The following is a 46,430-nucleotide window of genomic DNA, read 5'->3' as shown; positions in this document are numbered from 1 at the left end:
GACAGCAGCCCGTCGCCGGCATCGCCCCACCAGCAGGCAGCTGCCACAGCAACCTCCGTCGCGGCAACGCTGACGTCCTTCTGCGCGGCGACGTGGTAGCCGATGGTTCCGGGCAGGTAACCCGCCATGCTGGCGAAGCTGGACAGCGCCAGGGACGCGGTCGGGACGCCCCGCTCCAACAGCCGCCGGATCACGCCCGCGGTGTCGGAGACGTAGCCGCCCACGGCATCGCCCCGGACGTCGGCGGTGGGCGTGCCGTCCGGTCCGGTCCCGAGCCTCCAGCCGGAGCCGTCCGAGCCGAGCCACTTCGCGAACCGCCCCGAGGCCACCGTGGCGGCGGCCAGGGCGGCGTAGCTGGCGTAGGTGTTGCCGTCCCAGATCACCGGGGCGCCCTTGATGTAGACGGCATCGACACCGGCCGCGAGGCGGTCATGGAACCGGTAGATCAGCAGGCTGGAGTTGACCAGATCGCCGGTCACGCCGCGGCAAAGACCGTAGGTCTGCCGGATCGGTTTCCCGGCCAGTTCCGCCCCGCCGTCCGCTCCACCCGTGCCGCCGTAGAGGGCCAGGAGCGGCACGTCCAGCAGGTACCCGGCATCCCGCATCCGGACATGCAGGGAGCCGTCCGCCCACCAGTCCAGGCCCTGGCCCTGGAACACGGTGGCCGCCTCGCTGTAGCGGCTGGACCGCTTGGGCAGGACGGCCACCCGGACCGGCGTGGCGTCGATCGCGTAGGCGTCGGGGTAACTGTCGTAGACCCCATCGGCGTTGACCGCCACAAGCTCGCCGATGGACACCGCCGCCCTGCCCGATCCCGGCACGATGGGGATGCTGCGATCAAACTGCGGCGGCTCCACCCGCCCTTCAAAATGGACGTTGGCGCGGGCATCGTCCGGCCGGCTGGTCCAGTCCCGATCCGACCAGTCGATGCGGATCGACGGCGGCGACGGCTGGCGATAGGGCAGCGTGCCCCACGCATAGGTGCCCTGGACGAGCGGCTTGCGCTCCACCGTCGCCGTGGCTCCGGTGGCGGGCTGCATCTCGACCAGGAACACCACGTCGCACACGCTGCCCTGCGTGGCGGAGACGAAGGCCGGCGGGGACGGCAGGGCGGCAAAGCCCCGCGCCCCCCACGGCACCGTTCCGGCTGGATTGGTACCCCAGGTCATCAGCCACCCACCAGCTTGAGGTTCGCGCCTATCCGCTGCTCGCCCTTCAGGCCGGCCAGTTCCGCCCGCACGGCTTGCAGTTCGCCCCGCAGAACGCCGACCATCTGCGACAGCGCCCGCACGATGTCGGCGTTGTCGCGCACCACAGTCGCTTGGCCCTGCGCCTGCTGGTCGGGCCGCGTGACCGTGACCCGCTCACCCGGCGTGGCCATGAACCGGACCAGGGTGCTATCCACGCCACCCCAGCCGCCGACCTCGAAGGAACCGCCCGTCTTGAAGCCGGGCAGGCCCAGCTCGTGCCCCAAATTGCGCAGCGTGGAGGTGATCCAATCTTCCCGCTGGCTGTAGGCCTCGGTGCCCAGGACCAGCACCGGCCGGGACGCCGACAGCAGGGTCTCCGACGCCTTGGTGGCGTAGGAGACGTCGCCCGTCTCGCGGGTCTTCTTCAGGGCCGCGTCCCACTGCCGCTCGGCCTCCGCCATCTTGGCGACCGGCGACAGGGAAGAGCCGTCCCCAAGGGCCTGACCGTTCAGCCAGTCCGTCAGGCTGCCCGCCTGCGACGTGAGCTTGGCCATCGACGCGGCTTGCTGGTCCGTCGCGAGCTTGGTCTTCAGCTGCTCGATCCGGAGCCGGGCAAAGCTCTCCGCCACGTCGTCCACGCCGTGCATGGCGTCGGCGAGGAAGGTCAGGTTCTTCACGGCGTTCTCGTCGTCGCCCAGACTGTTGACCAGGGCGGACATCTGCGCGCCGTAGAGCTGGATGGCCTTGTCGCCGCTCTGCCCGGTGGAGAGAAGCTGTTGCCCGACCTGGGTGAAGGTCGCCCGGATGCCCAACGCCTGATCGATGAAGCCCGTCCCGTTGGCCTGCCGGATGGCGGAGTCCAGCACCCGGTCGGTGGCGCCCTTCACGCTGGCGGATAGGCCGTCCACAGACAGGCCGAGCTGCTCGGCGCGGTCCCGCATGGTGACGAACGACTGTGCGACCGTCGTGATGGAGGCCGCGACCTGATCCGGCTGCGCCTGACCGACCGACGAGAAGGCCGTGGCGAAGTCCGTCGCCGCCAGTTGCAGGTCGGACAGGAGCCGGTCCAGCCCGTCGAGCACGCCGCGGTCGAGCACCTTCCGCACATTCTCGGAGGTGGCCGACAGGTCGGCGTTCTCCAGGCTGCGCGCGATGAAGTCGGCCACCGCCTCCTCCGCCGTCCCGAACGACTTCGCCGACCGAGCTTCGAAACCACCCCCGCCGATGAAGCTGTAGTAGCCAGGGCCAAGGTTGCCACGGGTTTCCTGGTTGAAGCCGATGCCGCCCAGCGGCAAGCTGGACACCGGGATTTTTGCCGCCCCCGCCAAGGCCTGCAGCGTGGCGAGCGCCTGTGTACCGGCCTGCCCAAGCGCCGACGTGTCGTAGCCATCCAGCGCCTCCAAGGCGCTTTGCCGGCCACCGATGGACGCGAACTGCCCCCAGGGGAGGTTCCGGTCCTCCGGGAACAGTCCGGTCGCCGCCGTGCCCAGGAACGCGCCGGCAATGGCCCCGATCGGCCCCCCGGCCGCGCCCAGAAGCGTGCCGAGCGAGGTGGCGCCGAGCGCTCCGCCGGCGATGCCGCCAACCAAGCCCCCCGCGCCGCTGACGAACGGATTCTTGCTGCCCAGGCCGAGCAGGTTCGCGCCGATCCCGCCGATGATGCCCCATGGGGTGGCCTGGATGCCCAGGCCAAGCGCCTGGGCAAGACCCGCCGACCCGGTGAGTTCGAAGGCCAGTTCCGACGCGCCGGACACAATGCCCTGCCCGATGGACGAGCCGCCGGCCCCGGTGAGCAGGCTGCCGAGACCGATGGCGTCGCTGACGCCGACGCCGGTCCCGCCCGCGGCGCCTTGGGCAGCACCCGGCTTCCCCGGCGCCTGGATGCCGAACAGCCCGGGCACGCTCCCGACGATCGCCGTGGTGATCGGCAGGACGATCTGCGCCTTGATCGCCTCAATGGCGATCCGCTTGAACAGGTCGCGGAAGCTGTCCACGATGGACGCGCGCTTGTCCTTCAGGACGATGCTGTCGTAGAGGGTTTCCGACCAGTCGCGGGCGATGTCCGTGGCGACGGTCTGCACCTCGCGCTGGTAAGCCTCAAGCGCGCGGGCCGCCTCCTCGTCGGCCTTGGTCTTCTTCTTGCGGGCATCGGTGACGTCGTAGAGCGCGCCGGCCTCGTACTCCACCTGCCGGATGTATTCCGCCAGCACGTCCGGCGACAGCTTGCCACGCAACTGGTGCTCAAGCTCCAACGCCTTGTTGGCGATGAAGCGCTCGCGCTCCGTCAGCTTCAGGCCATCGGACTCGCCCCGCAGCCGGTCGACGTAAATGTCCGCCGTCCGCAACGCCTGCTGGCGCTTGCGCTCTTCTTGCTCGGCGTGGCGGGAGGCCTGCTCGCCGGCCCGCGTCGCCTCCTCCTGGGCCTTTTTCTGCGCCTCCAGCTTGTCGATGCGCTCCTGCTGGGCGACGGCATCGTTGATCGTCCGTTTCGTCGCCTCGCTCAACTGGTCGGCGCTGGTCTTGTACTCCCTGGCCAGCATCTGCTGCGTCAGGGTCGCGCGCAGCTTCTCCGCGTTGGACTTGCCGAAGGTGTCCGCCTCCAGCCCCAGCGCCTTCGTCTGCTCGACGATCCCCTGGCGGGCTTTGGTGATTTCCTCGTCCAGCGTCGTAACACCCGTCGCCGCGCGCTGGTTTTGCTGAACCATGCGGTCGACCACGCCGTTGTAGTCGCCGGCGCTCGCCTTCAGGATCTCCAGCTCATCGCGCAGGGACTTCCACCGCCCTTCGAGACGGTTGGTGGCCGACTGCCGGGCGCTCTGGCTGATGCCGCTGCCGGTGTGGAGCCCGTCGCCTTCCTCGTCCGTGGCGGCGGCGCGAGCGGCCAGCAGGCGCGCTTCTGCCAGTCGCAAAGCCTCCTTGCGGACCTCGATGATGTTGCGTTTCTCCGCTTCCATCGCGTCCGCTTGCCCGCGGGTCGCCCGCGCAAGCTCGTCCTGCAGCTTGGCCGTGAACTCCAGGGCCTTGCCGTAGTCGTTGAAAGCGGTGGCCGTGTCATCGGCCGTCTTACCAAGCCCAAAAATCACCCCCGCCGCGACGGAGGCGATGGCCACCACCGTACCAATCGCGATACCGGCCGGGCCGAAGGCGGAGGCGATCTGCGGCCCCTGCTGCGCCAGGATGATGAAAGCGGAGGTGCCCATCTGGGCCTGTACCGTCACGTCCTGGAGCTGGAGCCCGAGGTTGCCGAGAGCGCCCTTGAACTGGCCGCTGCTCGCCGCCGCCGCGGTCTGCCCGGCAATCATCCGGTCGTGAGCCTGCTGGGAGATGGCCATCAACTCGGTGTAGCGTTGCTCGCTGACCGCTCGGGAGGCCAGGGCGCTGTTTAGCGTCGCCTGATCGCGGGCAAGCCGCTGCGTGGCGCGCGACACCGGGTCGAGACGGCCTTCCAGGGCTTCGAACTGGCGGCGCAGCTTCTCCGGGCTGTTGTCGTTGCCGATGCTCTTGATGGCGACGCCCAGCTCCTCCAGCTTGCGCTTGGTCTCGTCCAGGCGGTCGGCTTCGACGGCCAGGCGCACGCTGACTTTCTTTTCGGCCATGGCTACCGTCCGATGATGTTGGAGAGGTTGGCGGCGAGTTGGGCTTGCGCCCGCTGGGCGGCGCCGCTGATGTCGAGGAGCTTCCGCCCGCGGGTCTGCCGGACGAGGAGGAAGAGCGGGATCGAAGTGGCGCGCCCGGCGCCGCCTCGGGCCAGCACGTCGCCGCGGGCCTTGCCGTCCGCCACCAGGAGCGCGCGCCGACCACCGTTGATCGGAACGAACTGGAGCTTGCCGAAGCGTGATTCGGCGGCGGAGACGTTGGACCACTTCGCCGGCACCGGGCCCGGGCGGCGGGCGGTCAGGTCGTCCCGCTCCGAACTGCGGTCGAAGCCGGCCTGTTTCGCCGCCTCCAGCGGGATCGCCAGCCACTTCCCGCCCTTCGCCCGCACCGTCTCGCCGGCGTCGAAGGCGTCGTGGAGGCGGGTGGCCTTCGAGTAGACGAGGCCGGCCGGGCGCAGCGTCTTCCGCCCGCTCTTCGGGTAGAGGTCGAGGCGCCACGCCTTTTCCAGCCCGATCCCGAGGCCGGCGCCGCGGACCTGAGCGCGCAGATCGGCTTGCAGACGTTCCGAAGCGCCGCGGACCGCCGCGCGGGCGGCGTCGGCGATCTCGCCGATCCGCTCGTTCAACAGCCCCTTCAGGTCGCCCTGGATGCGCCCGACGATCATCATGACTCGCCCTCCACCAACTCCGCCTCGGCCCGGCTCATGACCTCGAAGGCGTCCAGCATGATCGCGGCCTGTTCGCCGTAGCCGCCCGCCTCGGGGAGATGGCCGGTCACCGGCACCACACCGGCCGCCATGCCGCCGATGCGCCCCGGCGCCGGCCGGAAGGCCCGCCAGAGCCGCACCATCTCCCAATCCCCCTCGCTCAGCAGGTAGCGGGGGTTCCGCCGGTACCGCTCGCCGAAGAGGTCCCATTCGCTTCCGTCAGGAGCTTCGTCTCCGTCGGGGAAGGCTTCCGGCCGTCGTGCGACTGCGACGGCGAGACGGAGTTTTTTTCCTGATCCTTCCCGACGCGCATCAGGCCGATGATCTTGACGCCCACCGCGCGCAGTTCCCGCTCGTCCAGGTGCTGCAGCGTTTCGTCGGTGGTCAGTCCGCCGCGCCGCTCGAACGGGGCATCGCCGCCGTCCTCCGCCTTGACGCCCTCCCACCCCAGCAGGAAGTGACGGGCTGCGATGATCGGCGACACCGACAGGTAGAACTCGCGGTCGCCCTCCAGGGCGGCGTAGCGGCGCCCCAGCGCGCGGGCGAGGCGGTCGATCTCGCCCAGCCGCTCCACCGCCTCGGGGTCCACCTCGCCGTCGGATGCCGCCTCCGCTTCGTCCACGACGGCCAGCAGGTCGTCCAGGTTGACCGGCGCACAGGCGCGCAGGTCGTCCCGCAGCGCCCGGAACAGCTCGGCGTCGCCCGGATACATCGCACCGGCGGCGCGGACGTCGCGGCGCCACGCGGCGCGCTGGAGATAGCTCGGCACGGTCAGCAGGTAGACCGGCTGCGGCTTGGCGTCGGCTTCGTTCTGCGCCTTGACGATCAGGTCGGCAAAGGCGGCACGGGCCTCGTCGGTGTCCGCCAGAGCCTGCAGTTTCCGGAGAAGGTCGATACGGTCGAGAACGGGCGTGAAGCGGATCACGTCCTTGGCGGAGACGGGAAGCATTGTGGACCTCATGTCGGTTGAGGGATGCGGGTGGCGCCGACATCGCCACCCGCTGCGCTGTTGCGCCCCATCGGCCGAAGCCGATCGGTTGCCCGGTGCCGGGCCGGGGTTCGTCAGTACAGGGTGAGGAAGGCGCCGGCGTCCTGGCCGGTGCAAGCGAACTGCAGCCCCTGCGTGGCGAGGCCGCCGCGGTCGCCGGGCTGGACGTTGGTGTAGGTGCCCGCCGGGATGGTTAGGCCGACGCGGTTCCCAGCGACGGCGCCGTAGCTGAGGCCGATGGGCTGGGCGTTGCCGGCCCGGAAATCGGCGATGGCGTCGCGCGTCGCCACCAGCTCCTCCAGCGGGTCGCAGGAGCCGGTCATGTTGCGCGCGGTGATGATGGCCGGATCGTAGCCCTCCGCCGCGTTCGGGTTGTCCGGGTTGGTCATCTGGTTGCCGAAGTCTACGGACAGTGAGGCCATCGCCGCCTTGGACCGGTTGACCAACGCCCGCCCGCCCTTCCAGATCGGCGGGCGGGTGCTGTCGGTGGGCATCGTAGAGTGGGCCGGCACCGGGGTGTCGGTCTGCGAACCGAACATGCCGGTGAAGGTGCAGCGCATCCGCCCGACTCCGCCGCTGGTGAACTCCAGAGTGGCGGTGCCGCGAGCGCCGGTCACCTTGAGGAGTTTGCCGTCCCGGTAGGAGTAGAGCGTCACGGACGGGATGTTGATCGAGGCCGGGGAATATCGGACGTTCACCGGGATCTGGTAGGAGGTGGTGGCGACGATGGCGCCGGACATCGTATCGGCGAGGGTCGCCGTCTTCCCCGCGGTGTAATCCGTGATGAAGGACGTTCCGGTCACCGTGTTCGTGAACACGATGGGCATGCCGCGGTACATCTGCGCCGTGGTGCCGGCGGAGGTGCCCAACACCGCCGTCGTGGTGGTGCCGCCCGCCGCGCAGGCCTCCGGAGCGGCCGGGATGGCAGTGGAGGTGATCGTCTCCGCCCAGCCGCAAGCGCGCAAAAGCTTGCCCCACTCCGGGGCGGTGCCCGGCGCTCCCGACCCCTTGAGAAACACGTCAAAGGTGACCTGGACCGTCATGCCGCCCGCGATGGGGCCGCGACTGTCCAGGCTACCGGTGTGCTCGTTGGTCTGAATGATATTCGGGTTGTAGCTGTGCTGGAGGTTTTCGATCAGAACGGCATCAGTGCCGGGGACCGGCGCAGCATCGACGCCTTCGGTCGTCTCGATCTTGGCCAGAAGGGCCTGATTGCGGGTGCGAAGCGCCATGGCTTAGGCCTCCTTCGTCTGGGTGGTGGCCTTGCCCGCCCCGGCGGCCTTGGCCGGCTTCAGCAGATCGGCGGGGGGCGCGGCATCCGGCGCGGGCTCCGCTTCGGACTTCGGCTCTTCGCGCTCCGCCTGCTCGGCTGCGCCGCGGGCCGCGCGTTCCTGTTCGGTCAGGTTGATGACCGTCTTGCCGTCCTCGCTCATCACGAAGGTATCGGCAGGCGTCGGCTCCACCGCCGCCGCCCGATGGGCCGGGATGTTCATGGTGTCCTCAGTGTGTGGGGTGTGGTCAGGGCGCCGCGGTGTAGGGATCGCCGGGGCGGGTCCAGAACTCGACGGTGAAGGCCAGGAAGGCCTCGCCGATGCCGCCGATGCCCTCGTCGTTGGCCGTGGCTTGGTCGGCTTCGCTGAGGTTTGTGTCCACCGCCAGCCCGCCCAGCGTCGGGTCCGCCTCGACGGCCCTCTGGACGGCGGCGGAGACGTCGGCAAGCGCTTGGTCAAGCGCGGCGTCGGTGGACTCCTTCACCAGCGCCGAGACGGCCACGCGCTCCAGGTTGCGCACCGCCCCGGCGTTGAACTGGTCCTGGGAGATGATGGAGGCCTGCATCACCAGCGCCGGCAGGTTGGTTTCGGGGACCGCCTTCCGACGCCCGCGGTAGACGGTGACGGTGCTGGGCACGTTCGGCGCGGTGACGGTGCCGAGCAGCGTTTCGAAGGCGGCGAGCACCTGTTCGCGGATGGAGGTCGGCATCACTGCAGCTCCAGGCGCCACAGCAGCCGGTCGGCGTCCGGCTGGGTGGCGTTGGCGATGACGTAGGTCCGCCCGCCGATGGCCAGGGTGCCCTCTTCCTCCATCAACGGGACCTCCGACGCCCGCACCTCGGCGATGCGGGCCGGGGTGGAGACGCCGGCGTCCTGGTAGCGCCAGTTCCGGTCGCCATGGGTGAAGGAGGCGCGGCACGGCACCGGAGAGCCGCCGCGGGGCGGGGTATAGACGGCGTCGATTCCGTGCCGACGGAAGGCACTATCGAGCATGCGTTGGAAAGGGGTGGGCATCGGCAGTCCTCCAGGCGAGCAAAAGCGGCCCGCAAACCGCTTCCGCTCGCCGCGCTGTGGTGGAGGCTACGCCTTGGCCTTCGTCGGGGTGGGCTTGCCGGTCTCCGCTTCATCGGCGGTCGGCGGCGGATCGACCAGAACCCTCTCGGCGCAGCCGCTCTCGATCAGTTCCTTGGCGAGGCCGGGGGGCACGTCGAGTTCCGTTCCGGGCGCATGGAGCTTCTTGTCGTGCTTCACGGAGATGAGTGTGAGGATCTTCATGGCCGGCCCTCCTTACAGCACGGTGGCGGCGAAGGAGCCGTTCGGGCGGCGCGGGTACACCAGCGGCGCCGACTGGCTCATGACGAAACGGGCGCTCGGGTCCTCCTGCACCCAGCTCTTGACGAAGATCGGCAGCGCCTGCAGGCCCGCCGCCTCGTCGCGGATGGCGCCGAAAGCCTGCACGCCCTCGATGTTCGGGCCGAAGCCCAGCACCGTGCCGCTGGGCAGCAGCGGCGTCAAGGTCCCGGTGGCCGGGTCTTCGTAGTACTCGCTGTAGACCCAGATATCGAAGGAGCCGATGTTTCCCTTGAACTGGGCGCCACCGACATAGGTGGAGGGGCCGAGTTCAACCGGGGTCCCCGCCGCGCGACGGATGTCGAGCAGCTTCTGGACCTGGGCGTTCGTGCGGAAGGCCGCCCAGGCATCCGAGTCCATGACGATGGTGTTGATGACCGCGCCTTCGGTCTTGTGCACCAGCTCGGCCCACGCCTCCAGATCATCCAGCGGCGTGCTGGCGGCGTCGCTCCACTTGTCGGTGCCGGTGAGGGCGACGGTCAGGGCGGCGCTGCGGCCGAAGCTGACGACCTGGGTCTCGAAGCCCTCGCCGGTGACGGTCACCTGACTGAGCCGCAGGGCCTCGGCAGCCATCAGCTCCAGGCGGCGAGTGATCTGGTCGGCGTGGTCCTCGATGATGCCGCGCACGGTGGCCATCAGCCGCTGCTGCGGGTTCAGCGTGCCGCCGATCTGCTCGCCGGCCTGACGCTTGAAGGCGCGGTTGGGATCAACCACCGACTTCGGCTTGATGTAGGCCGGCTTGTACAGCTTGGTGGTGAAGCCGTCCTGAGTCAGCACCTTACCGGCCACCAGCGGCGAGACGAAGGGCGCGACGCGGCGGTTGCCGATCAGGATGTCCACGGCGATCTGTTCCGCCGTCTCGGTCTGGATGGTGCCGAAGACGGTGTTGAGCAGGAAGGCCTTCGGGCGCTTCAGGCTCTGCACCACGCCGTTGAGGACGGCGGTATCGTAGATATTCATGATGCTCGTTCCCTGTGACGTGGCGCTGAGGCGCACGAGGGCTGGGGCCGACCGGCGGTCAGCGGATGTAGATGCTCAGGTCGCGCAGGCCGTCGCGGATGGAGGCCAGCGTGTGGCCGGCGCCGAGCGTAAGCGCGGTGCCGAGGAATTCACCGCTCTCGTAGATGCCGACCGTCTTGTCGCCGCCACTGGCGTCGCAGTCGTCCATCAGGACGGCGACCGGGGTCTGCGAGCCATCGGACGCCGCCGAGGCGCTGAGGACGTATTTGCCCGACGCGGTGATCTTGCCGAGGACGGCTCCGCGGACAAGGTTCTGGCCGGACACCAGGGTCACGCTGCGGGTCATGCGGGGGAAATCGCCGGCCAGCAGGAGGTCCGGCGCGTAGCTCTCCGAGCTGACGCCCGGCTTGAAAATGCCCATCGTGGTTCTCCAGAAAAGGCGAAAGCCGGCGTCAGGCGCCGGCTTTCAGGATCTGCGCGACCAAGGCCTGGGGGTCGTCTCCGTCCCCGCCCGACGTGTCGGTGCCGACACTGGGGTTGCCCAACGCACCCATCGCCGTGGCGAACGGGTTTCCAGCCGGAGCGGCTGGGGCGGACGCGGCTGGCGCCGTCTTCAGGACAGCGACGGCCTGTTCGGCGGAGAGGTCGGTGGTGAAGGCCAGCGTGGCGGCCATGGCGACGCGGCCGGCGGCGGCGGGATCGGCGAAGATGGCCGCGCAACGGGCGCGCTCGTCCTGCCGGGCGCGGGCCGCCGCATCGTCGGCGGACGCCTGCGGCGCGGCGGCCCCGTTTCCGGGGGCCTGAGAGGTTTCCCCAGCCGGCGCCGCGGCGGCGGGCTTCTCCGGGGCGGACACCCCCGGCGACGCGGTCGGCGCGGTCGGCGTGGCCGCAGCCGGCTTGGTGTCGCCCATGAGGTGGGCGAACAGGTTCTTCATGGAAAGCTCCATCAGGTGGTGAGGGTGTCGAAAAGCGCCCGAAAGGCTTGGTCGGGAGCGAGAACGGCATCTGCGAAGCCGGACGCGACCGCTTCCGCCGTCCCCGTCGGGCCTTCCCAGGTCCTGGCCTGTGAGGCGAGGACGGTATCGGTGTCGAGCGAAGCGCCTGCGGCGGAGCGATATCGGGCCACGGAGGAGGCGAACAACCGACGGATGTCCTCGCACTCCGCCAGCCAGCGGTCACGGACCCCGTCAGGCAGCGGCTCGTAGGAGTTGCCGTCGGCCTTGTGGTCGCCGGCGGCGATGATCGTCGCCTTGATGCCGACCTCCTTCAGCGCGGCGCTGAGGTCCCAATGCACCATGATGACGCCGATCGAGCCGACTCCGCCGGTGCGGGGCACGCTGATGGTGTCGGCGGCACTGGCCAGCCAGTAGGCCGCCGAATAGGCGAACTCGGCCAGGATGGAGACCACCGGCTTTCCTGCTGAGGCCTTTGCCTCCGTGATCCAGTCAGCCAGATCGGCGACGCCGCTGACGAGGCCGCCGCCGCTGTTCACCACCAGGGCGATGGCCCGAACGGAGGGGTCCTCAAAGGCCATGGCGAGCTGCAGGCGCAGGCCATTGCAGCCGGTGACATAGGGCGACCCGATGTACCAATAGGCCGGAACAATGACGCCGGAGACCCCGATCACGGCCACGCCGTTGACGACCTCGTATGGCCGCGTTCCTGCGCCGATGTCGCCGATGTAAACGGCCCCCTTGGGCGGTTCGGCGCCGGCACCCACCACGGCGGCGGCGCGCGGCACCCAGGCCGGCGCCAACAGGGCCGGACCGGGTTCGGGCATCAGAAGCATCATTCGTCTCCGGTCTGATCGTCGGGCGTCGCCTGATCGACTGTGGCGCCGTTTGGCTTGGGCGCCTGGGCCAGCAGAGGCAGGCCGAGCCGGCGGCGCTCAGCCTGCTCGCTCGCCTGCTGCTCCATCACTTCGCGCCAATCCTTGCCCTGCTCGGCGCATTCGTCCTCCAGGGTGGAGACGCCGATCTCCATCCGCAACTTGGCGGCCTGCGCCTCCTTGACCGGATCGACCCAGCCTTTACCGGCGCCGATCCAGCGGCAACGCGAATAGGCGTAGCGGTTCTGGTAGAAGTCGGGGGCCTCGACTTCGCCGAGGTTCACCGCCTCCTCCAGCCAAAGCTCGAAGACCGGCGATGCCCAGTAGGTACCCAGCCACTGACGGCGCCCATTGAAGAACCGCCACGCCTCCAGCAGAGCGGCGCGGGCGCTGCTGTAGTTGGTCTGGGTGAAATCCTTCATCAGGATTTCGTACGGGATGTTCAGGCCGGCGCTGATGTGGCGCAGCACCGACTTGGTGAAGGCATCGAAGGCAGCAGCGGGCCGGGCTGGGGTAAAGGGTCGCACTTCGTCGCCGGGGAACAGCGGAAGGACCGCGCCGGCCTTCAATCGGACCGCATGCTCGGCTCGGGCCGCAAGGTATTCATCCGGCCCCCCGAACAGCTCCTTCAGGTCGTCGATCGATTCCGTGCTTTTGATGAACGCGGCGATCATCGCGTTGACAACCGCCGCCTGGAGTTCGGCCTTGCTGTAATGATCCAGTGTCTTGAACTGCGCCAGGACCGAACTCAGCAGCGGCTTGCCACGGCTCTGGCCGGTCCGCTCGCGATCATGGACGTGGATCACCTGACGCCGACCCCAATTGGTGAAAGCCGGAACCTTCGTCCACTGATACAGGCCTGGGTCCCAGGTCAGCAGGTCGCCGGGATGGCTGTTGCGGACCCAATAGGCCTGTGGGGCGCCATACCGGTCAATTTCGATGCCACCGCGTAGCGCGGCGCTGTCCTGTTGCCCGAGCGGGTTGGACAGGCGGTCCGCCTCCACCAGTTGGATGCTGGTGGCGTATTTCCTGTCGCGGCTCGGCAGCCAGAGCGGCAACGCCAGCCCTTCGCCATTGAGCAGGCCGGCGCGGGCAACCTGCATTGTCAGGCCGGCGAAGTTCAGGGTTCGGGCGGCGTCGCAATCCGTTGTCTCCGCCCAGGCGCGCCACTTCGCTTCAACGCTGGCGCTCCATGCATCCGCCCAAGCTTTATCCCGGCCCAACGCCCTGTAGTCGGGCGTCGAGTTCAAGCGAAGTCCGATGCCAACCACATTGTCCAGGATGGCCTGGATGCCGCTGGAGGCGATCCCGTTGTTGCGGGACAGGTCGCGCGAACGGGCGACCAGTGTGGACAGCTCCGGCAGCAATTCGGCGTCCGCCGAGGTCGCCAAGACCTGCCAGGACGCCAACTCGCGCGAGGTCATCGACGCGCCGTCATACGACGTGTCGGACGCGGCGCGGCGGCGCGGCGCGGGCATCGGATTGCCGTGCCGGTCGAGGATCTGGACAGCGTTGCGCATCAGAAGCTCATGTACAGCGGGCGGCGGGGCTTCCCGGACAGGCGGTCAATCCGCGACCGGAGTTCGGCGATGTAGCGCTCCAGCTTCGGCGCATCGGCATACTCGGTCGTCTTGCCGTCGTAGGTGATCCGGGTTTCCCGGTCGCCGATGTTCAGGCGATGCAAGGCGTCCTCAGCCTCGGCAAGCCGGGTCTGAAGGGTGACGAGATCGGCCATGGGGTCCTCACAGAGACGGATCGTCGGCGTAGGTTGCCTTGGGCATTGGGATGCGGCGGCGCTTGACGGTTGGCCCCGGAGTTGAGACGGGCTGAGCGGCCGACATCGCCGTCGGCGCAACGGCTCCGATCTCGACGGGCTTGACAATTGGCCGCGGGAACTCGTCCGCCAGCCCGGCCCACCGACCCGCCGTCCAGCGCTCCATGCCCATGGCGATGGTGCAGGCCCTGGCGTATTTCCACCCGTCCAGAGCCTCAGTGGCGTGGACCTGCTTCCATTCCCCGCGGTCCTCCATCCACTGGTCGCCGACGAGTTGCTTGCACACCTCCTCGGTGGCCAGCTTGGACAGATGGATGAAGCCGGCGGGGTGCCCGGCGCCGTCGGACCGCTCCTCGTCGGTCGGCGGCTGCAGGCTCAGCTTGCCGTACAGCTCCAGCGTCAGGGCGTGGCCGCCGATCATGCCGAGGCGGAGACCGCGTTTCCGGCGCTTGCCGTTGGGCGACGCCTCGCGGACGTTGGACCACGCGAAGGACGGCGCCCCGAGGCTGGTGGCGCCCTTCACGGGGATGACCAAGCCGGGGTGCTTGCGGCTCCAGGCCTCCACCTGGGTGGTGGCGTAACCGGTGTCGGCACCGACCTTGGACAGCGCCAGCGCCACACCCGAGGCGTGGCGCCAACGGCCCATGATGGCCTGCGAGACCTCGTCCCAGACCGCGGCCTCGTACGGGTTGCCGGGGATCACGATGTGATCGACCAGCCAGCACTGCCAATCCGCGCCCCAGGCCCAGATGAACAGCTCGACGCGGTTCTTCTGGACGTCGATGCCGCCGGTCAGGACCAGCCCGCCGGCGGGAACGCCCTGATAGTCCTCGCGGCGATCGTAGAGCTGGCGCCACGCCGGGGCCTCGCCGCGGACCTCGTAGGTCTCGGCGAGCACCTGATTGACGAAGACGCGCAGCTTGTTCGGGTCCTTGCGGACGGCGACGAACTCCTTGGCGATCTCCAGCCAGGACGCGCCGGCGAACTGGCTGTAGCCGGCCCAGATGTGGAAGGAGCGGTGCGGCCAGTTCTGCGGGGCGTGCGCCCGCCACTCGCCGCGCTCGTCCATCCCGGCCTTGGCGTCCTCCTCGATGATGCAGCCGTTGACGCAGACGTACCAAGCCTTGGACGGCGCTTCCTTCGGCTCCCACCGGATGCCCGGCCCGGTGCCGTTGCCGAACACCAGGACCTGCATCTCGCCGCAGCAGGGACACGGCACGTAGCGGTGCTCCTGAGTGCCCTGGAGGAACAGCGCCTCAATCTTGCTCGTCCCCTTCACGGTCGGGGTGGAGCCGGCGGCCTTCAGCGGCTCGTCCGAGGTCAGGCAGCGCTTGAAGGCCAACCCGACTTGATCGCCCTCGATGCCGGCGGTCAGGGGGTAGCCGTCCACCTCCTCCAGGATCACCTTGTCGGCGGTGATGCGGCGGAACTCCTTCGGGCTGTTCGCCCCCTTGACCTTGATCCAGCCGCCGGGGAAGCGCTTGGATCGGATCGTGTTGTTGCTGTCCCGTGTCTTGGTCGAGAAGAGACGGCGCACCGCCGGCCAGAGCATCAGCTTGGCGACGTCGTCCTTGGCGAAGTCCTCGGCGTCGTCGATGGTCGGCTGGTAGACCAGCACCCGGCTGGGCGCTTGGTCGGCGCAGTAGGCGATGAAGTTCTTGACGATCTGGCTGTAGCCGATGCGGCTGGCCTTCAACACCGAGATCTGCCGCACCTCGGGATCGGTGAAGGCGTCCTGGATGCCGATCTGGAAGGGAAAGGGTCGGTAGCGGGTGCCGTCCTCCAGCCGGGCGCGGCTGTTCGCCCACTGGGACAGGGTCATCCGGCGGCGCGGCTTCAGCGCGGCCAGCCAGCGGGCGACCTGAGCGGCCAGCACTGGCCCGCGGACCTGGATCGCGTCATTCGTCGCCATCGTCGTCCCCATCCTTGCCGGCCCCGCCCAACTCTTCCTCGATGCGGGCCATGCTCAGCTCGTCCAGCGCGTCCTCCAGGGCATCGGCGATGCGGTCCTTGAGGCGGCCATCGGACTTGGCGACCTTGGCCGGGACGCGCATCAGCTTCGCCTTGGCCATCTCGATTACCGAGACCATCGCGGCGGTGCAGTCGCTGGCGCGGACCAGCTCGCCGCGCGCCTCGGCGTTCTTCATCGCGTAGTGGTCGGCCTGCTCTCGGGCCAGCCGGGCGCGCTCCGCCGTCAGGTCGAGGCCTTCCGCTTCGGCGTCGTCCGAAGCGCGGCCCGCGGCGCGTTCCCGGAGGTGCCGGATGTAGGCGATCCGGCAGGCGTCCAAATCCATCTGCCCGCGCCCGTTGGCGCTGAAGACGCCCCGGTTTTTCAGCTCGCGGACGCTGCGGTCGGACAGGTCGAGGTGCGCCGCGATTTCGGCTTGGGTTGCCATCTTCACACCTCACCGGAAGGCCGAACCGGAAGCGGAACCCCCCCTATGGAATTTTCACACCTGGACGATGACCGCGCCTTTGCCACCCGTATTCCCCCGCCGCCGGGAAGGACCCGCGGCCTGTCGGCCATGTCCGCTCCGGCCCGTCAGGTGGCGCGTGGGGCGGGGCTGAGCGATCGGGAGGGAAGTAGCGGCTGGCCGGGCTAAACAGCACCAGCGGCCACGCCAGCGCCTACCACCCGGCCCGGCACCCCGTCAGCCGGGCGCCCCGGTCGAGTCCCGCCCGCCGGGCCTCCATGCGCTCCAGGGTGCGGGCGATGGGCCGAGAGACGCCGCGCCACGCCAGCACGCCGATCACGACAGCACCGATCACCAACGACACGAAGACGGCCAAGGCGAGGTAGATCAGGGTCAGGGGATCGGTCATGGCATCCTCCAGCGTGAGCCCAGAGACGACAAAACCCGCCGCGGCGAACCGGGCGGGCTGGATTGAGAAACGAAATGGTTTCTGAAGCAGCCCCAGCTCCCTCCTCCACTGCGCCAACAACCAGCCCGAGGGCGCAAACACAGGGAGAGTATTGCCCGTGTAAGCTGAGTGCGCACTAATCAGAGGTGGGACGATGCCGACCGACGAAACCGCAGTGAAGCACGCGTGCCTTCAGGTTGCCGTCCAACTCGTCATGAACAATCCGCCGAACCCTCCAACCAATTTAAAGGGATTGGCAAACTTAACAGTCGATGTCGCTTGGCATATGTGGCAGCGGTGGGATGCCATTGACAAGGGCGTCACACAGCCAAACAAGGACCTAACCCCTTAGCCGCGCCCCCTGGCAGCACCAATCACCGGGCCGACCAGACCAGAGGCGGCCTTGGATAACTCGGGCGGGATATCGGCCATGCTGGGCTCCAGAACGGCGGAAGCTCGCCGGGCGGGGACCGGGCGGGCAATTGATGCAACGCAACATTCATGAAAAGGTGTTATGATCGGTGCGGGCGCAACCGAATAGCTTGGTGTAGCGCGCCCTTAGGAGGACCATGAACACCCAGAACAATCAACCGATTACAAGCGATATTGTCGACGACATTGAAATCTTGAGCGTGGCTGATAATCCTACCGGCCACGAAGTCCAACAATCTTCAGATGACATCTACCATGTCGCTGCAGGCCTTGCGCATCGCCCGTCGGCGTAGCCCAAAGCCGCTGCTTCTCTGGCCGGCATCCAGTGCGCTGTGTCGGCCAGTGCGAGGGTTCGAGAATGAAAGACCCCGCTCCGGATTGCTCCGAGCGGGGTTCATGTGGGTGTAATTCGGCATTACACCATGGACTATGCACTTGACCTCTCCCCCACGTCAATAACGATTTCGCGATAAGGGGTTAGGATTTTCCGATGGTATTACGCTCGTCACGGACAATTCGACGGGACAGGAAGGGCACCTGAACGAACGCCTCCTCCAGCGCCGCACAGGCCGCCTCGAACCGGTCGGCGATGGCGTCCAGCATCGCAAGGTATGCCGGGTCGGGCCAGTACTCGATGGGGCAGTAAGGGGACCACAGCCGGTCACCGGTCGCCCAGCCCGAGTTGGTGTCCAGCGGTGCCCCGGTGACGGCGCATACCACGCGCTGCTTCCGACGCAGGCGGCGGCGAGGTCGCAGGTCCACCCGGTATTTCCAGCGGTGTGCGCCGCCGGGAACGGCGTAGCGCTCAACCTCCCCGTGGCCATCCGTCGCGGACAGCTTCTCCCGCTCAGCCGGCGTCAGCTTAATCCACGGGACTTCCACCCAGGCGCCCCGAACGCTGTGCATCGCGCCACCGTGGTCCATGTTCAGCACCGCCCGCGGCTCCGGCTGAACGGTGGACCGCTCCGGCTGCTCCCCCACCAGTGCCGCGTCGATGACCATGCGCGCGTCGTCCGGCTTCAGGATGCCGATCACGATCCGATGGACGGCGGCGGCGTCACGGTTGATCGTCGGGCCGATCTCGGTGTCCAGGCTGGACAGGTAATCCACCCACCGATGCTTGGACGCGGCACCGCGGCCCAGCCCCAGCCGGTCGGCGCGCTGGGACCGGTACGCCCAAACCAGCATCTCCCACACCGTGACCGGTTGCCGATCATCCACAGCGGCGATACTGGAGAGGCTCGGAGATGAATTGAACACGCGCTCTTCTCCAAACTTCACAGTGATCACGCTGCATCCTCCACGCCACTATCGTGAGAAACGTATTTTACTCCAAACCTACTGTCTTGTGAACTTCTGTATTGGTAGGTCGCGTTATCAAACCACAGACCGCACTTTCCTTCCCAATCACCGTTCCTCTGCTTGGCAATGTTGAGAATGACGGGAGGCATGTTCCGCGCATTGTCCAGTTCGGACGCGGCAGAACCGTCACCCCTGTCGGCCTTCTCGGAAAGCTGCTTGATCTGGTCCTCGAGCTTCCTGTTCCGCCACACGCCGAGAATGTTGAAGGCGTTCGAACCGATCTCCGACGCGCCCTTGATGTCCTCCGTCTCCGGCGCCGTGCCGCCGGTCTTGGTGTCCGCCTTGCGCGAATGGGCGACGAGGTGGATGTGGACGCCCTTCTCGACGGCCCAGTTCACCAGCGTGAACACCGCCTGCTCCTGCCCCTGGTAGTCCTCCGACCCGATGCCGAGGCGCATCAGACTGTCGATCACGAACACGTCGCAGCCGTAGCGGCACCGGGCGTATTCGAACACGTCCAGCAAGGGCTGCACGCCCGTCTTGCCGACGAGGTTGAATGTCCACAGCCACTCGTCCATCCAGCCCATGATCCTCCGGATGAACGGTTCGGTCGGTCGATCCACGTTCCCGGCCTGCTTGACCATGCGGCGCAGGAACTGCGGCGGCGCCATCTCCAGCGACGCGATGCAGACCTTCGCGCCCTGGTTCCCCCACTCGACCCCGGCGTGGGAGAGGATCTGGGACTTTCCGTGACCGCTCGGCCCCGTCCAGATGGAAAACTCACCCGGTCGGAACAGCAGCCGGTCGCGGACCTTGCCGTAAGGCAGCGTGTAGCCGACCCGCTGGCCTTCCACCGGCCAGAACAGCCGGATCACGTCGTCCGTGAATTGCCCGGCGCGCACCAGCTCCGGCGGGTCCATGGTGGCCGCCATCTCGAAGCACCGGCGGATCTCCGCCTCGGGGATGCCCGCGGTCAGGCAATCGTTGGCGTCCTTGTGCGGCAGGATCACCCGTCGGCAACGATGGCGGCCCAGCCGGGCGACGATCTCCTCCACGGCGGCTTCCCCCTCGGGGTCGTTATCCAGCGCGAGGTAGATCGTCTCGAACCGCAGCAGCCGCTCGTACTCGGCTTCGATCCAGCGCTGCTTCTCGCCCTTGCCGCCGCCGAAGGGCACCGACAGGGCCGGGAAGCCGTAGTCGAACAGGCTGGGCGCGTCGATCTCGCCCTCGCAGATCGTCACCTCGCGGGCGTTGCGGTCGATGACCTGCCAGCCGAACAGCACGGGTTCGCAGTCGGGCTCCACCCGCTGCTTCCGCTTGTCGTCGATGGGCCGGTATTTCACGAACCGCAGTTCGCTGTCGACCAAGGAGGGGAACACGATGGTCCGGCCTTGCTCCCCGATCCGGTAGGCGGCGATGGCGCGCTCCGACAGCTTCCGCGCCCCGGTCAGGTAATCCTTCACGGCGCTCTTGGGGGCGGTGCAGGACGGCTTTGCCGGCCGGCGATAGGCCTTCTCGCGCTTCTCGAACTGCGGCTTCTCCAGGCCGAGCCACGCCCGGATTTCCTCCAGGGCCTCCGGAAGCTGGATTTGCTTCACGGCGCACCACAGGTCGATCAGGTCCCCACCGTCCCCGCCCGCGGCGAAGTCGGTCCACACCCCCGCCTTGGCACCGGAAATGCAGACCTTCAACGACCGGCCCGGCTCGCCCTGGATCGACCCGACGCACCACTCCCGTCCCTCCAGGATGCCCTTCGGCAGAAGCCGTTCGGCAACCTCCCCTGCCCGCCCCTCCAGGGTGCGCTTGATCGCGGTGATATCGATCATCACAGCACCCCCATCGCTTCGTACTCGCGACGGATGTCCACGATCACGGCCTCGGCGGTGGCGTCCTCCTCGTCGTTGAGGATGCGCCCGACATACTCACGGGGGACGTCCTTCGTGCCGGCCAGTTCGAGAACCTGCATGACCCGACGGTCGTCGTAATCGAGTTTTTTCCGGAGCTTCGTGACCAAGCCGCCGGCCTTCGTCCCCAGCAGTTCCCGACCTCGGCGATAGACGTCACTCTCGCCGGGCGCCGCGGCGCCCGTAGAGGCGTAAGCCTCTACGGAATGGTTAGGTTCTGGTTTGGGTTCGGGTTCGGGGGTTCCTGACTTGCGTTCCAGGGTATCGGATACCCTATGGCATACCGTATCGGATACCCTGCCAGTGCTCGGTTCCAGGGAATCCGGCACGAGCAGGGATACGGTTTCCAGGGTCCGGAGAAGCGATATCGCATACCCGTCCGGATACCGTTCCCCGTGCGGCTGGATAGCCCTTACCAAGCCCGCCCAGACGGCTGTTCCGCGCGGCACGGCCTCGATCAGCGGCAGCATACTCTTGCCGACCTTGCCGTTCTCCGGCGGGTTGTGGCGCAGGAAATTGGCGATCAGCGTCCAGCCCGTCTTGGCATCACGAACGATGAAGCCGACCGTCTCCAACTCGGCGATGGCGGCCACGGCCTGCTCCGGTTCGAGGTGCAAATCCTCCATCAGGTAGCCGGTCGGAAGCCGGAAACAGCCGATGGAGTTGCTGTGCGGGCCGGTCAGCAGGTACAGCGCCAGCCGTTGCGCATCGCCCGACAAGGTGATGGTCTTCGGGTCCGTCCAGAACGACGTGTAAACCTTCCCATAGGTCCGCATCATGCCACCTTTCTGCCGCCCAGGGAGGCGGGGTTTCGGTCGTTGTCGTCATGAAGATCAGCCGGCGGGACCAGCATGGCCCGCGGCGGGAATGTGTCGCCGCCGACCAGGAGCAACAGGTCCGGAGCGAGGCGGCGATAGGACTCCAGGCGTCCCATGTCTCCATGCGCCAGAGCTTCGGCCAGGGCCTCGGCAACGGCACGCGGGCCGAGACCGTGGACATGCTCCGCGATGCGCTGGAGACGGACCTGTTCAGCCTGCGGGAGGGCGCAGAAGCTCATCAGGCGTGGCCCTCCATATCGTCGGCGAGGGCGTCCAGACGGTGCGCGATCTCGCGCAGATCGTCGCGGTTCACAGTCGCCTCGCGAATGCACTCCCGCAGGTCGGCGATGGCGCCGCGCAGGCGTGTGGCCGGGGGCTGCGGGCGGACCATGCGCAGGCGGGCCCTGAACGGGCCGCGGATGATGGTTCTGGTCATACGGCACCTCCCGCCGGGCGGCGCCAGGGCGGGTTGTAGCCGGCCTGCATCGCCACGGCCTCCAGCACGTCGCTGGCGCTGTCCAGGCAGCGCTGTGGGATCAGGCCGTCTCCGGTTCCCACCGGGCCGCGGGCGAGCCGCAGCTTGACCAGCGCGCCGACCATGGTCGTGATCGGCGCATCGGTGATCTGGTTCTCCAGATCCGCAACCACCTGAAGCGCCGGCTGCCACACCTCGTCGGGCTCGGAGTCGGGAATGGCGTTGTAGCGCTCGTCAGCGACGGTGTGCTGGCGCTCCAGTTCGAGAAGGTGCGACACCTCGGCGCCGCCGGGTCCAGCCTCAGCGCCGGGGCCGAAGCCCATCAGCGCGGAGAGGCGCATCAGTTCGGAAACGGTGGCCGACAGGGCATTGATGTCCGCCAGCGCCGACCGGATGAGAGCCGTCTCGACGGCGCTGCCGTCCGCCTTCTCATCGAACAGGGCGACGGACAGCGTCAGCTTGGCCTGCACAGCCTCCAGCGTGCCGGAACGGTCGGCGGCCAACTGGTGCGCCATGCCCTCCATATCGGCCGCCAGCGTCACCCAGCGGTCTTCCAGCTCGTTCAGCCCCGCTGCCTCCCGTTCGGCTTCGTACTGCGCGACAGCCGTGTCCAGCCGCTCGTGGAGACGACGCTTGGTGCTGTCCGCATAGCGGCAGCCGTCAATCTCGTCATGGCGGGTGATGCACCAGCCGCGAGGCCCAACGATGTAGGGGCGGGCCGGACTTCGTTCCGCCAGCGCTGCGTGCCGCTGGTCCATGTCTTCACCCAGGCGCAGCCATTCCCGGTTGGCGGCCTGCCACGCGTTGAGGAGTGCGGAGGCATGCATGGCCTAGGCCCTCCCCATCGCGTCACGAACATCGACCTCGGTCTGCTCGCGCAGCAAGACCTCCAGTTGGTGGGCGTGCCGGGAGTAGAACCCGACGGCGATCTGCGCCTGGGCCAACTGATCGAGCGTGCTGCGGAACAGTTCCCGCAACACGGTGATTTCGTCCTGCGCAAGGCCGAGCGCCCGTTCCATGTGATAGCGGGCGCTGTCCTGGACCATCGCCGCGTGGCCGAGCTGGGTGGGGCGGCGGCGGGCCTTCGGGTCCTTCAGGATGAGTTCCGCCAGGACCGTAAAGTCCTGCGCCTGGGCGATGTGGAACGTGATCCTCCGCTGTTCCGACAGGCTGTCGTAGGCGGCGATGACCAGTTCAACCGCCTCGGCACGCGTGGAGCGGGCCATTTGCTGTCGGACAGCGCCGTCGCCCCCGGATGTATCGTCGGCAGTCATCAGACGGGCTCCCCGCGCTCAAGGGCGCTTTCCAAGTCGGCGTAGGCTTCGGGGTTAGCGATGTCGGTGTCGGGCCAGAAGGCCACGACTTGCCGAAGGGCCTCGGGCGTGTGACGGAGAACCCACCACCAGACCCGGTAGTTGAGTTCGTGAAAAGCGGCGTCCGCCTCGTCGGGGACCCTTTTCATTCGCCCCGCCTGCCAGCCGTGCCAGTAGGCCCGAGACCGGTCGGTGCCCGGCTCTCGGCTGTTGGGATCTTCGCCAACGCGCCGGCCCGCCGTTATCTCCGCGTCGCCCAAACGTTCGAGACGTTCGAGGTCGCAAAGTTCCATCACCGGAACCTTTACGCCCCGAGCCCAGAGAGCGTCGTAGCTCGCCAGCTTGCCCAGATGGCTTTCCGGGGCCTGCGGCAGCGGTGGGGCAGCGTTCAGGGCGACGAGCATGGAGTCGACCATCGTCCGCAATGACGTGCCGTCCATCACGACACCTCCGTCAGCAGAGAGCCCGCGATGCCCGGCAACGCGTCGCCGTCGAACTGCGGCCCGCTCATGTGGGCGGACAGCAGCGCCGCGCCGATCCCCGGCAGGTTCATCCGCCCGAGTTGACGAACGCCGCCCTTGGTGGACCCAAACCACTCGCGGGCCATGGCCTGAAGGCCGGGTTCAGCCGCGAGAAGGAGAACTGTCGCGGAGCAGATGTCCCGCGCCCGCAGCACTTCCTTGCTCCGATCGGTCCCGTCCAGCGACAGCAGTGTCACCGTCAGCACCGTCCGAGCGCTCCGCACCGCCCCGGCGACGTCGGTCGCGAAGGTGCCGCCGCGGATCATATGGCCGCCACTCGACGCGCCCTTCAGCAAGGCCGTCAACCCACTCTTGCCCACGGCGTCCTCGATGCCGTCCGAAAGGAGGTTGGAGACGAGCATGGCCCGCCCCAGCCATGGCTGCTTGCGGAACGCGACGCGGAATTCCCCACCCTCCTTCAGGAGGAGAGCGGCGTTGGCAGGATCGAACCTCTGCGCCCAGACGTAAGGGGTGATGTTCATGGTCACACCTCCGCCTTCGACTGCCATGACGGGCAGTTCAGGTTGAGCGTCTTCCCGAACTCGCGGGCACCCTTGGCGCACCCATGCTCGATGGTAAAACCGCCTTCTGTCGGCAAACGGTGCTGGACGTTGGCGCCGCAGGTGGCACACGCCTGCGTGTCGGGGTTATGGATGCAGGTATTGGCGTGCGCCTGCATCTGGGCGCGGCTCGATCCGGTCTTCCGGCAGGTCGGGCAGCGGTAGCGGGTCACCGTGAACGGAGTCACGGCGTGGGTGGGCTTCTCCATAGCCAGCTCCTCAGTGCTGGATCGTCTGGTCGGACGGGGAGTGCGACTCGGCGGACGTTGCGGCGATCAACTCGGCCACGATGCCGAACTTCCAGCGCAGCCAGTTGGCCGAACCTCCATGCTCACCACCCTTTGCCGGCGCTTCCCACTGCGCGAAGGGCTCGCCCTTGGCGGTCGGGTGCCAGGGGGTGGTCTTGGTACCTCCCTTGATCTGGAAGCCGTGCCGCTCCAAGAGGGTGTTGACCATTCGACCGGACAGAGCCCCCTGACGGGTGCGGACGCCGATCTCGACGCCGATCTCCGTTGGCCCGAGCACCTTGGGATGGTCCGCCGGCAGGAGTGCCTGAACGGGCTTGGCATCAGGCCGGACGACGCCGCCCGATCCCAAGATGTCCACGCCGGTCTGAGCGAGGATAGCGCGGTTGGCGGCGAAGGCCGCTTCGCTGGTGCTGAAGCCTGCCGCCTTGAATGAACGCAGACGGTCCCGGAACTGAGCGTCGGGGGTCTGGCTGCGGGCCGGCGCCAGAGTGGGAGCGATGGAGACGCCCGGCGCGACCACATACCCCTTGGTGTCGATTTCCTCGATCCACTCAGTGACCTTCACCGCGAACTTCGCGCTGCACCACTGGGCGAGATGGTAAGCGATGCGCGGGTGAACCCAGGTTCCCCCGCCACGGTCAGGCCGACCCGGCTTGGAGGTGATCAGGCTATCCCTCGGAATTCCGAGGGATAGAGCCAGTTCATTCACAAACGCCGCAGTGCCGGAATTTTCCTGATAATGCGACCACTCCTTCCCGTTCGCCTTGCACATGGAGGTGGCGTTCAGGTAGCCGTCGAGCCGTTGCCCAATGGTGGTCTTGTTAAACTTACGGGTGATCGGGGCAGGCACGTTGCCCGTCTGTTCTCCACATGCGTTCTGGACGCACGGGTTCGTCGCCGCCATATTGCGGTTGCTCATTTCGTCTCCTTGGGAAGGGAGTGGGTGAGTTAGTGAGTCTGCCGTTGGCGCGGCAGGTTCAGCACGGCAGCGGGGCCTTTCGTTGGCGCGAGGGCGCCCCGCTGTTCGTACTTGTTCGGTCTTCGTGTCATGCCGCGGCTCCCGTGGACTTGGCTTCCTGCTCCTCAATCCAGCGCAATAGCGTGGATTTGCGGGCGCAAATTAGGGCGCCGATCTTAAAAGTTGGAAGCCGCTTGCGCTGATGGTAGACCTGTCTGGGGTCGAGACCTATGAATTTGCCGATGGCTTCGGCCCCATGAAGCATGTCTTCAGCCAAAGACGGAGATTGCTTAAGAGCCTCTCCTATTCGTTGAATACTTTCCATATTGTGTCATCCCTATCAGCGATCAGATCAGCCAATCTTTTTAATTCATAGCTTAGCACGGACCTCTCAATTCTTAGGCCCCTATTGTATTTAACGCTGAGCTCTTCTGCTGATTTAATTCTAGAAACTTCATCAACTATATATTTATCTTGACTCGCCACCAGAGATTCAATGAACTCTCGCTCTTCCGTTGGCCCATAAAAATAATCGATCCCGCCACAGCTAATACTTATTGTTTGTATAAACTCCTTAAATCTGATCTCCATATGACAGAAATTCAACATGCCGCCATCCATGTAAGGGTCATGCTCCTCACCTCCCATTGCATCTAAAATATTGGCAAGAGTTCGCTCGAATATGTCGTCACTCGCCGCGCCAAATTTATCTTTTATTGGATCTTTTGATGTTTCTTCACCTAGCTCATCCGCTTTATACAACAATACCAAAGATCCAAAATCTCTAACTACTTCAGCAGAATTCTTTGCTATATCTGTGCAAAGAAATGATATCAGCATCCTCGCTGCATCAAGGGCGCTCATACGCGCTGCCGACGCCCCTCTTCCGCTCTTTGATATCAATCCACCTTCTCGCAGATGCCGAGCATGCATTGCGACTGTTGGCTCTGAAATGCCGAGGACCACAGATGTTTTTGTAACGAGATCGCTGAGGCGTGCCATTTTTTTTGCTCCCCTTGCCAACGGACCATAACTCCGATGGGGATTGTCGTCAAGCCCCAAAGGATTTAAACTCCGTTGAGGTAGTTCGCATCGGTCGGAATTGATCGCAAGGTGGGAAGAAAGAATGGCATCCGTACGCAAACGCACCCTCCCCAGCGGCAAAGCCGTCTGGCAGGTGGACTACAAGGATCAGGGTGGCAAGCGCCGCTCGCGGCAGTTCAAAACGAAGAAGGAGGCAGAGGCATACGAGACCAAGGTCCGCAATGAGGTGGTGTTCGGCATCCACACCCCCGACTCCACATCCATCACCGTCGCGGAAGCGGCCAAGCTGTGGCTGGAAACATGTGAAGGTGAGTCCCTTCAGCCGGTCACTCTCAAAGGGTACCGGGAGTATGTGAAGCTGCACATCAATCCACGCCTCGGCGCGGTGAAGGTGTCCAGGCTCACCCGCCCCCAGGTTGAGACGTTCAAGGACGAACTGCTGAAGGTTCGATCCCGCGTCTTGACCCGCAAGGTGGTCGCCGCGCTGGGCGCCATTCTGAAGGACGCGATGCGCCGGGGCCTTCTCGCTCACAACGTCGCGGTCGGCGTGATGGTGAAGGAACGCCGGGCCGAGGACTTCGACGAGGCGGACAGCGATATTGACGACGTCGACCGCATTCCGACAAAGGAAGAGGTGCGGATGATGCTGGAGAAGGCCAGCGAGTTGTGGCCGCTTTCCATCATGGAAACCGACGCAAAGACCGGCGAGCAGAAGACGCGCCCGATCCCCTGGCGTCCGCTGATCACGGTGACGGCATTCACCGGAATGCGCATCTCCGAAGTGCTGGGCCTGACATGGCAGAACGTCGACCTTCGGACCGGGCTGGTGAAAGTCCGCAAGCGCGTGGACTACCGCCGGCAGGTTGGGCCGGTGAAGTCGAAGATGGGCCGCCGTGAAATCCCCATCCCCCCGGCGGCGGTGCAGCTCCTCCGGGAATGGAAAATGGCCTGCCCGCCTTCGGAAATGGGATTGGTTTTCCCGTTCTGGGATGGCCAGCCCATGCACTACAACGTCGCCCGCAAACAGTGCCTTCGACCGCTGCTGGTCGCCTGCGGCTTGGTCGAAAAGCCCAAAGCCAAGCCGACCCCCGAAGAGACCGAGAAGCCGGACGCGAAACCCATCTATGGGTTCCACAATCTTCGGCATTTCGCGGCATCGATGTTCATCGAGTTGGGCTGGAACGCCAAACGCATCCAGGCCCTCATGGGGCACAGCACCATCACCATGACGTTCGACCTGTACGGCCACCTGCTCGACAGGCAGACCGATCACTCATCGGCTATGGCGGCGCTGGAGTCGAGCCTGTTTGGCAAGAAGTAGAAGTTGCAACATACCGCTGCAGTAAGCAGCAACACGGCTGCAACACAAAATCCAAAAGCCTAAGTAAATCAATAGGGGCACACGGCTTTTGGTACCGCCATTCCCAGGTTCGAATCCTGGCGCCCCAGCCAACCTCCTCCTAAGTATTTCAATCGCTTAGTGTTTTCGGTGCTTCGCAGTCGGCGAAACCCGTGTGGGCCACAAAAGGGGCCACACGAAGGGCCACATACGCCCCGCAGGTGTCGCGTGACTTCTTACCTCAAGCGCAAGGGCGACCGGCTGGTGTTCCGCCGGCGCATTCCCCAAAAGCTCATTGCCCGCTTTGGCCGGTCCGAGCTAGCAATACCTTTAGGCGACATCGGGCCGCGCGCTGCACGCGCGCGAGCACGCGCTTTTGCTGCTCAATCGGATGATCTGTTCGACATGGCTGACCGTAACCTGCACTTGTCCCGCGATGAGATTAGCGCCCTTGCGCGGCGTTGGTTTAGGGAAACGAGCGAGGATTACGAAAGCCGCCTTAGGTCCATGCCGCAGAACGACTCTGGAGCTACCGAGCGCGAAACCGAAATGGCCGAGGAAGATCGGCAAGCCACGCGCTCCATGCTGGCTGACAACCATTGGCTCGCAGCAAGCGAGATTGTCGACCGGCTGCTCGCTGATGCAGGCATTAACTTCTGGAACGGAGAGGAACCGGAATATCGCGAGCTGTGCAGGCTGGTGCTGCGTGCCTCAACGCAAGCGGCCGAGATCCATCTGGCACGCCTCAAGGGCGATTATGCGGCGCCCCCCACCGACCCAGCTTTCATTGAGAAGCCAGCGCCGGCCATCGTGCGCGTCATCGCGCCAGCGCCGAACCCCGCGTCCCCCAGTGCCACGCCAGCGCCCGTTGCGCCGCTATTTACGGCTGCCGTGGCCTCCTACACCGCCGAAAAGAACCGGGCCGGGGAATGGCGGGGCAGCACCGAGCATCAATACCGGCGCTTCTATGAGCTGTTCTCGGGCTTCTTGGGCGACCGCCCTGTAAACGCCTACACACGCGCCGACATCGGCCGGTGGGTGGAGGCGTTGCAACAGATTCCCTCGACCTACGGCCAATCCACAGCCCTCCGCGGCAAGACCCTCAAGGAGCTAGCTGCCTACACCGCCGCCAATCCTTCCGTTGAGCCGGTGACGGCCCGGACGGTTCAGAAGCACACCATTGCCCTGTCGGGCTTCTTCGGCTGGTGCCGGGACCGGGGCCACATAGACGACAACCCGGTTACGCGCTCCTTCCGCTACAAAAAGGACCGCCGGGCACGGGAGCAGCGGGCCGCATGGGAAGCATCAGAGCTGAACAAGCTGTTCGCCTCCCCGATCTGGACCGGCTGCAAATCGGAGTCTCGCCGCTCGGCACCGGGCACGCTCATGCTGCGCGACGCGCTCTTCTGGATACCGTTGATCGCCGTGTTCTCCGGGATGCGCCTGGAGGAGATCGCCGCGTTGCGCGTCGAGGACGTGCAGACTGATTCCGGCATCGCCTTCTTCGACATCACACCAGCGGGGGGAAAGCTGCTGAAGACCGCCGCAGCCGTGCGCCGCGTCCCCGTCCATAAGGAGCTGGTCGGCATCGGTTTCCTGCGCTACGTCGAGCAGCAGCGGCGAGCCAAGGTAGAGCGGCTGTTCCCCGAACTCCAACCTGGAGGCCCGGACAAGCGCTTTGGCTTCTATCCGACGAAGAAGCTGAGCCGGTACTTTGATGCGGTGGGCATCCCCGATCTGGACGTTCACGGGTTTCGTCATGCCGCGATCACCGGGTTGCAGCGCGCCGAGGTAGCGGAGCCGATCATCCGCGATCTGGTCGGCCATGAGGGGAGTGGTTCGGAGACGCATCGCTATTCCAAGGGCTACCCCCTCCCCCAGCTCGCCGACGCGCTCAATCGGCTGGCCTACCCCGGCCTACAGCTCGACCACCTCAAGCCCTGACAGGTTATGCGCTCCGCGAATCCCGTCGATTCCTGGAGCGCATGACTCCGGCCCCGGAAGGCGCTTTGTGTCATCTCTAAACGCTCGTATAGTTATGACACAGACGATGCGCCACGGGGAGCCGGCCATGACGAAGGCGATTGCATACCTCCGAGTTTCGACCCAGGCGCAGGGCAAGTCCGGCCTCGGCATCGACGCGCAGCGCGACGCTATCGCCCGATTCGCTGAGACCGAGGGCATTGAGATCATCGCCACCTTCGAGGAGCATGAAACCGGCAAGGGGGCCGACGCCCTCGACCGTCGCCCCCAACTCGCCGCTGCGCTGGCCGCCGCACGCAAGGCGAAGTGCCCGGTCATCGTCAGCAAGCTCGATCGGCTGTCCCGCGACGTGCATTTCATCTCCGGCCTCATGGCTCAGCGCGTCGCCTTCATCGTCGCTGAGTTGGGCGCCGATGCAGACCCGTTCATGCTCCACCTCTACGCCGCCCTGGCGGAGAAGGAGCGCTCCCTCATCGCCGAGCGTACCCGTGTGGCGCTGGCCGCCAAGAAGGCCCAGGGCGTGCTCCTCGGCAACCGGACCAACCTCGCTGAAGCTCAGGCCAAGGGCGCAGTGGTGAACGCGGAGAAGGCCAGCGCCTTCGCCGCGAAGGTGCTGCCGATCATCGAGAGCATCCCCGGTTCGCTGAATGCGAAGGCGAAGGAGCTGAACGCACGCGGCATCCCCACGGCGACAGGCAACGGCACCTGGACGGCGAAGGCCGTGCAGCGCGTCATGCAGCGGGTCGCTTGACCGGGTGAAACAGCGAAGGGCGCCCAACCGGGCGCCCTCTTCCATCATGCCGCCTTCTGTGCTGCCTGTAGGCGCAGCTCCCGGCGTCGCTCCCTACGCCTCTCCAGTATGCGCGCCCGCTTCGCTTCCTTCTCGGCAAGGCGCGTGGCTCGTATCGGTGCCCTGAGTTCGTCATACTCACGGCGCCACGCGGCTCGCTCCTCCTCCGTGGGCAGATGATCGACCGTTGCCGGAGCGCCAAATGCAACGCTGACAACCTGTACGCCGTTGCCCGGCCGCGGTCCGTTCTCTTCCAGGTCCGTCATGATGCAGTCCAGAGCATCGGCCTCCGGCATGCCGCCCCAGCGCTCGTCATCCAGCACGATGGTCACTAACGCCATTCGATTGAACTCCACGTGGCTGAATCAATCACTATAGAAAGGTGTAGCATTCGCGAAAATCGAGAAGCTATTTGAAGATGTTCTCAGGCCAGGAGCGAGCTCTCACAGTCTGCGCTGACAGATAGAAACAACAGATGAAGTTATAGGTTAAGCTATAGCCTATTCGTATGCTAACTATGCCGAAATTATAGGAATAAAAAAGCAGGTCTGCCATGAGGCGGAATGCCTTCGATACTCCCGCCGGGGCGCAGAATCGGGCAACAGGCAACAGACATCGCCGGCCGAGGCTCAAGGCGATTTGACATCCGTTTGGATTTTTAGGATAAGGGAAGTGCCGGTGGCGCTGCGAACGCCACTGGTACAATCGCGCAGCTCCGACAAGCTGCGGATCGGTCATCGTGTGTGTGTGGGTGCGAATGTAGCACCCGGCACGATCCCAGACAACGCGTTGCTGCGCTCCACTTTGACTAGGAGCGCAATTCGATGACTATCAATCAAGCTCGTGATCTTCTCTCGAAGCACGGCATTTGCTTGACGCATGAGGCTGTCCGCGTCTGGTGCGTCCGGCATGGCGTTGGCGTGCGTCGCGGCGGGCGCTGGGACGTGCTGACCGACCGGTTGGCCGCTCACGTCTCCATGACCGTCGCCGAACTGACCGAGGAGGCCCGGCAATGAAACGGGCGCAACGCACATCCGTGGAAACCTTCTACCGGCCGATGTCGCCGCTGGAGAAGGTGCGGTGGATTGCGGCGATGTCCTGCGACAAGAAGCTTCCGGCGCAAGCCAAATCCCTCGGGGCGGCACTTATCACGGTGTGGCATCACGGCAAGAGCGGCACCCTCTGCCCATCATACGAGGCGATTACCGAGAGAACCGGCTTGAGCCGGCAGCAGGTCAAAGACGCCTTCCGCGCCTTGAAGACGCACGGCTGGATCGAGAGCAAGCGCCAGCATGACGAGAAGGGCCGAGAAATCAGCGCAAAGCGCCGTCCGGCGTGGCCGGCCGTGGTGTCTATAGACACCACGGAAAGCGAGACGGAGGGGTCTACAGACACCATCGGGGAGGTGTCTACAGACACCACCGAGGAGGGGTCTATAGACACCACAAACAGAGTGAAGGGAAAACCGGGTGAAGAGGAACAGGTATCTTACCCTCTGTTTAGAACAGAGCGGGCCGGCGAGGTCGCTTCGCTCCCTTCGCCGGCCGACACCTCATTGAGTTCCGGCGAAGAGGCTGACCAGCTTCCCGCCGGTAATCCTGACACTCCGCCGGCCGCGCCGGAGGCGGACCCGCTTTTCCGCCTTCTCATGAACGCCCCGCCGGTCGAACCGCTTCCTTCTGGAATAGCGGTCCGGTCGCTCGCTCCGTCTGCCAATTCACCGGCAGAGGCCGCCACTCGCTCGGCTGCGCTGGCCGATGCCCGAGCAATTGTCTTCTCCATGCCGGTCGCACAGCGCATCGCCAGCGCCCGGCAGGCCGCCGAAGCTCTCGGCCTGTCCGACATCGCCCCGGACGACACCGACCGGCTGGCCGAGTATGTGGCACTGCGGATCGTACGCAACGCCGCGTAGCCCCAGGTAGCGCCACCGGAGCCGCACAGGACGCAGCTCCGGTGCCATTTTGACAGAAATCGTTAATGCAAATATAGTTATGAAAATGGCCTATCGAGCCACCTTCAGAACATAGGCGACTGCCAATGAAGTTCGTTCACTGCCCCACTATCGGAACTATTGAAGACCACCTCTTCTTCAATAGTCCATTTATCTCAGGCGTATCGCTATTTCGCGTTCGTTCCGAGCAGATTTCTACCTTCTCCGCCACTCGCGCTGCTTCGCACGAACTTGACGATGCCGACGCCGCCGCGTTGCTGGCCGGCATCGCCGACGCCGCAACGGCCGAGCTCGCCGCGTTCCGAGCTGACCTCGCCCGACGCGCTGAGGCGCTGAAGAAGCTGGTGGCCGACGCTCAGCAGCTCGCCGAGCTGCCGGCCGACCTCACCGCCGACCGCGCGACGGTGCGCGCCTACATCGCCGAGGCCGAGGCCATCATCGCCGCCCCCGCCCCCGATGTCCGGGCCGGCGAGAACGTCGCCCGATGGGGCGTCCGCTTCGAAGGCAACACCGCCCCGACCCTGGCCGCCGTTGAGCGCTTCGAGGGCGAGATCAAGAAGCTCGCTGCCGTGCGCGACACGGCAGGCAAACGCAGGTCCGAGCTGGAGACCGCGCTCGCCCGAATGGACTCGCCCGAAGCGGCCGGCCGGCTGGCCAGTGTGAGACTGCAACGTGATCTCACGCGGCGCGTGCCGGGGCTCGTGACCGAGTTCGGCGACGCACAGAAGGCCGCCGCCGCTGCGTTGGCCCGTATGAGCACCGTTGCTGCCGCCCTGGAGGGGATGCTTCATGGCCGCGCGTAAATCCTCGCTCATCCGGCTGGCCGCACGGATGACCACTGCCATCTACGGGCGCGTCGCCCTGCCGCTGAGCGGAATCGCGGCAACCTTCGGCATGTCGCGCCCAACGCTCTATAGCTTGATCGGCGACCTGGACGTGGGCGCCGGCCTCGCCCCGAACGATGCCACCCTCCGCTCCGCGCATGAGGACGACATCGGGCGCGCCCTTTCCGATGAGGAATGGACCGGCGCGCGCCGGGCAGCCGGCGACCTGATCGCTTCGAACTATCTGCGTCTTGCCGCGAACGCCATCGGGCGTGACCTTCAGAAGGAGGCCGCGCAATGCATACCCTGATTGAGCGGGCGCTGGCCGGCGAGGATATCGACGCAGCCGAACTTGACCGCGCGGTCTTCGTCTCCGAGGCGAAACGCCGGCAGGCCGAGGCCGAGCAGCAGGCCGCCCCGTCGCGCGACGCCGAGCACGTGGCACTGCGCGGAGTGAGCCGCATTGCTGCCGCGCTGGCCGCGCGCCGGGGTTAGCCGCCGTGTCCGTCTCGGACCTCTCAGCCGACGACCTGGAAGGCTACGCCACCGGCCGGTTGAATCAGAGAGACCTCGCCGTCAAGGCTGGCGTCTCGCGCCAGCGGATCGGGGCCTTCCTGAAAGCCCGTGGGATCGTGCGCAGCGAGTCCGAGGCGCCAGCCGCCCCTACCCCAGCGCCCATGACCTTGGGACTCGCCAGCGGCCTTCCCACGGCCGGCGCCGGGCGTTCGAACAGCGCGCCCTCGCCCGAGCAAACGGCCGAAGCGCTGCGCGGGCTCGTAATCGGCGCGTCTGGCGACTTGCTGGTCCAGATCGCCGCACTTGCCCGAGGCGAGAATGTCCGCCTCGGCGCCTCCGCCTTGAAGGCCGCCGTTACCGCGCTTCAGGGCGTCGCCGACGTGCTGGAGCGCGTCGGCGTCGTCCAGTTCGGCGAGGAGGGCGACGCGGTTGAGGAGCTAACTGTGCGCGTCATGACGGCCGAGGATGCCGAGCGGATGCGGCAGACCATGGAAGCCGAGGCGGCTGACGGGTTCCACAATAATCCCGCCGACGACGTAGACGCCTCACCCTCTCTGACGCCAGCGCCCGCACCGGTACCTCCGGCCAGTATCCCGCCGGATCTCCGCCAACGCCTCGGCGCCTTTGCGCTACAGCAAGGCGCCGTCTCCCTCCGACAGCTCGCCTTGGCTATCGACGCGCCAGCGCCGCGTGCACTCGACGCGCTGGCTGAATCCGTGGCCCGGCGCACCGAGGCCGATGAGACAGCCCTTGCCGCAGTTCTCGCCCGCCTCCAGGCGTAACGCCGGCCTGACCACACCAGCCGAACGGGCACCACTCGGAATCCGCGCCACCCGTCGCGACGCAGATTTGAAGGGTAACGCCATGAGCATCAGCGTCGGCAGCATCCACGCAACTCTCAACCTCAACTCCGGCGCCTTCATCGCCGGCATCCGCAACGCCCAACGCGAGCTTCGCGTCTTCGTGAGCAGCACGGCCCGCGCCACCCGCTCCTTCGCCGGCCTCAACGCCGTTATCGGCACGCTGACCCTGGCGGCTGTAAGCTTGCGGCGCAAATTGGCCGACAGGTTGAAGCTAGCTTGCGCTCAGTGGTGGCCTCCGAGTTGCGCCAACAGATGCGGCCCGGCGGCATCCTTAACAGGTATTAACGATGCGGAAAGAGTTATGGACGGGGATAACCGGCCACTTGCGTCCAATTCCGTGCGGAACCAGGAAGAGGAGCAACGAGCCCGCGAACCCTGCTTGCGACAAACCAACATTCCAGCTAAAGACAGTACAAAATACCTGAAACGGTCCAGCTTGGTCTTGGGATAGCAACGTGGCAATAGCATTTCCATATTTTCCTATTCTCCTGGCAGTCGGAGCAGCGGCGATCTTCGCACCGGCATCGGCCGCTAGCGATGACCTGCTAACCGGGCGAACTCAGATCATTGATGCCGGAACACTCCTCGTCGCGACGACCCAAATTCGACTATATGGAATTGATGCGCCGGGAGCAGACCAAGCATGCAATGAACATGGTAGAGTTTGGAAATGTGGGAAGGCTGCTCACGCGGCGCTTGAAAGCTACATAGGAAGCAAAGATGTTGTTTGCTTTATTGAGGCAACAAATACAGACAAGGAAATCTTTGCCTCCTGCTTCGCCGAGGGAAAAGATGTTGCCGCTTGGCTTGTTTCTGAGGGCTGGGCCATAACAAATAAAAAAGCATCTCCTAGATACTCCAGCACCGAGGCCGAAGCGAAGTCGGCAAAAAGAGGTCTTTGGCGCAGTAAATTTGATAACCTTGGGTTTTCCCGATCCGCTGGAAAAACGTCATGAACCAAGGCTACAAAGAAAAAGTGAGCTTGAAAGAGGTGGCCGCAAAATGGGGCCTCAGGCTAATGCTCGTTATAAACTTTTTTATGTTTTTTGGGCTCTCATATCAATACGGCATCAGAGAGATTGTTAGACCAACTGAAGGCTGGAACTGGACTGACTTCATTACGATACTCCTAGCGATCTTGACCATTGTTCTAGCTGCGCTAGGAACTTTGATTGCCGTCGCAGCACTTTGGGGAATTCAAACCCTCCAGAACGGTGCCAGCGAGATTAGCCGAAAGACAGTAGAGGAGTATCTTAAATCGGCCCAATTGGATGGGAGGCTCAAAGCGCTTGTGCAGGAACATTACCAGAACTACATTGATTCGATGGAGGCTAAACGTCGGCTCGCCACCACAGAGGGGGAAGAGCCGCTATCTCCGGAGGATGCCGCTCTCGCAGGGGCACACGAAGATACGGATTGGAGAGACCTATGATGATGCTTGAGCCCGAATATATGGAGGTGGTTAAGCGTCACCAGCAGGAGTTTCCTATCCGTGTTGGGGCCCTTGCCCGCGAACTGGGCATCGAGGTCAAGACGACAGATATGCCTGATAACGTATCAGGCAGCCTTTCTCGATCAAGTGACAACCCAGAGAGATGGGTGATTCGCGTAAATCGCCGGCATTCAAAGAATCGTCAGCGGTTTACGGTAGCTCACGAAATAGCCCACTTTCTACTGCACCGGAACCAGATTGGACGCGGCGTCACAGACGACACGTTCTATCGAAGCAACCTTTCAGATAGCCGGGAACGTGAAGCAAACCGGCTTGCTGCGGATATCCTTATGCCATGGTCTCTGATCCGTCGCGCAACTGAAGAAGGTGCTCGGTCGGCAGACGACTTGGCGGAAGCATTTGGCGTCTCTACCGCCGCAATGCACATCCGCCTCGGCCTCCCGACATAGTCGCGGACTGTTCAACCCCCACTCGGATAGGGTATATAGCCTGAGTTGGATTAATCCGCTCAGGTGTACTATGCCGCCTTGGGAATCAAACTGCCGACGCTATTTTCCGATCATTCATGTCCTTCAGGCTGACCTGAAGGGCTTCAGTCAGTTGCCTGCAAGCGACGGTGAGCGGCTCTGCCCCATAATCCCGCTGGCCCAAGCTAACGGGGCTCACCGCTTCGACAACACCCTCAGAAAGGTGAGGGAGGCGATAAGCGGTAAGTCAAATCGGTTCATTGCCGATTTGGCTGACGATCTCGGCCAGTCGCTTCCAATTGGAGACATGAAAGATGTCCACCGCGATCTCCAACGGCTAGCGAGCTCCGCGAATAGCTATGCCGAATGGAGAAAGTTCATTTGCGAAAATGAGGATATGGTTCCGACTATCCGCATTGGAGCAGCGACAGCGGATCATGAACTCGATGCGCAAGTAGATGACTTTTTAAAGCTTGAGCGAGGCATTGTTATCAGATACAGGCCCCGCCGCCAAGGGGCTATTATTCCAAAAATCCAACACGTTATTCGTCGCATTGCCAGAGAAAAGGCTTTGGGAAGTCTTTTGATTGTAGTCGATCTTGAAGACATCCGAGAAAGCCTCACCCCATCTGCCGTCGCGGAAGCTATCATAACTGACTGCGCGGTTGCGGCAGGGGGGCATGAGATAATAGCCGCCACAGCTGCCACTAGCTTTCCTACTGGTTTTAACGGAGTTGCCACGGAGGTAAATGAATACCCCATTGTAGAACGGCAACTAAATAACAGTGTGGCATCAACCATGCGAGACTCCAACGTAAGAGTCTTGTATAGTGACTACGCATCGGCGCGAATTCGTGTAAAGGAACAAAGAGGCGGAACTGGGTATCCGCGCATCGACTATGCTGTAAAATCATCGTGGTATTCAAACAGACAGAAGGATGGGCTAGACGGCGCCGATGGCTATAAAGCCGCAGCTGAGTCCATCATAGACTGCGATGGCTGGATCGAGGAACTCGATATATATGGCGCCAACATGATCAGAGAAGCCTCAGAAGGAGTTCTAGAGAAAAGAGCTTATGCTAAATTTTGGGTAGGCGTTCGAATCAACCTCCACTTACACGCTCAGGCACGATACCACGACTCCAGCGAAGAGCTTATTGAAGCAGCAAAGGAGGACGATTGGGACGACTAACTCTCGCTTACACCAAACAGCCCCCTTATTTCTTCCGGCACTGGCCCAAAAAGCCTTTCCTCGCCTGACTGCTCAGCTAGCGTCAGAAGTACGTCTGCAGATGCACCAGCCTGAGCAACAGAAGGGCGCAACTGCCTCAGCAGTTCGCCCCAATCTTCTTCGGACTCCTGACCTTTGCGAGATACGGAACTCAATTTATAGGGGCTAAGAAGCTGAAGCGACTCAGATTTTATGCTAGATCCTTGAACAACAGACATAAAAGCATTAGAAAAACGTTGGTAGCGAGCCTTGACCGCACTGAGAACCTCCTCTCTCAATTCCGCAGAATTAAGTGAGTAGGCCGCTGATTCGAGTTGCACACGACGCTCGTCGCCATTAATCATCTTCTTTTTTTTCAGAATAGCCCTAAGCTCAATGGCCTTTAACATCTTAAGAAGGTCACCTTTTTCAAATTTTGTGGAAACCCGCCCGCGCTTGGGCACCCTAAACTCTATTTTCCCAGGCAATTCCCTAAAACACCAAACCTCGACACCGTCAGGGGCCGCTGACAATACATTTTCTTTGTGAACTTCATCTGCAACAATGGTAACCTTATCAAAATATCTAAGGTACGTTTGAACTTGTCCTAATAGCCGGTCAAGGTTGTCTGCAGCGCTCTTAATTTCAAACGCTTCGAGTCGCCGGCCTGCGACTGCAAGATCTGCGCGCCGTGCGCCTCCCGCTACCGCGAATTCACTCACGATAACAGCATCCTGAAGCTCACCTCGATCTCGAAGCCGTTCGATAATCGCACATTTGATGTGCGGCTCCAGCAATCGCTCGATTGGTCGCGGGCCTTGAACCATTGCTCTCTCTATCACACAACTACCGTTTGGCATGGTTCTAACGGTATTCTGCGGGCACGCCAACAGCGTTCCGGACTGGTGCCATGAGAGGTAGATTGCAGCTTTGCGCCTAAGGTGTCGCAGGCGTCAGATTTTCAGATCGCGGACAACCTTTTTAGCATATCCCTGCTCGCTCAGGTCATCATGTTTCTTGCTTCTACAAACGCGGGCATATCGTTCGCGATGATAATGAGCTCAGGCGACACCATTGACAGAGCCGCTACACGGGCCCACAGTCAGCCTCAAGCCGTCAGGAGCCACCGACTAAGTTATTGAATTTACATAGGGATGTTTGGTCAGCGTCAGGCTCCTGGCGCCCCAGCCAACTAATTTCCTGAGAATTCAGGTGCTTAACCCCACCCAACGGCGGGGTTTTGTGTTGCAGGGGTTGCAGACCGATTCACTGAGGAATCAACGGTTTACAAGATTTGCCGAAAATTCCGTGCAACGTGGATGCGACACGGCGACGGCCCCGCGTTCATTTTCTGTTCTAGTGAGACGACTCGGACTTCCGGCTTGAGCGATGATTGTCGCTGAGATAATCTTGATCCGGGCCGCTAAGCTCCTGTCTGGCTTGGCGGCGTTTGCGCGCTAAGGGGAATGCTGCGTTGGAGCAGCCGCGCTTGAGGCCGCGGCTTTTTGGGCCTGTACGTTGAATGTTGTCCCGACTCCCGGCACCACCACGCCGACCGGCATTTTATCATCATAGTCACGAAGGCAATCATGCGCTTCGCCCCAAATGACGTGCGGGCTATCTCCAGATTTTAATCTATACCTTAATTTAACAAGATCTCTATGAGCTTTTGCGTTTAGTTTGTGCCTCGTCGTGTAGTTAAATCCACTCTCAATTGCAACCATGAGAGCCGGCACAGCCGCTATCGCAGCAACAAAAAACCTCAATAAACCCTGAACTTCCCCCGAAGAAACCAGCATAACTGACAGAAAACTTGAAATTAATGACGCCCATCAGATTACTTGAACACGCTTCCAGTCTTTACTTTCCCATTTAGATTTTTCTCTTATTTCATCATCCAGGAGAGACAGCACTTCTCCGTAGCAATCAAATTGCTTTCCTTTCAAGGGTTGATCCACAGAATGCTCTTCCGACATGTATGCCCCCTTCAATCATGAGGCGACCCCAGCCGGCTAGGCGGCTAGGCGGCGAGTGCCATCGCAATACACACTCAAGCATGCGCCCACCAAAGAGTGCGCCATCAAAGCGGGTTCTCAGAGGGAATATAAACAGTTTTTGACCGCAAGACACCCAGAGAAACAACTTTCCTCCTTGCTTCAGGCCAAGCCACCCGCCCTCCTGTCTCACCCGAGAGCCTGGGCGAACCTATGCAGGCCTGAATGCTGAAGGGAAGTGTTGGTGATTGCCGATCCGGGAACCAGTCAGGCATGCTACTCCTTCAATCGCACGCCCGGCACGCCCTCGCCTAAGAACCTATTCCAATAGGGAACACGTTCCGCTTGATCTGTTGGACCTCCAGTGCATTGCGGCCCGGAGGTTCCCATGGGCAAGTTGGTTCAAGACGACGGCTGGCGATTGCCGGGTGAGTTGTGGGAGCGCATGGAGCCGCTGCTCCCGGAGCGCCCGGCGCACCTGCTGGGCTGTCACAATCCGCGGGTCCCGGATCGCGCGGCCATGGACGCCATCTTCTTTGTCCTGTGGGCCGGTAGCAGTAGCAGGCCTTACGGGCGACGGGGATCTGTTCGCCGTCCTCCGCTTATCGGCGCTTCCGCAAGTGGATCGATGCTGGGGTGTTCGAAGAGTTCTGGCGCCAACGGCTGTTGGCTTACGATGCTCTGATCGGCATCGACTGGAGTTGGATGGCGGTGGATGGGGCGACGACCAAGGCGCCCTTGGGCGGGGAAAAAGTCGGTCCCAACTCGACCGACCGCGGCAAGTTGAGGACCAAGCGTTCTCTGCTGACCGGTGGTTGCGGTCTCCCCCTCGGCCTCGCGGTCTCTGGCGCCAACGTGATCGACTTCAAGCTGTTTTGGAACAGACGCTTGAAGCCACCGCCGTGCCGCGTCCCGCACCGACGGCAGCGCAGCCGCAGCATCTTTGCCTGGACAAGGGCTACGATTACGATGGCCCGCGCCAGATCGCCTACGACAAGGCCTCACCGCCCATATCCGGCACCGGGGCGAGGATCGATCCGCCACCCCCGCCCAACCCGGAAAACCACGAAGATGGGTGGTGGAGCGAGCGCACTCCTGCCTGAACCGCGACCGCCGCATCCTGGTCCGCCGGGAAAAGCGCGCCCTCACCTACAAGGCCATGCTCCACATCGTCTGCGCCATCACCGTCTGGAAGTTCATCTCCTTACTCGAATCAGGTTCTTAACCTCGCCCAACGGCCGAGCTAAGTGTTGCAAGGGTTGTCGCACATCGGTTCAACGCAGAACCATCGCGTTAAACCCGACCGACGAATGCGCTGCAATGCGGCTTCGGCACGGCACCACCTTCGCCAGTGCCTGACATTGACACCCAGGCTGGACCAGCGTGTCGCCAGGGAGCCTCAAATTTTCTCCTCTGGCGCTATCACAACCCGGTGCATTTCACGGATGGGTGGCAGCCGCCCTGCGATCACTGGACTTGCGGCACGAAACCCTGCATTTCATGTGAAGTTCATCACATGTTTTTCGGCTCGAACTCCGCGACGCTTCACACATAAGAGTGCAACGTGTCACGCAGCGGGCATGCCATGTCATCGAAGAAGCTCAGGAACGTCTACGTCGCCGGGAAGCGCACCAGCATGCGGCTGGAGGCCGCCTTCTGGGAGGGCTTGGAGGAGATCGCGCAAAGGGAGAGCCTGACCTTGGGCGAGTTGTGCAACCGCCTCGCCGAGCGGGTGGACGCGGTGGACGCGAGCAATCTGTCGAGCGCCGTGCGGGTCTATGTGCTGGACTATTTCAGGGCGGGCACGCCGAAGCGGCCGGACAACGGCTACACCCCGGGCTACACCCCGCTGGCGATCGCGGCGGAGTAGCGCCGGGACGGATCGTCCGGCGCCGGACCGACGACCGAGGGCGCGCGGGACGGCGGTCGGAAGAGGCGCAGCACGCCCCGCACGACCGCCTGCCGTTCCGCCATAGCTCCTACTGCGCGGTCCAGCCGCCGTCCATCAGCAGGCTGGCCCCGGTCATCTGCGCCGCGGAATCGGAGCACAGGAAGACCGCCAGCCCGCCCAGTTCGTCCGGCGTCACGAAGGCACCGGAGGGCTGCTTGGCGCCGAGCAGTTCCGCCTTCGCCTGCGGCTCCGGGATGTTCTTGGTCGAGGCGATGGCGTCGATCTGCTTCTGCACCAGCGGGGTCAGCACCCAGCCCGGACAGATGGCGTTGCAGGTGACGCCGGTGCCCGCCGTTTCCAGCGCCACCGTCTTGGTCAGCCCGACCACGCCGTGCTTGGCCGCGACGTAGGCCGCCTTGTTGACCGAGGCGACATGGCCGTGCACCGAGGCGATGTTCAGGATGCGCCCCCAGCCGCGCCGTTTCATGCCTGGCAGGGCGTGGTGGGTGCCGTGGAAGACGGCGGACAGGTTGAGCGCAATCACCGCGTCCCAGCGGTCGGACGGAAATTCCTCAACCGGGGCGACGTGCTGGATGCCGGCGTTGTTCACCAGCACATCGACGGAGCCGAAGGTCTCCTCCGCGTGGCCGATCAGCGCGGCGATCTCCGCCGGTTTGGACAGATCGGCGCCGTGGTAGCCGACGCGAACGCCGAATTCCGCCGCCAGACCGGCGCGCAGTTCCTCGATGGCGGCGGCTTCGCCGAACCCGTTCAGCACCACGTCCGCCCCGGCCCCGGCCAGCGCCCGCGCGATGCCCAAGCCGATCCCGCTGGTCGAGCCGGTGACCACCGCGACCTTCTGAGTCAAGGTCATGGCTTATCCTCTGTTGTCGTGTTGGTTTGGTGCCCTCCCCCCGTCGGGGAGAGGGCTGGACGCCGGTCAGCCTTCCAGTTCCGGGCGCTCGCGGAACTCGTCGAGCGCCATGGGATTGGCCAGCGCCTCGGTGTTCTTGATCGGGCGGCCGTGCACCGCGTCGCGCACCGCCAGTTCGGTGATCTTGCCGGAGCGCGTGCGCGGGATGTCCTTGACCGCCACGATGCGCGCCGGGACGTGCCGCGGTGAGCAGTTCTCCTTGATCCGCTTGCGGATCGTGTCCTCCAGCGCCTTGTCGAGGGTCAGCCCCTCGCGCAGCACCACGAACAGGATGACGCGCACGTCGCCGTCCCATTCCTGGCCGATGCACACCGCCTCCAGGATTTCCGGAAGCTGTTCGACCTGCCGGTAGATCTCCGCCGTGCCGATGCGCACCCCGCCGGGGTTCAGCACCGCGTCCGAGCGCCCGTAGATCACCCAGCCGCCATGCGCCGTACGCTCAATGAAGTCGCCGTGCGTCCACACGTTGGGGAAGCGCTCGAAATAGGCCGCCCGGTACTTCGCCCCGTCCGGGTCGGCCCAGAAGCCCACCGGCATGCAGGGGAAGGGCCGCGTGCAGACCAGCTCGCCCTTCTCGCCGCTGACCGCGTGGCCGCTGTCGTCGAAGGCCGCCACCGCCATGCCGAGCCCCGCCGTCTGCAGCTCGCCCGCCCACACCGGCGCCGTCGGGTTGCCCAGCACGAAGCAGGACACGATGTCCGTGCCGCCGCTGATCGAGGCCAGATGGATGTCCGTCTTGATGGCCCGGTAGACGTACGCGAAGTTCTCGGGCATCAGCGGCGAGCCGGTCGAGGCCAGCGCCCGCAGCGTGTCGAGCCGGTGCGTGCGGATCGGCTCAAGCCCCGTCTTTTCGGCCTGCTGGATGAACTTGGCCGAGGTGCCGAACAGCGTCATGCCCTCGGCGTCGGCGTAGTCGAACAGGATGTTGCCGTCCGGCGCGAAGGGCGAGCCGTCGTAGAGCAGCAGCGTCGCCCCGGCGGCCAGCCCGGAGACCAGCCAGTTCCACATCATCCAGCCGCAGGTGGTGTAGTAGAACACCCGATCGCCCGGCTTCACGTCGCTGTGCAGCCGGTGCTCCTTGACGTGCTGGAGCAGCGTGCCGCCGGTGCCGTGGACGATGCACTTGGGCTTGCCGGTGGTGCCCGACGAATAGAGGATGAACAGCGGATGGTTGAAGGCCACCCGCTCGAAGCTCGGTTCCGCCGCCGCGAAGGGGGCTGTGAAGTCGCCCCAGGTGACGCCGCCGCGGATGGCCGAGACGTCCGGCGTCTCGTTGACGTAGGGGATGACGACCGCGGCCTTGACGGTGGGCAGCTCGGTCAGCACCTGGGCGATCTTGGCCCGGATGTCGTGGCTCTTGCCGTTGTACCAATAGCCGTCGGGGGCAAAGAGGATCGTCGGCTCGATCTGGCCGAAGCGGTCGGTGATGCCCTGGGCGCCGAAGTCGGGGGAGCAGGAGGACCAGATGGCTCCCAGGCTGGCCGTGGCGAGCATGGCGGCCAGCGTCTCGGGCATGTTGGGGACGACGGCGGCGACGCGGTCGCCCTTGCCGACGCCGGCGGCCTTCAGCGCCTGCTGGAGGCGGGACACCTCGGCCTTCAGCTCAGTGCCCGACCAGCGGCGCTTGACCTTATCCTCGGCCCAGAAGACGACCGCTTCGCCGTCCGGCGCGTTGGCGAGCATGTTCTCGGCGTAGTTCAGGCTGGCCTCGGGGAACCAGCGGGCGCCGGGCATCTTGTCGCCGTCGGCCAGGGCCACGCCGCCGAGATCGCCCTTGAGTCCGGCCCACTCCCACAGGAAGCGCCAGAAATCCTCCTTGCCGGCGACCGACCAGTCGTAGAGCGCGTCGTAATCGTCCAGCCGCAGCCCGAAACGGGCGCTCGCGGCCTGCCGGAAAGCCGTCAGGTTGGAGGCGGCCACGCGCGCCTCCGACGGGGTCCACAACGGCCGATCCGAAAGCGGCTGACCAGAAAGCGATTGACCAGAGGACGGTTGATCCATCTTGCGGTTCCTGATGTTGGCTTTTTATGCCGTTCGGTTCTTGACGTTCAGCGGCGGCCGAAGCGGGCCTGGAGCTCGCCCACGATACCACGGCGGAAGACCAGCACGCAGACCACGAAGATGGCGCCGATCACCACCGGAACCGGCATGCTGGTGGCCGCCAGATAGCTTTCCAGCGTGACCACGATGGCCGCCCCCACCACCGGGCCGAGCAGCGTGCCCATGCCGCCGAGCAGCGTCATCAGCACCACCTCACCGGACATCTGCCACGTCACGTCGGTCAGCGAGGCGAGCTGGAAGACCAGCGCCTTGGTGCCGCCGGCCAGACCGGCGAGGCTCGCCGACAGCACGAAAGCCAGCAGCTTGTAGCGCTCCGTCCGGTAGCCCAGCGACACGGCGCGGGGCTCGTTCTCGCGGATCGCCTTCAGGACCTGACCGAAGGGCGAATGCACCGCGCGCCAGACCACCGCGAAGCCGACCAGGAACACCGCCAGCACGAAATAGTACATGGACAGCGAGTTGTTGAGGTCAATCACCCCGAACAGATGGCCGCGCGGCACCGCCTGGATGCCGTCCTCGCCGCCGGTGAACTTGAGCTGCAGCGCCATGAAGAAGACCATCTGCGACAGCGCCAGCGTGATCATGGCGAAGTAGATGCCCTGACGGCGGATCGCCAGCGCGCCGAAGGCGAGGCCGAGCAGCGCGGAGAAGCCCATGCCGAGCAGGATGCTGACCTCCGGCCCCAGCCCCCAGACCTTGGCGGAATGGGCGGTGATGTAGGCGGCCCCGCCGAAGAAGGCGGCGTGGCCGAAGCTCAGCAAACCGGCGAAGCCGATCAGCAGGTTGAAGGCGCAGGCGAACAGCGCGAAGCACAGCACCTTCATCACGAAGACGGGATACAGCACGTAGGGTGCAGCCAGCGCGATCAGCAGGCCGATGCCGAGGATGATGGCGTTTCGGGTGCTGTCCTGCCCCGGACGGCGCAGCGCGATGGTCGTCGTCTGAGAGTCGGCCGTCTTGATGTTGGCCGTCTTGCTTTGGGTGGCCATGGCTCAGCGCTCCCGTCCGAAGAGGCCCGCGGGCTTGATGAGAAGGACGATCGCCATCACGACGAACACCACGATGTTGGAGGCTTCCGGGTAGAAGACCTTGGTCAGGCCCTCCAGCAGCCCCAGCCCCAGGCCGGTGACGATGGCGCCGAGGATGGAGCCCATGCCGCCGATCACCACCACCGCGAAGACGACGATGATCAGGTTGGTGCCCATCAGCGGCGACACCTGATAAATGGGTGCCGCGAGCACCCCGGCCAGCCCGGCCAGCGCGACGCCGAAGCCGTAGGTGGCGGTGATCATCACCGGCACGTTGATGCCGAAGGCCTGGACCAGCACCGGGTTCTCGGTGGCGGCGCGCAGGTAGGCGCCGAGCCGCGTCCGCTCGATGGCGAACCATGTCCCGAAGCAGACGATCAGCGAGGCGACGACGACCCAGCCGCGGTAGTTGGGCAGGAACATGAAGCCGAGGTTCTGGCCGCCCTTGAGCGCGTCCGGGATCGGATAGGGCTGGCCCGACACGCCGTAGAAGTGGCGGAAGGCGCCTTCCATGATCAGGGCGAGGCCGAAGGTCAGCAGCAGGCCGTAGAGATGGTCGAGCTTGTAGAGGCGCGACAGCATGGTCTTTTCCAGCGCCACGCCGAGCAGCCCGACGATCAGCGGCGACAGGCCCAGCGCCCACCAGTAGCCGAGGCCGAGCTTCGTCAGCAGCAGCCACGCCACGAAGGCGCCGATCATGTAGAGCGCGCCGTGGGCGAAGTTGATGACGTTCAGCATGCCGAAGATGACCGCCAGCCCAAGGCTGAGCAGCGCGTAGAAGGACCCGTTGATGAGGCCGAGCAGAAGCTGGCCGAACAGGACCTGGGGCGGCACCCCCAGCAAGTCGAACATGACCGTCCCTCCCTGTGTATCGGACTTTTGATTTTTTGATTGGGTGCTTGGGGTGGAGCCCCCTCCCTAACCCTCCCCCGCTGCGCAGGGGAGGGAACTTAGCCCTCCCTCACCGAAGGTGGGGGAGGGTTGGGAGGGGGCCCGACCCGAAACTCAAACCCTTACTTCACCAG

Annotated in this window: 54 protein-coding genes and 1 pseudogene (1 of these 55 only partly in view); 17 read left to right on the top strand and 38 right to left on the bottom strand. The window is 64.8% G+C overall.

Annotated features, from left to right (window positions below):
• The 19 genes from FBZ83_RS28115 to FBZ83_RS28025 all read right to left on the bottom strand — a co-directional run.
• The coding region (locus FBZ83_RS28115) for a hypothetical protein (protein ID WP_145690080.1) at nucleotides 1-1,169 on the bottom strand (1,169 nt) is incomplete at its 3' end.
• Complete coding sequence (locus tag FBZ83_RS28110; RefSeq protein ID WP_145690079.1) at nucleotides 1,169-4,786, bottom strand: phage tail length tape measure family protein; 3,618 nt, start codon at nucleotides 4,784-4,786, stop codon at nucleotides 1,169-1,171. The genes FBZ83_RS28115 and FBZ83_RS28110, both read right to left, overlap by 1 nt.
• 2 nt (nucleotides 4,787-4,788) lie before the next feature.
• The gene (locus FBZ83_RS28105) at nucleotides 4,789-5,454 is read right to left on the bottom strand and encodes a DUF6441 family protein (RefSeq protein ID WP_145690078.1); all 666 of its coding nucleotides are present in this window, start codon (nucleotides 5,452-5,454) and stop codon (nucleotides 4,789-4,791) included.
• Nucleotides 5,451-5,636, bottom strand: a complete 186-nt coding sequence (locus FBZ83_RS28100) for a hypothetical protein (protein WP_145690077.1) — start codon at nucleotides 5,634-5,636, stop codon at nucleotides 5,451-5,453. Before FBZ83_RS28100 ends, FBZ83_RS28105 begins: the two co-directional genes overlap by 4 nt.
• A gap of 17 nt (nucleotides 5,637-5,653) precedes the next feature.
• Nucleotides 5,654-6,442: a hypothetical protein gene (locus tag FBZ83_RS28095; protein ID WP_145690076.1), complete on the bottom strand. Its 789-nt coding sequence runs from the start codon at nucleotides 6,440-6,442 to the stop codon at nucleotides 5,654-5,656.
• Between the two features lie 113 nt (nucleotides 6,443-6,555).
• Nucleotides 6,556-7,713, bottom strand: coding sequence for a hypothetical protein (locus FBZ83_RS28090; RefSeq protein WP_145690075.1), 1,158 nt, complete (start codon nucleotides 7,711-7,713; stop codon nucleotides 6,556-6,558).
• 3 nt (nucleotides 7,714-7,716) lie between these two features.
• A complete protein-coding gene (locus FBZ83_RS28085) occupies nucleotides 7,717-7,974 on the bottom strand; it encodes a hypothetical protein (protein ID WP_145690074.1) in 258 nt (85 codons plus the stop codon).
• 25 nt (nucleotides 7,975-7,999) lie between these two features.
• Complete coding sequence (locus FBZ83_RS28080; RefSeq protein ID WP_145690073.1) at nucleotides 8,000-8,461, bottom strand: hypothetical protein; 462 nt, start codon at nucleotides 8,459-8,461, stop codon at nucleotides 8,000-8,002.
• A complete protein-coding gene (locus FBZ83_RS28075; protein ID WP_145690072.1) occupies nucleotides 8,461-8,766 on the bottom strand; it encodes a head-tail joining protein in 306 nt (101 codons plus the stop codon). The genes FBZ83_RS28080 and FBZ83_RS28075 overlap by 1 nt, the downstream gene beginning before the upstream one ends.
• A 66-nt stretch (nucleotides 8,767-8,832) precedes the next feature.
• Complete coding sequence (locus FBZ83_RS28070; protein WP_145690071.1) at nucleotides 8,833-9,027, bottom strand: hypothetical protein; 195 nt, start codon at nucleotides 9,025-9,027, stop codon at nucleotides 8,833-8,835.
• A gap of 12 nt (nucleotides 9,028-9,039) precedes the next feature.
• Nucleotides 9,040-10,062 carry a major capsid protein gene (locus FBZ83_RS28065; RefSeq protein ID WP_145690070.1) on the bottom strand — a complete coding sequence of 341 codons (1,023 nt, stop codon included), beginning with the start codon at nucleotides 10,060-10,062 and terminating at the stop codon, nucleotides 9,040-9,042.
• Between the two features lie 58 nt (nucleotides 10,063-10,120).
• Complete coding sequence (locus FBZ83_RS28060; protein WP_145690069.1) at nucleotides 10,121-10,483, bottom strand: head decoration protein; 363 nt, start codon at nucleotides 10,481-10,483, stop codon at nucleotides 10,121-10,123.
• A 31-nt stretch (nucleotides 10,484-10,514) separates the two neighbouring features.
• Entirely contained in the window at nucleotides 10,515-10,997 is a 483-nt protein-coding gene (locus FBZ83_RS28055; protein WP_145690068.1) for a hypothetical protein, read from the bottom strand.
• A gap of 11 nt (nucleotides 10,998-11,008) precedes the next feature.
• On the bottom strand, nucleotides 11,009-11,842 hold the full coding sequence (locus tag FBZ83_RS28050) for a S49 family peptidase (RefSeq protein ID WP_186466213.1): 834 nt from the start codon (nucleotides 11,840-11,842) through the stop codon (nucleotides 11,009-11,011).
• Between the two features lie 8 nt (nucleotides 11,843-11,850).
• The gene (locus FBZ83_RS28045) at nucleotides 11,851-13,410 is read right to left on the bottom strand and encodes a phage portal protein (RefSeq protein WP_211101710.1); all 1,560 of its coding nucleotides are present in this window, start codon (nucleotides 13,408-13,410) and stop codon (nucleotides 11,851-11,853) included.
• A complete protein-coding gene (locus FBZ83_RS28040) occupies nucleotides 13,410-13,625 on the bottom strand; it encodes a phage head-tail joining protein (RefSeq protein WP_145690066.1) in 216 nt (71 codons plus the stop codon). Before FBZ83_RS28040 ends, FBZ83_RS28045 begins: the two co-directional genes overlap by 1 nt.
• Before the next feature lie 7 nt (nucleotides 13,626-13,632).
• Nucleotides 13,633-15,576 (bottom strand): phage terminase large subunit family protein, encoded by a 1,944-nt coding sequence (locus tag FBZ83_RS28035; RefSeq protein WP_186466212.1) that lies wholly within the window; start codon nucleotides 15,574-15,576, stop codon nucleotides 13,633-13,635.
• The gene (locus FBZ83_RS28030; protein ID WP_186466211.1) at nucleotides 15,563-16,060 is read right to left on the bottom strand and encodes a hypothetical protein; all 498 of its coding nucleotides are present in this window, start codon (nucleotides 16,058-16,060) and stop codon (nucleotides 15,563-15,565) included. Before FBZ83_RS28030 ends, FBZ83_RS28035 begins: the two co-directional genes overlap by 14 nt.
• A gap of 232 nt (nucleotides 16,061-16,292) precedes the next feature.
• Nucleotides 16,293-16,487 carry a hypothetical protein gene (locus FBZ83_RS28025; RefSeq protein WP_145690064.1) on the bottom strand — a complete coding sequence of 65 codons (195 nt, stop codon included), beginning with the start codon at nucleotides 16,485-16,487 and terminating at the stop codon, nucleotides 16,293-16,295.
• Nucleotides 16,488-17,095: 608 nt separating this feature from the next.
• On the opposite strand from FBZ83_RS28025, the gene FBZ83_RS31585 reads away from it, so the two are divergent.
• Nucleotides 17,096-17,251 carry a hypothetical protein gene (locus tag FBZ83_RS31585; RefSeq protein ID WP_186466210.1) on the top strand — a complete coding sequence of 52 codons (156 nt, stop codon included), beginning with the start codon at nucleotides 17,096-17,098 and terminating at the stop codon, nucleotides 17,249-17,251.
• A gap of 184 nt (nucleotides 17,252-17,435) precedes the next feature.
• Here the strand turns inward: FBZ83_RS31585 and FBZ83_RS28020 are convergent, their stop codons facing one another.
• The 12 genes from FBZ83_RS28020 to FBZ83_RS27960 form a co-directional block, all read right to left on the bottom strand.
• The gene (locus FBZ83_RS28020; protein WP_247888508.1) at nucleotides 17,436-18,146 is read right to left on the bottom strand and encodes a hypothetical protein; all 711 of its coding nucleotides are present in this window, start codon (nucleotides 18,144-18,146) and stop codon (nucleotides 17,436-17,438) included.
• 98 nt (nucleotides 18,147-18,244) lie between these two features.
• Nucleotides 18,245-20,086, bottom strand: coding sequence for an AAA family ATPase (locus FBZ83_RS28015; RefSeq protein WP_145690063.1), 1,842 nt, complete (start codon nucleotides 20,084-20,086; stop codon nucleotides 18,245-18,247).
• Nucleotides 20,086-20,943 (bottom strand): hypothetical protein, encoded by an 858-nt coding sequence (locus FBZ83_RS28010; protein ID WP_145690062.1) that lies wholly within the window; start codon nucleotides 20,941-20,943, stop codon nucleotides 20,086-20,088. The genes FBZ83_RS28015 and FBZ83_RS28010 overlap by 1 nt, the downstream gene beginning before the upstream one ends.
• Nucleotides 20,940-21,221 carry a hypothetical protein gene (locus FBZ83_RS28005; protein ID WP_145690061.1) on the bottom strand — a complete coding sequence of 94 codons (282 nt, stop codon included), beginning with the start codon at nucleotides 21,219-21,221 and terminating at the stop codon, nucleotides 20,940-20,942. The genes FBZ83_RS28010 and FBZ83_RS28005 overlap by 4 nt, the downstream gene beginning before the upstream one ends.
• The gene (locus FBZ83_RS28000; RefSeq protein WP_145690060.1) at nucleotides 21,221-21,418 is read right to left on the bottom strand and encodes a hypothetical protein; all 198 of its coding nucleotides are present in this window, start codon (nucleotides 21,416-21,418) and stop codon (nucleotides 21,221-21,223) included. Before FBZ83_RS28000 ends, FBZ83_RS28005 begins: the two co-directional genes overlap by 1 nt.
• Nucleotides 21,415-22,284, bottom strand: a complete 870-nt coding sequence (locus FBZ83_RS27995) for a hypothetical protein (RefSeq protein WP_145690059.1) — start codon at nucleotides 22,282-22,284, stop codon at nucleotides 21,415-21,417. The genes FBZ83_RS28000 and FBZ83_RS27995 overlap by 4 nt, the downstream gene beginning before the upstream one ends.
• Before the next feature lie 3 nt (nucleotides 22,285-22,287).
• Nucleotides 22,288-22,683, bottom strand: coding sequence for a hypothetical protein (locus tag FBZ83_RS27990; protein ID WP_211101709.1), 396 nt, complete (start codon nucleotides 22,681-22,683; stop codon nucleotides 22,288-22,290).
• A 47-nt stretch (nucleotides 22,684-22,730) separates the two neighbouring features.
• A complete protein-coding gene (locus tag FBZ83_RS27985; protein WP_145690057.1) occupies nucleotides 22,731-23,210 on the bottom strand; it encodes a hypothetical protein in 480 nt (159 codons plus the stop codon).
• Entirely contained in the window at nucleotides 23,210-23,773 is a 564-nt protein-coding gene (locus FBZ83_RS27980) for a hypothetical protein (protein WP_145690056.1), read from the bottom strand. The genes FBZ83_RS27985 and FBZ83_RS27980 overlap by 1 nt, the downstream gene beginning before the upstream one ends.
• A gap of 2 nt (nucleotides 23,774-23,775) precedes the next feature.
• The gene (locus FBZ83_RS27975) at nucleotides 23,776-24,060 is read right to left on the bottom strand and encodes a hypothetical protein (RefSeq protein WP_145690055.1); all 285 of its coding nucleotides are present in this window, start codon (nucleotides 24,058-24,060) and stop codon (nucleotides 23,776-23,778) included.
• 10 nt (nucleotides 24,061-24,070) lie between these two features.
• A complete protein-coding gene (locus FBZ83_RS27970; RefSeq protein ID WP_145690054.1) occupies nucleotides 24,071-25,018 on the bottom strand; it encodes a KilA-N domain-containing protein in 948 nt (315 codons plus the stop codon).
• A 342-nt stretch (nucleotides 25,019-25,360) separates the two neighbouring features.
• Nucleotides 25,361-26,059 (bottom strand): hypothetical protein, encoded by a 699-nt coding sequence (locus FBZ83_RS27960; RefSeq protein WP_145690052.1) that lies wholly within the window; start codon nucleotides 26,057-26,059, stop codon nucleotides 25,361-25,363.
• Nucleotides 26,060-26,183: 124 nt separating this feature from the next.
• On the opposite strand from FBZ83_RS27960, the gene FBZ83_RS27955 reads away from it, so the two are divergent.
• The 3 genes from FBZ83_RS27955 to FBZ83_RS27945 all read left to right on the top strand — a co-directional run bounded on the left by FBZ83_RS27955 (nucleotide 26,184) and on the right by FBZ83_RS27945 (nucleotide 30,174).
• On the top strand, nucleotides 26,184-27,422 hold the full coding sequence (locus FBZ83_RS27955; protein WP_145690051.1) for a tyrosine-type recombinase/integrase: 1,239 nt from the start codon (nucleotides 26,184-26,186) through the stop codon (nucleotides 27,420-27,422).
• Nucleotides 27,423-27,668: 246 nt separating this feature from the next.
• On the top strand, nucleotides 27,669-29,384 hold the full coding sequence (locus FBZ83_RS27950; RefSeq protein ID WP_145690050.1) for a site-specific integrase: 1,716 nt from the start codon (nucleotides 27,669-27,671) through the stop codon (nucleotides 29,382-29,384).
• Nucleotides 29,385-29,511: 127 nt separating this feature from the next.
• Nucleotides 29,512-30,174 (top strand): recombinase family protein, encoded by a 663-nt coding sequence (locus FBZ83_RS27945; protein ID WP_145690049.1) that lies wholly within the window; start codon nucleotides 29,512-29,514, stop codon nucleotides 30,172-30,174.
• Nucleotides 30,175-30,218: 44 nt separating this feature from the next.
• Here FBZ83_RS27945 and FBZ83_RS27940 read toward each other — a convergent pair whose 3' ends face one another.
• Nucleotides 30,219-30,554: a hypothetical protein gene (locus tag FBZ83_RS27940; RefSeq protein WP_145690048.1), complete on the bottom strand. Its 336-nt coding sequence runs from the start codon at nucleotides 30,552-30,554 to the stop codon at nucleotides 30,219-30,221.
• 531 nt (nucleotides 30,555-31,085) lie between these two features.
• On the opposite strand from FBZ83_RS27940, the gene FBZ83_RS31580 reads away from it, so the two are divergent.
• The 11 genes from FBZ83_RS31580 (at nucleotide 31,086) to FBZ83_RS27890 (ending at nucleotide 37,479) form a co-directional block, all read left to right on the top strand.
• A complete protein-coding gene (locus tag FBZ83_RS31580; RefSeq protein ID WP_186466209.1) occupies nucleotides 31,086-31,229 on the top strand; it encodes a hypothetical protein in 144 nt (47 codons plus the stop codon).
• Entirely contained in the window at nucleotides 31,226-32,125 is a 900-nt protein-coding gene (locus tag FBZ83_RS27935; protein WP_145690047.1) for a helix-turn-helix domain-containing protein, read from the top strand. Before FBZ83_RS31580 ends, FBZ83_RS27935 begins: the two co-directional genes overlap by 4 nt.
• A 125-nt stretch (nucleotides 32,126-32,250) precedes the next feature.
• On the top strand, nucleotides 32,251-32,967 hold the full coding sequence (locus FBZ83_RS27930) for a hypothetical protein (RefSeq protein ID WP_145690046.1): 717 nt from the start codon (nucleotides 32,251-32,253) through the stop codon (nucleotides 32,965-32,967).
• Nucleotides 32,954-33,298 (top strand): hypothetical protein, encoded by a 345-nt coding sequence (locus FBZ83_RS27925; RefSeq protein ID WP_145690045.1) that lies wholly within the window; start codon nucleotides 32,954-32,956, stop codon nucleotides 33,296-33,298. Before FBZ83_RS27930 ends, FBZ83_RS27925 begins: the two co-directional genes overlap by 14 nt.
• On the top strand, nucleotides 33,286-33,483 hold the full coding sequence (locus FBZ83_RS27920) for a hypothetical protein (protein WP_145690044.1): 198 nt from the start codon (nucleotides 33,286-33,288) through the stop codon (nucleotides 33,481-33,483). Before FBZ83_RS27925 ends, FBZ83_RS27920 begins: the two co-directional genes overlap by 13 nt.
• A 5-nt stretch (nucleotides 33,484-33,488) precedes the next feature.
• The gene (locus FBZ83_RS27915) at nucleotides 33,489-34,286 is read left to right on the top strand and encodes a hypothetical protein (RefSeq protein WP_145690043.1); all 798 of its coding nucleotides are present in this window, start codon (nucleotides 33,489-33,491) and stop codon (nucleotides 34,284-34,286) included.
• Nucleotides 34,287-34,368: 82 nt separating this feature from the next.
• Nucleotides 34,369-34,818, top strand: coding sequence for a hypothetical protein (locus FBZ83_RS27910; protein ID WP_145690042.1), 450 nt, complete (start codon nucleotides 34,369-34,371; stop codon nucleotides 34,816-34,818).
• Nucleotides 34,819-34,822: 4 nt separating this feature from the next.
• Complete coding sequence (locus tag FBZ83_RS27905; RefSeq protein ID WP_145690041.1) at nucleotides 34,823-35,323, top strand: thermonuclease family protein; 501 nt, start codon at nucleotides 34,823-34,825, stop codon at nucleotides 35,321-35,323.
• Nucleotides 35,320-35,799 (top strand): hypothetical protein, encoded by a 480-nt coding sequence (locus FBZ83_RS27900; protein WP_145690040.1) that lies wholly within the window; start codon nucleotides 35,320-35,322, stop codon nucleotides 35,797-35,799. The genes FBZ83_RS27905 and FBZ83_RS27900 overlap by 4 nt, the downstream gene beginning before the upstream one ends.
• A complete protein-coding gene (locus FBZ83_RS27895; protein WP_145690039.1) occupies nucleotides 35,796-36,269 on the top strand; it encodes an ImmA/IrrE family metallo-endopeptidase in 474 nt (157 codons plus the stop codon). Before FBZ83_RS27900 ends, FBZ83_RS27895 begins: the two co-directional genes overlap by 4 nt.
• Nucleotides 36,270-36,339: 70 nt before the next feature.
• Nucleotides 36,340-37,479: a beta family protein gene (locus FBZ83_RS27890; RefSeq protein ID WP_145690038.1), complete on the top strand. Its 1,140-nt coding sequence runs from the start codon at nucleotides 36,340-36,342 to the stop codon at nucleotides 37,477-37,479.
• Here FBZ83_RS27890 and FBZ83_RS27885 read toward each other — a convergent pair.
• Nucleotides 37,476-38,324 (bottom strand): sce7726 family protein, encoded by an 849-nt coding sequence (locus FBZ83_RS27885; protein ID WP_186466208.1) that lies wholly within the window; start codon nucleotides 38,322-38,324, stop codon nucleotides 37,476-37,478. The two genes, FBZ83_RS27890 and FBZ83_RS27885, sit on opposite strands and share 4 nt — an antisense overlap.
• Nucleotides 38,325-39,879: 1,555 nt before the next feature.
• On the opposite strand from FBZ83_RS27885, the pseudogene FBZ83_RS27880 reads away from it, so the two are divergent.
• Nucleotides 39,880-40,716 (top strand): annotated as a pseudogene (locus tag FBZ83_RS27880) (IS5 family transposase).
• A gap of 360 nt (nucleotides 40,717-41,076) precedes the next feature.
• Nucleotides 41,077-41,361, top strand: coding sequence for a ribbon-helix-helix domain-containing protein (locus FBZ83_RS27875; RefSeq protein WP_145690036.1), 285 nt, complete (start codon nucleotides 41,077-41,079; stop codon nucleotides 41,359-41,361).
• 109 nt (nucleotides 41,362-41,470) lie between these two features.
• On the opposite strand, the gene FBZ83_RS27870 is transcribed toward FBZ83_RS27875, so the two are convergent.
• The 5 genes from FBZ83_RS27870 to FBZ83_RS27850 form a co-directional block, all read right to left on the bottom strand.
• Nucleotides 41,471-42,256 (bottom strand): 3-hydroxybutyrate dehydrogenase, encoded by a 786-nt coding sequence (locus FBZ83_RS27870; protein WP_145690035.1) that lies wholly within the window; start codon nucleotides 42,254-42,256, stop codon nucleotides 41,471-41,473.
• 66 nt (nucleotides 42,257-42,322) lie between these two features.
• The gene (locus tag FBZ83_RS27865) at nucleotides 42,323-44,317 is read right to left on the bottom strand and encodes an acetoacetate--CoA ligase (RefSeq protein WP_145690034.1); all 1,995 of its coding nucleotides are present in this window, start codon (nucleotides 44,315-44,317) and stop codon (nucleotides 42,323-42,325) included.
• 47 nt (nucleotides 44,318-44,364) lie between these two features.
• Entirely contained in the window at nucleotides 44,365-45,366 is a 1,002-nt protein-coding gene (locus FBZ83_RS27860) for a branched-chain amino acid ABC transporter permease (protein WP_145690033.1), read from the bottom strand.
• A gap of 3 nt (nucleotides 45,367-45,369) precedes the next feature.
• Entirely contained in the window at nucleotides 45,370-46,257 is an 888-nt protein-coding gene (locus FBZ83_RS27855; RefSeq protein WP_145690032.1) for a branched-chain amino acid ABC transporter permease, read from the bottom strand.
• A gap of 161 nt (nucleotides 46,258-46,418) precedes the next feature.
• Nucleotides 46,419-46,430: the 3' end of an ABC transporter substrate-binding protein gene (locus FBZ83_RS27850; RefSeq protein WP_145690031.1), read on the bottom strand. It continues 1,191 nt past the right edge of the window; only the last 12 of its 1,203 coding nucleotides appear in the window; the start codon falls outside the window, past its right edge; its stop codon occupies nucleotides 46,419-46,421.

Source organism: Azospirillum brasilense (genome assembly GCF_007827815.1).
In the GTDB taxonomy this organism is placed as follows: Bacteria; Pseudomonadota; Alphaproteobacteria; order Azospirillales; family Azospirillaceae; genus Azospirillum; species Azospirillum brasilense_C.
The sequence above is the reverse complement of the archived record's forward strand: the minus strand, read 5'-3'. Positions and strand labels throughout refer to the sequence as shown.

Bases quoted from the DNA above. Each gene is read 5' to 3' on its own strand.
- FBZ83_RS28110 (WP_145690079.1), bottom strand. From the start codon at position 4,786: ATGGCCGAAAAGAAAGTCAGCGTGCGCCTGGCCGTCGAAGCCGACCGC.
- FBZ83_RS28105 (WP_145690078.1), bottom strand. From the start codon at position 5,454: ATGATGATCGTCGGGCGCATCCAGGGCGACCTGAAGGGGCTGTTGAAC.
- FBZ83_RS28100 (WP_145690077.1), bottom strand. From the start codon at position 5,636: ATGGTGCGGCTCTGGCGGGCCTTCCGGCCGGCGCCGGGGCGCATCGGC.
- FBZ83_RS28095 (WP_145690076.1), bottom strand. From the start codon at position 6,442: ATGCTTCCCGTCTCCGCCAAGGACGTGATCCGCTTCACGCCCGTTCTC.
- FBZ83_RS28090 (WP_145690075.1), bottom strand. From the start codon at position 7,713: ATGGCGCTTCGCACCCGCAATCAGGCCCTTCTGGCCAAGATCGAGACG.
- FBZ83_RS28085 (WP_145690074.1), bottom strand. From the start codon at position 7,974: ATGAACATCCCGGCCCATCGGGCGGCGGCGGTGGAGCCGACGCCTGCC.
- FBZ83_RS28080 (WP_145690073.1), bottom strand. From the start codon at position 8,461: ATGCCGACCTCCATCCGCGAACAGGTGCTCGCCGCCTTCGAAACGCTG.
- FBZ83_RS28075 (WP_145690072.1), bottom strand. From the start codon at position 8,766: ATGCCCACCCCTTTCCAACGCATGCTCGATAGTGCCTTCCGTCGGCAC.
- FBZ83_RS28070 (WP_145690071.1), bottom strand. From the start codon at position 9,027: ATGAAGATCCTCACACTCATCTCCGTGAAGCACGACAAGAAGCTCCAT.
- FBZ83_RS28065 (WP_145690070.1), bottom strand. From the start codon at position 10,062: ATGAATATCTACGATACCGCCGTCCTCAACGGCGTGGTGCAGAGCCTG.
- FBZ83_RS28060 (WP_145690069.1), bottom strand. From the start codon at position 10,483: ATGGGCATTTTCAAGCCGGGCGTCAGCTCGGAGAGCTACGCGCCGGAC.
- FBZ83_RS28055 (WP_145690068.1), bottom strand. From the start codon at position 10,997: ATGAAGAACCTGTTCGCCCACCTCATGGGCGACACCAAGCCGGCTGCG.
- FBZ83_RS28050 (WP_186466213.1), bottom strand. From the start codon at position 11,842: ATGCCCGAACCCGGTCCGGCCCTGTTGGCGCCGGCCTGGGTGCCGCGC.
- FBZ83_RS28045 (WP_211101710.1), bottom strand. From the start codon at position 13,410: ATGCGCAACGCTGTCCAGATCCTCGACCGGCACGGCAATCCGATGCCC.
- FBZ83_RS28040 (WP_145690066.1), bottom strand. From the start codon at position 13,625: ATGGCCGATCTCGTCACCCTTCAGACCCGGCTTGCCGAGGCTGAGGAC.
- FBZ83_RS28035 (WP_186466212.1), bottom strand. From the start codon at position 15,576: ATGGCGACGAATGACGCGATCCAGGTCCGCGGGCCAGTGCTGGCCGCT.
- FBZ83_RS28030 (WP_186466211.1), bottom strand. From the start codon at position 16,060: ATGGCAACCCAAGCCGAAATCGCGGCGCACCTCGACCTGTCCGACCGC.
- FBZ83_RS28025 (WP_145690064.1), bottom strand. From the start codon at position 16,487: ATGACCGATCCCCTGACCCTGATCTACCTCGCCTTGGCCGTCTTCGTG.
- FBZ83_RS31585 (WP_186466210.1), top strand. From the start codon at position 17,096: ATGAACACCCAGAACAATCAACCGATTACAAGCGATATTGTCGACGAC.
- FBZ83_RS28020 (WP_247888508.1), bottom strand. From the start codon at position 18,146: ATGCTGGTTTGGGCGTACCGGTCCCAGCGCGCCGACCGGCTGGGGCTG.
- FBZ83_RS28015 (WP_145690063.1), bottom strand. From the start codon at position 20,086: ATGATCGATATCACCGCGATCAAGCGCACCCTGGAGGGGCGGGCAGGG.
- FBZ83_RS28010 (WP_145690062.1), bottom strand. From the start codon at position 20,943: ATGATGCGGACCTATGGGAAGGTTTACACGTCGTTCTGGACGGACCCG.
- FBZ83_RS28005 (WP_145690061.1), bottom strand. From the start codon at position 21,221: ATGAGCTTCTGCGCCCTCCCGCAGGCTGAACAGGTCCGTCTCCAGCGC.
- FBZ83_RS28000 (WP_145690060.1), bottom strand. From the start codon at position 21,418: ATGACCAGAACCATCATCCGCGGCCCGTTCAGGGCCCGCCTGCGCATG.
- FBZ83_RS27995 (WP_145690059.1), bottom strand. From the start codon at position 22,284: ATGCATGCCTCCGCACTCCTCAACGCGTGGCAGGCCGCCAACCGGGAA.
- FBZ83_RS27990 (WP_211101709.1), bottom strand. From the start codon at position 22,683: ATGGCCCGCTCCACGCGTGCCGAGGCGGTTGAACTGGTCATCGCCGCC.
- FBZ83_RS27985 (WP_145690057.1), bottom strand. From the start codon at position 23,210: ATGGACGGCACGTCATTGCGGACGATGGTCGACTCCATGCTCGTCGCC.
- FBZ83_RS27980 (WP_145690056.1), bottom strand. From the start codon at position 23,773: ATGAACATCACCCCTTACGTCTGGGCGCAGAGGTTCGATCCTGCCAAC.
- FBZ83_RS27975 (WP_145690055.1), bottom strand. From the start codon at position 24,060: ATGGAGAAGCCCACCCACGCCGTGACTCCGTTCACGGTGACCCGCTAC.
- FBZ83_RS27970 (WP_145690054.1), bottom strand. From the start codon at position 25,018: ATGAGCAACCGCAATATGGCGGCGACGAACCCGTGCGTCCAGAACGCA.
- FBZ83_RS27960 (WP_145690052.1), bottom strand. From the start codon at position 26,059: ATGGCACGCCTCAGCGATCTCGTTACAAAAACATCTGTGGTCCTCGGC.
- FBZ83_RS27955 (WP_145690051.1), top strand. From the start codon at position 26,184: ATGGCATCCGTACGCAAACGCACCCTCCCCAGCGGCAAAGCCGTCTGG.
- FBZ83_RS27945 (WP_145690049.1), top strand. From the start codon at position 29,512: ATGACGAAGGCGATTGCATACCTCCGAGTTTCGACCCAGGCGCAGGGC.
- FBZ83_RS27940 (WP_145690048.1), bottom strand. From the start codon at position 30,554: ATGGCGTTAGTGACCATCGTGCTGGATGACGAGCGCTGGGGCGGCATG.
- FBZ83_RS27935 (WP_145690047.1), top strand. From the start codon at position 31,226: ATGAAACGGGCGCAACGCACATCCGTGGAAACCTTCTACCGGCCGATG.
- FBZ83_RS27930 (WP_145690046.1), top strand. From the start codon at position 32,251: ATGAAGTTCGTTCACTGCCCCACTATCGGAACTATTGAAGACCACCTC.
- FBZ83_RS27925 (WP_145690045.1), top strand. From the start codon at position 32,954: ATGGCCGCGCGTAAATCCTCGCTCATCCGGCTGGCCGCACGGATGACC.
- FBZ83_RS27920 (WP_145690044.1), top strand. From the start codon at position 33,286: ATGCATACCCTGATTGAGCGGGCGCTGGCCGGCGAGGATATCGACGCA.
- FBZ83_RS27910 (WP_145690042.1), top strand. From the start codon at position 34,369: ATGAGCATCAGCGTCGGCAGCATCCACGCAACTCTCAACCTCAACTCC.
- FBZ83_RS27900 (WP_145690040.1), top strand. From the start codon at position 35,320: ATGAACCAAGGCTACAAAGAAAAAGTGAGCTTGAAAGAGGTGGCCGCA.
- FBZ83_RS27895 (WP_145690039.1), top strand. From the start codon at position 35,796: ATGATGATGCTTGAGCCCGAATATATGGAGGTGGTTAAGCGTCACCAG.
- FBZ83_RS27890 (WP_145690038.1), top strand. From the start codon at position 36,340: ATGCCGCCTTGGGAATCAAACTGCCGACGCTATTTTCCGATCATTCAT.
- FBZ83_RS27885 (WP_186466208.1), bottom strand. From the start codon at position 38,324: ATGGTTCAAGGCCCGCGACCAATCGAGCGATTGCTGGAGCCGCACATC.
- FBZ83_RS27875 (WP_145690036.1), top strand. From the start codon at position 41,077: ATGTCATCGAAGAAGCTCAGGAACGTCTACGTCGCCGGGAAGCGCACC.
- FBZ83_RS27870 (WP_145690035.1), bottom strand. From the start codon at position 42,256: ATGACCTTGACTCAGAAGGTCGCGGTGGTCACCGGCTCGACCAGCGGG.
- FBZ83_RS27865 (WP_145690034.1), bottom strand. From the start codon at position 44,317: ATGGATCAACCGTCCTCTGGTCAATCGCTTTCTGGTCAGCCGCTTTCG.
- FBZ83_RS27860 (WP_145690033.1), bottom strand. From the start codon at position 45,366: ATGGCCACCCAAAGCAAGACGGCCAACATCAAGACGGCCGACTCTCAG.
- FBZ83_RS27855 (WP_145690032.1), bottom strand. From the start codon at position 46,257: ATGTTCGACTTGCTGGGGGTGCCGCCCCAGGTCCTGTTCGGCCAGCTT.